The 57,125-nt window shown below is 62.9% G+C and carries 52 protein-coding genes (2 of these 52 running past the window's edge); 11 read left to right on the top strand and 41 right to left on the bottom strand.

Annotation, left to right across the window (positions count from 1 at the left end):
• The 4 genes in view from BM269_RS14670 to BM269_RS14655 are tightly spaced (at most 34 nt apart) and all read right to left on the bottom strand, a layout consistent with a single transcriptional unit that may run on beyond the window.
• Positions 1-1,048, bottom strand: partial view of an efflux transporter outer membrane subunit gene (locus BM269_RS14670; RefSeq protein ID WP_090437915.1) — the 5' portion only. Its footprint begins 362 nt before the window's first position; 1,048 of the gene's 1,410 nt are visible here — the first part of the coding sequence; its start codon is at positions 1,046-1,048; the stop codon falls past the left edge of the window.
• The gene (locus BM269_RS14665) at positions 1,045-4,191 is read right to left on the bottom strand and encodes an efflux RND transporter permease subunit (protein WP_090437913.1); all 3,147 of its coding nucleotides are present in this window, start codon (positions 4,189-4,191) and stop codon (positions 1,045-1,047) included. Before BM269_RS14665 ends, BM269_RS14670 begins: the two co-directional genes overlap by 4 nt.
• Before the next feature lie 10 nt (positions 4,192-4,201).
• The gene (locus BM269_RS14660; RefSeq protein ID WP_229204657.1) at positions 4,202-5,356 is read right to left on the bottom strand and encodes an efflux RND transporter periplasmic adaptor subunit; all 1,155 of its coding nucleotides are present in this window, start codon (positions 5,354-5,356) and stop codon (positions 4,202-4,204) included.
• A 34-nt stretch (positions 5,357-5,390) separates the two neighbouring features.
• Complete coding sequence (locus BM269_RS14655) at positions 5,391-5,957, bottom strand: TetR/AcrR family transcriptional regulator (protein WP_090437909.1); 567 nt, start codon at positions 5,955-5,957, stop codon at positions 5,391-5,393.
• Positions 5,958-6,118: 161 nt separating this feature from the next.
• On the opposite strand from BM269_RS14655, the gene BM269_RS14650 reads away from it, so the two are divergent.
• Entirely contained in the window at positions 6,119-9,298 is a 3,180-nt protein-coding gene (locus BM269_RS14650; RefSeq protein WP_090437907.1) for a di-heme oxidoredictase family protein, read from the top strand.
• 6 nt (positions 9,299-9,304) lie between these two features.
• Here the strand turns inward: BM269_RS14650 and BM269_RS14645 are convergent, their stop codons facing one another.
• Entirely contained in the window at positions 9,305-9,613 is a 309-nt protein-coding gene (locus BM269_RS14645; protein WP_090437905.1) for a TFIIB-type zinc ribbon-containing protein, read from the bottom strand.
• A 69-nt stretch (positions 9,614-9,682) separates the two neighbouring features.
• On the bottom strand, positions 9,683-10,483 hold the full coding sequence (gene dkgB / locus BM269_RS14640) for a 2,5-didehydrogluconate reductase DkgB (protein WP_090437903.1): 801 nt from the start codon (positions 10,481-10,483) through the stop codon (positions 9,683-9,685).
• 100 nt (positions 10,484-10,583) lie between these two features.
• Between dkgB and BM269_RS14635 the strand changes: the two genes are divergently transcribed.
• Together BM269_RS14635 and BM269_RS14630 are read left to right on the top strand one after the other, a co-directional pair.
• A complete protein-coding gene (locus BM269_RS14635; RefSeq protein ID WP_090437901.1) occupies positions 10,584-11,492 on the top strand; it encodes a LysR family transcriptional regulator in 909 nt (302 codons plus the stop codon).
• 33 nt (positions 11,493-11,525) lie between these two features.
• Positions 11,526-13,493 carry a peptidase U32 family protein gene (locus tag BM269_RS14630; protein WP_090437899.1) on the top strand — a complete coding sequence of 656 codons (1,968 nt, stop codon included), beginning with the start codon at positions 11,526-11,528 and terminating at the stop codon, positions 13,491-13,493.
• Here BM269_RS14630 and BM269_RS14625 read toward each other — a convergent pair.
• Entirely contained in the window at positions 13,490-13,999 is a 510-nt protein-coding gene (locus BM269_RS14625; protein WP_090437897.1) for a hypothetical protein, read from the bottom strand. The genes BM269_RS14630 and BM269_RS14625 overlap by 4 nt on opposite strands.
• Before the next feature lie 94 nt (positions 14,000-14,093).
• On the opposite strand from BM269_RS14625, the gene BM269_RS14620 reads away from it, so the two are divergent.
• The 3 genes from BM269_RS14620 (at position 14,094) to BM269_RS14610 (ending at position 20,681) form a co-directional block, all read left to right on the top strand.
• On the top strand, positions 14,094-17,885 hold the full coding sequence (locus tag BM269_RS14620; protein ID WP_090437895.1) for a CHASE domain-containing protein: 3,792 nt from the start codon (positions 14,094-14,096) through the stop codon (positions 17,883-17,885).
• A 61-nt stretch (positions 17,886-17,946) separates the two neighbouring features.
• The gene (locus BM269_RS14615) at positions 17,947-18,426 is read left to right on the top strand and encodes a hypothetical protein (RefSeq protein WP_090437893.1); all 480 of its coding nucleotides are present in this window, start codon (positions 17,947-17,949) and stop codon (positions 18,424-18,426) included.
• 5 nt (positions 18,427-18,431) lie between these two features.
• Positions 18,432-20,681 carry a putative bifunctional diguanylate cyclase/phosphodiesterase gene (locus BM269_RS14610; RefSeq protein WP_139232747.1) on the top strand — a complete coding sequence of 750 codons (2,250 nt, stop codon included), beginning with the start codon at positions 18,432-18,434 and terminating at the stop codon, positions 20,679-20,681.
• 44 nt (positions 20,682-20,725) lie between these two features.
• Here the strand turns inward: BM269_RS14610 and fusA are convergent, their stop codons facing one another.
• From fusA to BM269_RS14540, 14 genes are all read right to left on the bottom strand, one after another.
• Complete coding sequence (gene fusA, locus BM269_RS14605) at positions 20,726-22,840, bottom strand: elongation factor G (RefSeq protein WP_090437890.1); 2,115 nt, start codon at positions 22,838-22,840, stop codon at positions 20,726-20,728.
• Between the two features lie 84 nt (positions 22,841-22,924).
• Entirely contained in the window at positions 22,925-23,515 is a 591-nt protein-coding gene (locus tag BM269_RS14600; RefSeq protein WP_090437888.1) for a flavin reductase family protein, read from the bottom strand.
• Positions 23,499-24,377, bottom strand: coding sequence for an SMP-30/gluconolactonase/LRE family protein (locus BM269_RS14595; protein WP_090437886.1), 879 nt, complete (start codon positions 24,375-24,377; stop codon positions 23,499-23,501). Before BM269_RS14595 ends, BM269_RS14600 begins: the two co-directional genes overlap by 17 nt.
• A 1-nt stretch (position 24,378) precedes the next feature.
• Positions 24,379-25,428: an aldose epimerase family protein gene (locus tag BM269_RS14590; protein ID WP_090437884.1), complete on the bottom strand. Its 1,050-nt coding sequence runs from the start codon at positions 25,426-25,428 to the stop codon at positions 24,379-24,381.
• Entirely contained in the window at positions 25,425-26,042 is a 618-nt protein-coding gene (locus BM269_RS14585; RefSeq protein WP_090437883.1) for a 2-dehydro-3-deoxy-6-phosphogalactonate aldolase, read from the bottom strand. The genes BM269_RS14590 and BM269_RS14585 overlap by 4 nt, the downstream gene beginning before the upstream one ends.
• Positions 26,042-26,944, bottom strand: coding sequence for a 2-dehydro-3-deoxygalactonokinase (locus tag BM269_RS14580; protein WP_090437881.1), 903 nt, complete (start codon positions 26,942-26,944; stop codon positions 26,042-26,044). The genes BM269_RS14585 and BM269_RS14580 overlap by 1 nt, the downstream gene beginning before the upstream one ends.
• The gene (gene dgoD, locus BM269_RS14575; RefSeq protein WP_090437879.1) at positions 26,938-28,086 is read right to left on the bottom strand and encodes a galactonate dehydratase; all 1,149 of its coding nucleotides are present in this window, start codon (positions 28,084-28,086) and stop codon (positions 26,938-26,940) included. The genes BM269_RS14580 and dgoD overlap by 7 nt, the downstream gene beginning before the upstream one ends.
• A 15-nt stretch (positions 28,087-28,101) precedes the next feature.
• Positions 28,102-30,690 (bottom strand): FAD-dependent oxidoreductase, encoded by a 2,589-nt coding sequence (locus BM269_RS14570; RefSeq protein ID WP_090437877.1) that lies wholly within the window; start codon positions 30,688-30,690, stop codon positions 28,102-28,104.
• Positions 30,691-30,789: 99 nt separating this feature from the next.
• The gene (locus BM269_RS14565) at positions 30,790-32,544 is read right to left on the bottom strand and encodes a glycoside hydrolase family 2 protein (protein ID WP_090437875.1); all 1,755 of its coding nucleotides are present in this window, start codon (positions 32,542-32,544) and stop codon (positions 30,790-30,792) included.
• A 108-nt stretch (positions 32,545-32,652) separates the two neighbouring features.
• A complete protein-coding gene (locus BM269_RS14560) occupies positions 32,653-32,865 on the bottom strand; it encodes a hypothetical protein (RefSeq protein ID WP_090437873.1) in 213 nt (70 codons plus the stop codon).
• A gap of 94 nt (positions 32,866-32,959) precedes the next feature.
• Positions 32,960-33,157 carry a hypothetical protein gene (locus BM269_RS14555; RefSeq protein ID WP_090437871.1) on the bottom strand — a complete coding sequence of 66 codons (198 nt, stop codon included), beginning with the start codon at positions 33,155-33,157 and terminating at the stop codon, positions 32,960-32,962.
• Between the two features lie 155 nt (positions 33,158-33,312).
• Positions 33,313-34,224: a class I SAM-dependent methyltransferase gene (locus tag BM269_RS14550; RefSeq protein WP_090437968.1), complete on the bottom strand. Its 912-nt coding sequence runs from the start codon at positions 34,222-34,224 to the stop codon at positions 33,313-33,315.
• Between the two features lie 94 nt (positions 34,225-34,318).
• Positions 34,319-35,005: an ankyrin repeat domain-containing protein gene (locus BM269_RS14545; RefSeq protein WP_090437869.1), complete on the bottom strand. Its 687-nt coding sequence runs from the start codon at positions 35,003-35,005 to the stop codon at positions 34,319-34,321.
• The gene (locus BM269_RS14540; protein WP_090437867.1) at positions 35,005-35,784 is read right to left on the bottom strand and encodes a TatD family hydrolase; all 780 of its coding nucleotides are present in this window, start codon (positions 35,782-35,784) and stop codon (positions 35,005-35,007) included. The genes BM269_RS14545 and BM269_RS14540 overlap by 1 nt, the downstream gene beginning before the upstream one ends.
• Positions 35,785-35,886: 102 nt before the next feature.
• Here BM269_RS14540 and BM269_RS14535 point away from each other — a divergent pair, with 102 nt between their 5' ends.
• A complete protein-coding gene (locus tag BM269_RS14535) occupies positions 35,887-36,249 on the top strand; it encodes a hypothetical protein (protein ID WP_090437865.1) in 363 nt (120 codons plus the stop codon).
• Here BM269_RS14535 and BM269_RS14530 read toward each other — a convergent pair.
• The 5 genes from BM269_RS14530 to mltG are packed head-to-tail and all read right to left on the bottom strand — an operon-like array spanning position 36,246 to position 39,768.
• A complete protein-coding gene (locus tag BM269_RS14530; RefSeq protein WP_090437863.1) occupies positions 36,246-36,752 on the bottom strand; it encodes a GNAT family N-acetyltransferase in 507 nt (168 codons plus the stop codon). The genes BM269_RS14535 and BM269_RS14530 overlap by 4 nt on opposite strands.
• Before the next feature lie 3 nt (positions 36,753-36,755).
• Positions 36,756-37,133, bottom strand: coding sequence for a PilZ domain-containing protein (locus tag BM269_RS14525; RefSeq protein ID WP_090437861.1), 378 nt, complete (start codon positions 37,131-37,133; stop codon positions 36,756-36,758).
• A 12-nt stretch (positions 37,134-37,145) separates the two neighbouring features.
• Positions 37,146-38,165 carry a DNA polymerase III subunit delta' gene (locus BM269_RS14520; RefSeq protein WP_090437858.1) on the bottom strand — a complete coding sequence of 340 codons (1,020 nt, stop codon included), beginning with the start codon at positions 38,163-38,165 and terminating at the stop codon, positions 37,146-37,148.
• Positions 38,162-38,776 carry a dTMP kinase gene (tmk, locus tag BM269_RS14515; protein ID WP_090437856.1) on the bottom strand — a complete coding sequence of 205 codons (615 nt, stop codon included), beginning with the start codon at positions 38,774-38,776 and terminating at the stop codon, positions 38,162-38,164. The genes BM269_RS14520 and tmk overlap by 4 nt, the downstream gene beginning before the upstream one ends.
• 2 nt (positions 38,777-38,778) lie before the next feature.
• Entirely contained in the window at positions 38,779-39,768 is a 990-nt protein-coding gene (gene mltG / locus BM269_RS14510; RefSeq protein WP_090437854.1) for an endolytic transglycosylase MltG, read from the bottom strand.
• Between the two features lie 144 nt (positions 39,769-39,912).
• Between mltG and BM269_RS14505 the strand changes: the two genes are divergently transcribed.
• From BM269_RS14505 to BM269_RS14495, 3 genes are read left to right on the top strand one after another with little or no spacing between them, the layout of a single operon-like run.
• The gene (locus tag BM269_RS14505; protein ID WP_090437852.1) at positions 39,913-40,920 is read left to right on the top strand and encodes a CAF17-like 4Fe-4S cluster assembly/insertion protein YgfZ; all 1,008 of its coding nucleotides are present in this window, start codon (positions 39,913-39,915) and stop codon (positions 40,918-40,920) included.
• A gap of 2 nt (positions 40,921-40,922) precedes the next feature.
• Positions 40,923-41,213, top strand: a complete 291-nt coding sequence (locus BM269_RS14500; RefSeq protein WP_090437850.1) for a DUF4936 family protein — start codon at positions 40,923-40,925, stop codon at positions 41,211-41,213.
• On the top strand, positions 41,204-41,950 hold the full coding sequence (locus BM269_RS14495) for an NRDE family protein (RefSeq protein WP_090437848.1): 747 nt from the start codon (positions 41,204-41,206) through the stop codon (positions 41,948-41,950). Before BM269_RS14500 ends, BM269_RS14495 begins: the two co-directional genes overlap by 10 nt.
• On the opposite strand, the gene BM269_RS14490 is transcribed toward BM269_RS14495, so the two are convergent.
• From BM269_RS14490 to BM269_RS14455, 8 genes are read right to left on the bottom strand one after another with little or no spacing between them, the layout of a single operon-like run.
• On the bottom strand, positions 41,947-42,204 hold the full coding sequence (locus BM269_RS14490; protein WP_090437846.1) for a hypothetical protein: 258 nt from the start codon (positions 42,202-42,204) through the stop codon (positions 41,947-41,949). The two genes, BM269_RS14495 and BM269_RS14490, sit on opposite strands and share 4 nt — an antisense overlap.
• Positions 42,205-42,213: 9 nt before the next feature.
• Positions 42,214-42,636: a GNAT family N-acetyltransferase gene (locus BM269_RS14485; protein WP_090437966.1), complete on the bottom strand. Its 423-nt coding sequence runs from the start codon at positions 42,634-42,636 to the stop codon at positions 42,214-42,216.
• 13 nt (positions 42,637-42,649) lie between these two features.
• A complete protein-coding gene (locus BM269_RS14480) occupies positions 42,650-43,546 on the bottom strand; it encodes an SDR family oxidoreductase (protein WP_090437844.1) in 897 nt (298 codons plus the stop codon).
• Positions 43,543-44,541, bottom strand: coding sequence for an NADP-dependent oxidoreductase (locus BM269_RS14475; protein WP_090437842.1), 999 nt, complete (start codon positions 44,539-44,541; stop codon positions 43,543-43,545). The genes BM269_RS14480 and BM269_RS14475 overlap by 4 nt, the downstream gene beginning before the upstream one ends.
• A 9-nt stretch (positions 44,542-44,550) precedes the next feature.
• Entirely contained in the window at positions 44,551-45,336 is a 786-nt protein-coding gene (locus tag BM269_RS14470; RefSeq protein ID WP_090437840.1) for an SDR family oxidoreductase, read from the bottom strand.
• 10 nt (positions 45,337-45,346) lie between these two features.
• Positions 45,347-45,649, bottom strand: coding sequence for a Dabb family protein (locus BM269_RS14465; protein WP_090437838.1), 303 nt, complete (start codon positions 45,647-45,649; stop codon positions 45,347-45,349).
• A 10-nt stretch (positions 45,650-45,659) separates the two neighbouring features.
• Complete coding sequence (locus BM269_RS14460) at positions 45,660-47,483, bottom strand: acyl-CoA dehydrogenase (protein ID WP_090437836.1); 1,824 nt, start codon at positions 47,481-47,483, stop codon at positions 45,660-45,662.
• Positions 47,483-48,661: an acetyl-CoA C-acyltransferase gene (locus BM269_RS14455; RefSeq protein ID WP_090437834.1), complete on the bottom strand. Its 1,179-nt coding sequence runs from the start codon at positions 48,659-48,661 to the stop codon at positions 47,483-47,485. Before BM269_RS14455 ends, BM269_RS14460 begins: the two co-directional genes overlap by 1 nt.
• Positions 48,662-48,846: 185 nt before the next feature.
• Here BM269_RS14455 and BM269_RS14450 point away from each other — a divergent pair, with 185 nt between their 5' ends.
• Positions 48,847-50,550 (top strand): MFS transporter, encoded by a 1,704-nt coding sequence (locus BM269_RS14450; protein ID WP_090437832.1) that lies wholly within the window; start codon positions 48,847-48,849, stop codon positions 50,548-50,550.
• A gap of 49 nt (positions 50,551-50,599) precedes the next feature.
• Here BM269_RS14450 and BM269_RS14445 read toward each other — a convergent pair whose 3' ends face one another.
• From BM269_RS14445 to BM269_RS14415, 7 genes are all read right to left on the bottom strand, one after another.
• Entirely contained in the window at positions 50,600-51,106 is a 507-nt protein-coding gene (locus tag BM269_RS14445) for a hypothetical protein (RefSeq protein ID WP_090437830.1), read from the bottom strand.
• A 146-nt stretch (positions 51,107-51,252) separates the two neighbouring features.
• Positions 51,253-52,119, bottom strand: a complete 867-nt coding sequence (gene nadC, locus BM269_RS14440; RefSeq protein ID WP_090437829.1) for a carboxylating nicotinate-nucleotide diphosphorylase — start codon at positions 52,117-52,119, stop codon at positions 51,253-51,255.
• Positions 52,116-53,255, bottom strand: coding sequence for a quinolinate synthase NadA (gene nadA / locus BM269_RS14435; protein ID WP_090437826.1), 1,140 nt, complete (start codon positions 53,253-53,255; stop codon positions 52,116-52,118). The genes nadC and nadA overlap by 4 nt, the downstream gene beginning before the upstream one ends.
• Positions 53,256-54,857, bottom strand: a complete 1,602-nt coding sequence (locus tag BM269_RS14430; RefSeq protein ID WP_090437824.1) for an ABC-F family ATPase — start codon at positions 54,855-54,857, stop codon at positions 53,256-53,258.
• Positions 54,858-55,004: 147 nt separating this feature from the next.
• Complete coding sequence (locus tag BM269_RS14425; protein WP_090437822.1) at positions 55,005-56,351, bottom strand: hypothetical protein; 1,347 nt, start codon at positions 56,349-56,351, stop codon at positions 55,005-55,007.
• Positions 56,352-56,376: 25 nt separating this feature from the next.
• Positions 56,377-56,643, bottom strand: coding sequence for a PAAR domain-containing protein (locus tag BM269_RS14420; RefSeq protein WP_090437820.1), 267 nt, complete (start codon positions 56,641-56,643; stop codon positions 56,377-56,379).
• 12 nt (positions 56,644-56,655) lie between these two features.
• On the bottom strand, positions 56,656-57,125 hold the end of the coding sequence (locus BM269_RS14415; protein WP_090437818.1) for a T6SS phospholipase effector Tle1-like catalytic domain-containing protein. Its footprint extends 1,645 nt past the window's final position; the window shows 470 of its 2,115 coding nt (coding positions 1,646-2,115); the start codon falls outside the window, past its right edge — the gene reads right to left on this strand; it ends in the stop codon at positions 56,656-56,658.

The following is a 57,125-nucleotide window of genomic DNA, read 5'->3' as shown; positions in this document are numbered from 1 at the left end:
GGTTCACTTGTGGCGAGAAGCTCCATGTTCCGGTGCCTGCCTTGAAAAGCCCCGACAGTTCGGTGCTGGCGCTCCCTGCGAACGCCGTCAACGAAATGCTCGGGAAGAAAGCCGCGCGGGCCACACCGATATCCGCATTGGCAGCTTTCAGTGACCGCTCCGCTTCCAACACATCCGGGCGCTGCTGCAGTACTGTCGACGGGACACCTGCCTGCAGATCGGCCAACTTCGTCACCTGCTGCAGCGAACCTTGCGGCAGCAAGGTGGCCGGCACCCTGGTCCCCGCAAGGAGGTCGAGTGCGTTGACGCCGGCAGCCACTTGCGCTCGATAGATCGCAGCGTCGTTGCGGGCGGCTTCCGCGCTGGTCTGCGCCTCATACATATCGAGGCCGGACGTTGCTCCCGATTCAAAGCGGTGCTTGGCGATTTCGAACGTGATCTGCTGATTCTTCAGCGTATCTTCGGCCAGCCGCAGGTGCTCCTGGTCCGCGGCGAGCGTCAGCCAGGCGCTGGCCACTTCCGCAACCAGGCTGATATGCTGGGCACGGCGCGCTTCTTCGGTCGCCAGATATTGTTGAAGTGCGGACTCGGACATGTTCTTCACGCGGCCGAAGAAGTCCAGTTCGAAGGCTGGAATCCCAAGGCCCCCGCTGTACTGCCGCGTGACGGTGGCCGATCCGGCCGGCGACTGCTTGCCGGACACCCTTTGGGCCGTCTGGCCAACACTTGCATTCACATGCGGCAGGCGCTCGGCGCTTGCCACGCCATGCTGCTCGCGCGCTTTGTCGATGTTCAGGACCGACACGCGCAGGTCGCGGTTGTGATCCAGTGCCAGTTGCACCACCTGCGCAAGGCTCTCGTCGGAGATGAACTCCCGCCATCCGATGTCGGCGGCAGCGCGCACTTCCGCATCACGGCCGGCAGGTTTGTACGCCTCGCCGGAAGGCCATTGTTGCGCCACCGGCGCTGCGGGACGTTGGTGGACCGGCGCCAGGCTGCAGCCGGAAAGCACGGCCGCGACGGCCAGTGCAAACAGGGACTTGTTCATTTCGCTATTTCCTCAATCATGGCGGCCTGTTTGGCGCCCTCTTCCACTTGTGGCTTCTTCGCAAACCAGCCGCGCACCAACACAAAGAACACCGGCACGAAGAAGATCCCGAGGAAGGTCGCGGTCAGCATGCCGCCCAGGACGCCAAAGCCGATGGCAAGCTGCGCGCCGGAGCCGGCGCCGCTGGCCATCGCCAGGGGCAGCACGCCAAGGCCGAAGGCGATCGACGTCATCAGGATCGGCCGCAAACGCATCTTCACGGCGACCAGGGTTGCCTCCCGCAGCTCTTTACCCGACTCCTGCAGTTCCTTGGCAAATTCGACGATCAGGATCGCGTTCTTCGCCGACAAGCCGACCACGGTCAGCAAGCCAACCTTGAAGTACACGTCGTTGGCCAGGCCCACGCCCCACGTCGCCAATACCGCGCCGATGATGCCCAGCGGGATCACCAGCATGACGGAGAACGGCACCGACCAGCTCTCATAAAGCGCGGCCAGGCACAGGAACACGATCAGGAACGACAGGGTGTACAGCAAGGTGGTCTGCGAACCGGCTTCGCGTTCCTCCAGCGACATGCCGGCCCATTCGTAGCCAATGCCTTTCGGCAGCTTGGCGATCATCTGTTCCATTTCGACCATGGCATCGCCCGAGCTGACGCCCACCGCCGCCATGCCCTGGATATTCAGCGACGAACTGCCATTGAAACGCTCCAGGCGCGGCGAAGCGGTTTCCCACTCGCCAACGGCGAAGGCGGAAAACGGCACCATCTCGCCATTGCGGTTGCGCACAGACCATTTCTGCATATCCTCCGGCAGCATGCGCGATTCGGCCCTGCCCTGCATGAACACCTTCTTCACCCGGCCGCGATCCATGAAGTCGTTGACATAGGCGGAACCCCAACCGACCGACAGCACCTGGTTGATCTCCGAAACATCGAGGCCGAGGGCAGCGGCCTTCTGGTGGTCGACTGTTATCTTGTACTGCGGCGTGTCTTCCTGGCCATTCGGACGTACGCCAACCAGCTTGGGATTCTTGGCTGCCATCGCCAACAACTGGTCTCGAGCTTCCATCATCGCCTTGTGGCCCAAGTTGGCGCGGTCGGTCAGCTGCAGGTCAAAGCCGCCGGCGTTTCCGAGCTCCATTACTGCCGGCGGCGAGAAGGTGTACACCATCGCATCGCGTGAATTCATCATCGCTTCCAATGCGCGGTAACCGATATAGCCCGAGTGGTTTTCCAGGCCCGGGCGTTCCTTCCAGTCCTTCAGCTTGACGAAGGCCATGCCGTTATTCTGTCCATTGCCGGCAAAGGAGAAGCCCGCAACCGAAAGAACGGATTCCACATTGTTCTTCTCTTTCGTGAAGAAGTAGTTCTCGACTTCTTCAATGGTCTTTACCGTGCGTTCCTGCGTGGCGCCGGATGGCAGCTGGATTGCGGTGAACAGAATGCCTTGGTCCTCTTCCGGCAGGAAGGCAGTGGGGACGCGCGCAAACGCGAAGCCAAGGACGCCTAGGAGTGCGGCGTAGACCACCATGGTCTTACCGGTGCGGTGAATCAGTTTGCCGACAATGCCCTGGTATCTCTCATTGCTGCGATCAAACTTGCGATTGAACCAGCCAAAGAAGCCTTTGTTCGACACATGCGAGCCTGGCTTCAGGATGGTTGCGCACAGTGCCGGAGTGAATACCATCGCGACCAGCACCGACAGCACCATTGCCGAGACGATCGTCACCGAAAACTGGCGGTAGATCACGCCGGTGGACCCGCTCATGAAGGCCATCGGCACAAACACGGCGGAGATCACCATCCCGATCCCGACCAGCGCTCCCGAAATCTGGCCCATCGACTTCAGGGTTGCCTCTTTCGGCGAAAGACCTTCTTCGGTCATGACACGCTCAACGTTTTCCACTACCACGATCGCATCGTCCACCAGCAGGCCGATCGCCAGCACCAGTGCAAACATGGTCAAGGTGTTGATCGAATAGCCCATCATCGCCAGTACGCCGAACGTGCCCAACAGGACGACCGGGACCGCCATGGTTGGAATCAGGGTGGCACGCAGGTTCTGCAGGAACAAATACATCACCAGGAACACCAGGACGATCGCTTCGATCAGGGTTTTCACCACTTCATGGATCGAAATCTTGACGAATGGTGTGGTGTCAAAAGCGACCTGCGACTTGACGCTTTTTGGGAAGAACGGTTCCATCTCCGCCAGCTTGGCCTTGACCGCATCGGCAGTGGCAAGGGCATTGGCGCCCGTGGCCAGCTTGATTGCCAGTCCTGCCGCAGGCTTGCCGTTGTAGCGCACGGCACTCATATAGTTCTCGCCGCCCAGTTCAATCGCGGCGACGTCGCGCAGGTAGACGGTTGCGCCATTCGCCTGGGTCTTGAGCAGGATGCTCCCGAACTGCTCGGGCGTCTGAAGGCGGCTTTGCGCCGTCACGGCAGCATTCAGTTGCTGGCCGCGCACTGCCGGCGCACCGCCCAGCTCACCAGCCGACACTTCGGTATTCTGGCTCTTGACGGATGCGATCACGTCGGCGGGCGTAAGACGGTAACCCTCCAGTTTCGCTGGATCGAGCCAGATGCGCATCGCGTACTGCGTTCCGAAGTGCTGTGCCTCGCCCACGCCCTCGATGCGCGACAGCGATTCAATCACGTTCGAAGCAATGTAGTCGTCCAGGTCGGCGTTGTTCAAGCTGCCGTCTTCGGACACGAAGCCAAGCACCAGCAGGAAACTATTGGTCGCCTTGGAGACCACCAGCCCTTGTTGCGTAACTTCCGTTGGCAGCAACGGTGTTGCCAGCGCAAGCTTGTTCTGCACCTGGACCTGCGCGATATCCGGATCGGTGCCGCTCTTGAAATTCAAGGCAATGCTGATGCCGCCAGTTGCATCGGAGTTTGACGTCATATTGCGCAAGCCATCGATCCCCTTCATCTTCTGTTCGATGACCTGGGTGACGGAATCTTCCACCGTTTTGGCTGAGGCGCCCGGATAGGACCCGCTGATCTGGATGGTTGGCGGCGCGATATCCGGATACTGGGAGATCGGCAACGTTTGAATCGCCAGCACGCCCGCGAGCATGACGACGATCGCTAGCACCCAAGAAAAAATGGGGCGTTGGATAAAGAATCTTGCCATGTTTCGCTCCTTACTGCGGCGCAGTCGAAGGCGTCAGGGCGACTGCCGGCTTGGGCTGCGCGAATACCGCCGGCGCCCCTGGCTGTACCTTCTGGTGCCCTTCCACGATCACGCGGTCGCCCACCTTCAGGCCGGATTTCACCAGCCACAGATCGCCCAGGGTGCCGGAAGTCTGCAATACCCGCTGTTCGACGATCCCTTTGTCGTTCAACACCAGGGCTGTCGCTTCGCCCTTGGGGTTGCGCGTCACGCCCTGCTGCGGCACGGCGATCGCATGTTCGTCTATGCCGCTTTCAATGGCCGCGCGTACGAACATGCCAGGCATCAGCTCATGCTTTGGATTCGGTACGATAGCGCGCAGGATGACATTGCCGGTGCCCGGATCGACACTCGAACCGGCGAACTGCAGCTTGCCTTCATGCGCATAAGTCGTACCATCGGAGAGTTTCAGCATCACGCGCGCTTGGCCGCCGGCCTGCTTCAAGGCCCCGGATTCGGCCAGCTTCTTCAAACGCCGCATCTCCTCACCGGACTGGGTGACATCGACATAAATCGGGTCCAGCTGCTGCACTGTGGCCAGCGCGGCCTCCTGCCCTGCCGTGACCAACGCACCGGGCGTAACGCTGGAGCGGCTGATGCGACCCGAGATCGGCGCTTGAACCTTGGTGAAGTCCAGATTGATGCGCGCGGCATCCAACGCCGCTTTGGCGGACTCCCGTTCCGCGCGCGCCTGGGCTTCGCCGGCCACGGCATCGTCGTACTCCTGGCGGCTCACGCCTTCCATCTCCAGCAGGTCCTTGTAGCGCTGCGCTTTCGGCGCGGCGGCCAGGAGATTTGCCTCTGCACGTTTCAATGTGGCTTTCGCCGAGTTGTAGTTTGCCTGGTAGATGGCCGAATCGATCTGGTACAACTGGGTGCCGGCATTGACGTCTGCGCCCTCCAGAAACAGGCGCTTCTGCACCAGGCCACCGACCTGCGGGCGCACTTCAGCCACCATGAAGGCTGCCGTCCGCCCCGGCAATTCGATATTGACCGGCAGCTGGCGCGCCTGCACCGTGTGCACGCCGACTTGCGGTGGCCCCGCCTCACCCTGCGCCGCTGGTTGGGACTCGCATCCGGCGATCAGAGCCGCCGCGCATGCGAGGAAAACGAATCTTTTATTCACGCGAGTAATCACTCATTTAATGGTTAAAAATTCTTCAATCGAAGAACATGCGGCGGATGGCCTTGAAGCCGCTGGCTTTAAAGGCTTCGACCCGCCCGGGTTCACGCAACGCAAAATCGATCGTCGTATTGGCAATCGAAATAAATAGCGCGTCCGCATATTGCGGGGAATGTCCGGCCATCACTTCGCTGGAATGCACCAGCTCCATCATGCCAACGTCAGGAAACAGCTCCATCTCCGCCGCGCGCGTTGCATCGGTGAGGATTTCGGTCACGGCCAGTTGGGTTGCAGCCCTGTTCCATACCGGGTGCGCCAGTGCCCAATCGATATGGGCATCCCACATGGCCTTGGCTCGCTGGACCAGTGGCAAAGACGGATTGAAGGTATGGCGCGTCGCCCCCCAGCTTTGTTCGCAGATATACAGGTACATCTCGTTCAAGAGCACTTCTTTGGTGGCGAAATAGCGGAACAAGGTCCCTTCCGCGACCCCGGCCAGTTTGGCGACCAGCGCCGTAGGCGCGCCAACACCCCGCTCGGCTACGGCCTGGGCGGCAGCTTCCAGCAGGTGCAACTTCTTCTCTTCGCTCTTCGGTCGTGCCATCTGCGCCTCAATAATAACGGAGTACTCACTCATTATAACCATGCCTTTTGTCGAATGTAAACACTTGTTTAGCAGAAGTTACAGCGCACGCTTGACTTCGATATTCAAATGGACAATATTGCCTATCAGCAATTGGAAAGCATTCCACTCAAGGAGATTTCATGGTGACCAGGCATAGAATTACCCACGGCTTGCCCCTCGCCCTGGCGGGGCTGCTGACAGCATGCGGCGGCGGTAACGGAAGCGACAGCAGCGGACAAGGAACCGTGCTCAAGGCGGGAAGCACGGCGCAGGCAACGGAAACTGCGTTGACTCCGGTGGCCGCAAGCGCCTCGGCATTCGAGCGCGGCGACCTGTCGGCTGCGGCCGCCATCGACCATAACGATGGCACGCGCTGGAGCAGCGGCTTTACCGACGACCAGTACCTGACGCTTGATTTCGGCAAATCTGTTGCCGTCAACCGGGTCAAGATCCACTGGGAGAATGCCCATGCCACCGAATACCTGCTGCAGGTATCGGAGGACAACGCCACGTGGACCACCATCAAGTCCGTCGCGAACAGCCAGGGCGGTACAGAAGATTGGTCCGGACTCGCGGGCCAGGGACGCTACTTGCGCATGAAGGGCATCAAGCGGTCCTCGAACTACGGCTATTCAATCTTTGAGATCCAGGCGTTCTCCGGCACGCCGGCCTCCCCTACCCCTACTCCCACGCCGCAACCGGATCCGCAGCCTGGCGATCCCGCAACACCGGGTGTTGTAGTCAAGCCGGCTACCGCAACTTCGTCGGCGGTGGAAAACGCTGGCCTGTCCGCTTCCGCTGCCATTGACGGCCAAGCCAACACGCGCTGGGCAAGTGCGAAAGAGGACGGTGCGTGGATCCAGTTCGATTTCGGTGTCCGGACCGCGGTCGGCTATATGAAGCTGACCTGGGAGAACGCCTATGCCAAGCAATACTCCCTGCTCGTCTCGGACGATGGCAACAATTGGTCGCAACTGCGGCTGGTGACGAACGGGAAAGGCGGCACGGAGGAATTCTTCAACCTCGGGGTCAATGCCCGGTATATCCGCATGCAGGGAATTGCGCGGGCAACGCAGTACGGCTACTCGTTGTTCGAGGTCGAGTTCAAGTCGCCAGGCAGCGACAATACTTTGCAGGCTGGCGCAACTTCGGCGCTGCGCTTCCCGGCTGCCGGCGAAAGCGTCGTGCCGCTACCGGCTGCGGCTGCCCCGCTGGAAACACTCCAGTTCACGCTGGCCGACGGCACCCTCGTAACCCGTTTCGGTGCGCGCGGATTTGCGCGCCATGGCCGCGAGCGTGGCGAGGACTGGAATGAAGTCGGCTACGGCCCGAATGAAACAGTTGATCCCGCAAGTGGACAAGCGGTCGATAAAGGCCCGGGCAATTACCTCACCTTCGTGCCGCAATACTTCAAGAACCGCACTTGGGGCGTGGAGATCGTCGACAACAGCCGCGTTCCCGGCGTGACCAAGCCCACGCTGGTGGTCAACCAGTATACGACGGTCGATTTCCTGTCTGGCGGCATCGCCTTCTTCCGCGCCATCGATCGGCCGGGTGTGACCGGTTATGGCTGGATGGCACCGGGGGAACTGGTCGACAACAACATCAAGGTCTGCAAGACCTCGGCCTACCCCGCGGCTGGCCAGCTTGCCGCAGCGGGCGGTATGAATGGCGCCTGCACCCTGCTGGTCAAACAGTATCCCGGCATGAGTGGGCTGGACGCAAACGGATTCCCGAACGGGACCAACATCCCGGCGCGCCCGCTGGTTGTGGGCGACGTGATCGAAGTGTCGCCTTCCATGTTCTCCACCACGGAGTCCATGCTTGGCAAGGGCGATAACGGCGGCATCCGCTACTACTCGGCCGAGTGGACTTATGTGGTCGGCGCTGGCCTGCGCCCGTGGTATGGCGTGCAGCCGCGCCTGAACTCCGTGCCGTTGCCGGCGGAGACCTTGTCGGGCGGCCTTGGTTCGGTGTCCTACAACTACTCGGATAACGGCTTGTTCATGTTCCAGCAGCCGCAGAACGATGTGGGCATGCAGAATATGCAGCGCTTCGTGGAAGGCCGGCGCCTGATCCACACCAATTTCACTACCGGCGACCACAATGAAGCCGGCAACGACCGCTACGCGCCTGCCGTAGGCTTGCAAGGCCAACGCTTCAACCAGTCCGCATGCATCGGCTGCCACGTGAACAATGGCCGCAGCCCGGCGCCATTCGCGGTCAACCAGAAGCTGGACACGATGTCGGTACGCGTTGCGGTAACCGGCGCCGATGGCCAGCAGATGCCGCATCCACTCTATGGCACCGCGGTGCAGATGAATGCCGTCTCGGCCACCGGCACCCCGCAAAACTGGGGCACCGGTGTGCGTGTTGCCGGTTTCGAGACGCGTACGGCCAAGCTGGCCGATGGCACGACCGTCGAACTCCGCAAGCCGAGCATCGCCTACGATGGCCCGGCGCCGGAGATCGCCTCGCTGCGTGCCGCACAGCCGATGATTGGAACCGGCTTGCTTGAGGCAGTGCCCGAGGCCGACATCCTGGCCCGCGTACGCAGTGCGCCGGACGCGGATGGCGTGAGAGGCGTGGCCAATTTCGTCTACGATCCTGAAACGGGGGCGGTACGCCTGGGCCGCTTCGGCTGGAAGGCTTCGAAAGCGACTCTTCGCCACCAAGCCGCGGCAGCCCTGTTGCAGGATATGGCAGTCACATCGCCGGTCTACCCGAACCGCAGCTGCGGCAGTGATCCTGCCCAATGCAAATCTGCCGCCGCGCAGCGCGGGGTGAGCGAGCCGGAACTGCAACTGATCTCGCAGTATCTCGCCCTGGTTGCCGTGCCGGCCCAACGCAGCCTGCCTAGTGGATTCCCGAAAGGCGTGGCGCCGCTGGACGAGCACCGCGTCGATGCGCAGCAGGTGAGTGCCGGCTCCCGGCTGTTCCAGGCGATGCGCTGCTCGGCATGCCATACCGTCGAAATGCGCACCGGCCCTGGACACCTGCTGGCTGAACTGCGCAACCAGGTGATCCGCCCCTATACGGACTTGCTGCTGCACGATATGGGCCCTGGGCTGGCGGACAACTTCGTCGAGGGCCAGGCCAAAGGCGGCATGTGGCGTACCGCGCCGCTGTGGGGGATCGGCTATACCGACAAGGTGATGGGCAATGGCGGCAAGGCTGGCTACCTGCACGATGGCCGCGCGCGCAACCTGACCGAAGCGATCATGTGGCACGGCGGCGAAGGCGATGCTTCACGCCAGCGTTTCGCCGCCTTGCCACAGGCCGACCGCGCGGCGCTGCTTGCCTTCCTGCAGTCCTTGTAAGACGACTCAGTCGAAGTCGAACAGATCGCTGAGGAAGCCTTCTTTCTTCTTCTTGTGCTGTGGATGGCTGCCAAAGCCGTGAGCGTGACCGCCATGCTGCTGGTAGCGGGGATCGTGTTGCTGGTTGCGCTGATCGGGCACGCGTTGCGGTTGGACGGCTTGGGGAACGGCCCCACCAGGGAGGGAGCGCTCGATGATCTTGTCGAGCTCTCCCCGATCCAGCCACACGCCACGGCAGTTCGGGCAGTAATCGATCTCGATTCCCTGGCGCTCGCTCATCACCAGGTTGACATTCTTACAGACGGGACATTGCATCGCTTGCTCCTCAATTTTACGGACGTCGGCGATGCTAGGCCGTCAAGCTTAGGCTGCCCTTAAAACGGCTTACAGGTCCCAGGCCGGGGCCAGTCCTTCCGGGTTCACCATGCGGCCGTTGCGCTCCAGCGCTGCGATTTCCGCCATATCCTGCGCGGTCAACTGGAGCCCGGTGGCGAGCAAATTACTGGCCAGGTTTTCGCGCCTGGTTGATGAAGGAATGACCGAGTATCCCAGCTGCATCGCCCAAGCCAGCGTCACCTGCGCCGCAGTGGCGTCATGGCGGGCGGCGATGGCTGCAATTACCGGATCGCCCAACACTTTGCCGTAGCCCAGCGTCATGTACGACGTCACGTGAATGCCCTGCCCTTGCAGGAAATCCACCAGCTTGCGGTTCTGCAGGTAGGGACTCAACTCGATCTGGTTGGTCGCGATCTGCCTTGCACCGACTGCTGCAATCGCGCGCCTGGTGTAATCGATATTGAAATTCGAGATGCCGATCTGGCGCGCCAGGCCGTGCTCACGCGCCGTCGCCAGCGCCACCATATACTCCTCGACCGGCACTTTGCTCAGGGGCCAATGGATCAGGGCCAGGTCGACGTAGTCGGTGCCTAATTTCTCCAGGCTTTCTTCCAGGCTGGCGAGCAGCCGGCCAGCGGCGAAGTTGTCGTTCCAGACCTTGGTGGTCAGGAACAGGTCCTTGCGCGCGATGCCTGATGCGGCAACAGCCTGCCCTACTTCGGCTTCGTTATCGTAGATTTGCGCGGTGTCGACGGCGCGGTAGCCCGCTTCGATCGCGTTACGGACGGAGTCGAACGCGGCTTGTCCTTGCAGGCGGAAGGTGCCGGCGCCAAATGATGGAATGGTCATTTATAAGATCCTTGGTATCAGTGTGGCCACACTCTACCCTCGCGACTGTTGCGGAAAAAGCCTGTTTTCCGCGAAAGATATTTGAGCAATAATCAAAGGTATGAAGACGACGCTCGACGAAATGCAGGCATTTATTGCCATTGTGGCCACAGGATCGATCAGCGCAGCCGCCGAACGCCAGGGCCTGACGGTATCCGCCACCAGCCGCACCCTGACCCGCCTGGAAGAAAAACTGGAGACCACGCTGGTCCGGCGCACCACGCGGCGCCTGGAGCTGACCGAGGAAGGCAAGGCGTTCCTTGAATGCGCGCGGAGCATCGTCGCCAAGGTCGAAGAAACGGAAGAAAAGATGTCCCTGCGCCGCCAAGGCCCTGCCGGCCGCCTGCGCATCGATGCTTCCACGCCGTTCATGCTGCACGTGATCGTGCCCCTGGTGAACGGCTACCGCGAACGTTTTCCCCGCGTTGAGCTGGAATTGAACAGCAACGAAGGCATCACCGACCTGATGGAGAAGCGCACCGACGTCGCCTTCCGCATCGGCCGCCTGCGGGATTCGACCCTGCATGCCACGCCGATCGGCACCGGCAAGCTGCGCGTTCTGGCCGCCCCGTCGTATATCGAAAAGCACGGCGCACCCGCCGCCGTGGCTGACCTGGCTAACCACACGATCCTGGGCTTCAACCAGCCGGAAACCTTGAACGACTGGCCATTGGAAGACGCGGACGGCCAGCCGGTGCATGTCACGCCCAATATCTACACTTCAAGCGGCGAAACCCTGCTGCACCTGGCACTGCACGGGGCGGGCATCGTCTGCCTGTCCGATTTCTTGAGCAATGCCGACCGCAAGGCCGGCCGCCTGCAACAGATCCTGGTCGATGCAACATTGGAGGTGCGGCAACCGATCAATGCCGTCTACTACCGCAATACCGCCCTGTCGGCGCGGATTGCGTCGTTCGTCGACTACATGAAGGAAAAACTGGGCGATCGCGGCTTCGACGAGCCGGTATAATAACTACCCTTGCAACTGTAGGGTTATCTCAGAATGTCTTTGCTTGATCACGAGCTCGAACTGCTGGCGCCAGCTAAAACCGCGGAAATTGGCCGCGAAGCCATCCTGCACGGCGCGGATGCTGTCTATATCGGCGGCCCCGCCTTCGGCGCGCGCCACAACGCCAGCAATCCTATCGAGGATATTTCCTCGCTGGTGGAGTACGCCCACCGCTACCGTTCGCGCATCTTCGTGACCATGAATACCATCATGCACGATTCGGAGCTCGACCTGGCCCGCAAACAGATCTGGCAACTGTACGAAGCCGGCGTCGATGCCCTGATCATCCAGGACATGGGGCTGCTCGAACTGGACTTGCCGCCGATCCAGCTGCACGCCTCGACCCAGTGCGACATCCGCACCGTTGAAAAGGCCAAGTTCCTCGGCGACGTCGGCTTCTCGCAATTGGTGCTGGCGCGCGAGCTGACCCTCGACAAGATCAAGCAGATCCGCGCGGAAGTCGATACCCCGCTCGAGTACTTCGTGCACGGCGCGCTGTGCGTGGCGTTCTCCGGCCAGTGCTATATCTCGCATGCCGACACCGGCCGCAGCGCCAATCGCGGCGATTGCTCGCAGGCCTGCCGCCTGCCTTACACGCTGTCCGACAACCAGGGCCGCGTCGTGGCCTTCGAAAAGCACCTGCTGTCGATGAAGGACAACGACCAGAGTGCCAACCTGGAAGCCTTGGTCGACGCCGGCATCCGTTCCTTCAAGATCGAAGGCCGCTACAAGGACATGGGCTATGTGAAGAACATCACCGCCCATTACCGGCTATTGCTGGACGAACTGCTCGAACGCCGTCCTGAATTCGCCCGCGCCGCCAGCGGCCGCACCCGCGTGCTGTTCACGCCGGACGTGGACAAGACGTTCCACCGCGGCCACACCGATTACTTCGCGAACGGCCGCCAGGAAGATATCGGCGCCTTCGATTCGCCAAAATACGTTGGCGTGGAACTGGGCACCGTGGTGCGCATGGGCGGCGACCACATCGACGTCATCACCAATGCGCCGATGGCGAACGGCGACGGCCTGAATTACATGAACAAGCGCACCACCGTCGGCATCCAGGCCAACAAGGCCGAGAAGCTGGGCGACAGCGAAGACGGCCAGCGCTGGCGCATCTTCCCGAACGAGCAAATGGCTGTCCTGCCAGGCCTGAAAGTCGGGACCGTGATCCACCGCAACCGCGACCACCAGTGGGAAGCGGCGCTGCACAAGAAATCGTCCGACCGCCACGTCGGCCTGCAACTGACCCTGGCCGAGAATGAAGGCGGCCTGCGCCTGTCGATCATCGATGAAGACGGCATTGTCAGCAGCAGCGATGCGGCACTTGCACTGCAGCCGGCGCAGAACGCCGAACAGGCCGAGAGCGGCTTGCGCGCCAGCCTGGCAAAGCTTGGCAACACCATGTTCGTGGCTGATCATGTGGAGCTGAAGTTGTCGCAGCCGTGGTTCGTGCCATCATCCGCCATCAACGCCCTGCGCCGCGATGCTGTGGCGGCGCACGAGGCGGCGCGACTGGCGGCCTGGCAGCGCCCTCAGCGCAAGGCGCCGGCCGAACCGCGCGCCGTTTATCCGGATACGCAACTGAGCTACCTGGCCAACGTCTACAACGAAAAGGCGCGCGAGTTTTATCACAAGCATGGCGTGCAGTTGATCGCCGCCGCTTATGAGTCGCATGAAGAAGCGGGCGAAGTGCCGCTGATGATCACCAAGCATTGCCTGCGCTTCTCGTTCAACCTGTGCCCAAAGCAGGCGAAAGGTGTGCAGGGCGTGCAGGGCCAGGTGAAGGCCGAACCGATGACGCTGGTCAGCGGCGACCACACTTATACACTGCGCTTCGACTGCAAGCCGTGCGAGATGCACGTGGTTGGCGCGATGAAGCCGGGTATCCTGAACTCCCCTCCTCCATCGGCGGTACCTTACAGCCCCCTGGTATTCCACCGCAAGCGGCCGAACTAGGCAAGCAAGGCGCGCGCTTCGGCCAGCAAGCCCTCGGCGCAGGGCTTGCCGGTCTTGGATTCGCGTAACGAGACGTGCCACAGGCCGATGACACCGGCCAGCTGACTCTCGTCTTTCGCGTGTTCGATGCGGCGCACCAGGTCGGCCGCCATCAGGCCAAGGTGTTTGCGCGCCGCGGCCACCATGAACTCGCGCGCTGCCACTGTCGCCGCGGCGGGAGGGGTAGCGATGGGGGACGCAGCGGGGGGTGCCGCAGCCGGCGCCGGCGCTGAACTGATGCCTACCAAGCCCTTGCGCAGCAAGGCTTCCACCGCCTCCAGCATGTCGTCCTCGCCCAGCCAGGTTTCGATCTCACCCAGGGCCTTCTGGCCGTCGATCAGGATCAGCACCGAGCGCTGGCGTGCCGTCAGCCCAGCGCTGCGCTGGACAAATTCCACCCGTCCGGCCTCGGTCTTGCCAAATACCGTGGCGCGCAGGCGAATTCGATTTTCCGGAGTTAATTGCATATTGACATGCTAAGGGGCAATTGTGACAACTTCATTTCAGCCTTATACATTTTCCGTGATATAAAGACATCACCACCGTCCCGCACACCACGCCATGCCCTATCGCCTGCGTACGCTGACAGTCCTGCTGCTCGCTACTGGAGCGTACTATCTGCTGGCGCGGCTTGGCCTGATGCTGGCCCTGGCGCAGAGCAATGCCAGTCCGATCTGGCCGCCTTCCGGCTTTGCATTGGTACTGTTGCTGCGCTATGGCCGGCAATTCTGGCCCGCGATCCTGGTCGGCGCTTTCCTCGCCAACCTCGCTGTCTTCCAAAACAATAATGCCGCCTCGTTGCCGGTGCTGTTGACCGTCTCGCTGGCAATCGCATTCGGCAATGCAGCGGAGGCACTGATCGCCCACTGGCTGCTGCAGCGCCTGGGCATTGCCGGCATGGGCCTGCAAACCCAGCGCGAAGTGTATAAATACGGCGGGGTCGCCGCTGTGGCGGCCCTTTCATCGGCACTGGTGGGCGTGCTGTCGCTGGAACTGTCGAGCATCGTCCCACCCGCGCTGGCTTGGCAGGTTGCCGCAACCTGGTGGACTGGCGACTTCCTCGGCCTGTTGCTGCTTGCGCCGCTCGCCATGGCGGCCCCGGCGCGGCCGGCATGGCCGCACTGGGCGCCGGGCCAACTGGTGTTTCTCGCTTCGCTGGTGCTGGCCACCTTGGCTGTCTTCCTGAGCGATGCGCACTTCGCCGCGTTCCAGTTCCTGCCGTACTGCCTGCTGTTCTTTCTCGGCCTGGCGGCCGTCAACCGCTGGCGTTCCATGGTGCGCATCGCACTTGCGATCATTTCCAGCATCGCGATCCCGGCCACGGTCATGGACCACGGCCCCTTCGTTTCGGGTGTGCTGCACCATTCTTTGCTGTCGCTGTCGACTTACCTGGCCATCAGCAGCATCCTGGCCTGGGTCCTGGCTACCGAGGAAGATCCCGCCCTGGCGGAAAGCTATGTCTGGACGCCGATCCTGATCCTGCTGGCCTGTATGACCCTGACCGTCGGCGCCTGGGCCTGGATCACCTACGACACCGAATCGCGTACCAGCGAGCGGTTCCAGCGCGCCGCCGACAACGTGCGCGAAACCATACGCATGCGCATGGAGGGATATGAATCGCTGCTGCGCGCCGGCACTGCGCTGTTCGACGCTTCGGTCAGCGTCGAACGCGACGAATGGCAGCAATTTGTCGCGGGACTGGATGTGCAAAAGCAGTATCCAGGGGTGCTCGGCGTCGGTTTCGCGCGTTTTGCACCGGCCGGGGCGGTGGCGGCGCTCAACCAGGAACTGCGTGTCTGGCCCGAGGGCGACCGCGACCTGCATGCGGCCATCGTCTACCTGGAGCCGCGCTCGGAGCGCAATAACGTCGCCCTTGGCTATGACATGATGTCGGAACCCACGCGGCGCGACGCGATGGTGGCCGCCATGCAAAGCGGGAAAATGACCGCCAGCGGTCCGATCACGCTGGTGCAGGAAATTGAAGGCCGCAAGCAGGCCGGCTTCCTGATGTTCAATCCCGTCTATCACCAGAATGCCGCAGGGCACCGCGAATTGCATGGTTTCGTCTACAGCCCTTTCCGCATGGTCGACCTGATGCATGGCATCTTCGGCGACGCATTGCGCGAGGTGCGTCTCGACGTTTACTTCCAGGATATGAAGGGCCAGCTGATGTACACCAGCGCCCGCAGCGGCATGGGGCAAAGCTTCACGCGCTTGTCCAGCCTGCAGTATGTGCCGGTCGGCGATAACGGCCAGACCTGGGCCTTGAACGTACGTCCTACCGCCATGTTCGATACCGCAGTCGACCAGGGCAAGTCCTTCATGCTGCTGCTGATGGGCACTTTGATCAGCCTGCTGTTCTTCGGCGCCAGCCGCAACCTGGTGCACGAACGTATCGCCGCATTGCGCGCCAAGGAGCAATCGGCCCGGCAGCTCGAACAGCAAACGGCCAGCCTGGAAGAATCCGAAGCCCGCTTCAAGCTGCTCACTTCCCACATCCGCAACCACGCTATCGTGTTGTTGGACCCGGCCGGCACCATCACCACCTGGAATGAGGGCGCCCAAAAGCTGTTCGGTTATGCGTCCGCCGACATCGTCGGCCAGCCCTTGCAGACGCTCTCCACCGAGAGCCATGCCGTCACCAGCATGAAGCTCGCGCTGGAACATGGCCAGTATGAATCCACGTCCTGGCGCCGGCGGCGCGACGGCAGCACCTTCCTGGGCTTGAAGCAACTGTTCCCGGTGCGTGACGAACAGGGCAACTGCATTGGCTACGCCATGATCATGCGCGACGTCACGGCTGAAAAGGCGGCCGAAAAGGAACTCAACGACGCCAAGACCCAGGCCGAGTCGGCCAGCGCCGCCAAGAGCGCCTTCGTTGCCAATATCAGCCATGAGTTGCGGACCCCGATGAATGCGGTGCTCGGTGTCAGCCAGATCCTGGCGCGCACTCCGCTCAATGCGGAGCAACGCCAGTACCTCGACATGGTCTCGGGCGCCGGACGCTCCCTGCTTGCCCTGCTCAACGACGTGCTGGACTTCTCGAAGATCGAAGCCAACAAGCTGGAGTTGGCCGATGACGACTTCCTGGTCGAAGACGTGCTGAGCGCATTGGCGGCAGTGATGGCCATGACCAGCACCGACAAAGCGCTGGCACTCTCGCTTTGTGTGGAGGCCGACGTGCCGGCTTCGCTGCATGGCGACGTGCAGCGGGTCCAGCAAGTGCTGCTCAACCTGGTCAGCAACGCACTCAAGTTCACCGAACGCGGCACGGTCAGCGTCCACGCCAGCCGGGACCCGGCCCAGCCCGGCATGCTGCGCTGGGATGTCAGCGACACCGGCATCGGCATCAGTACCGAGCAATTGCAGCGCCTGTTCAGCCCCTTCAGCCAGGCCGACGCATCGATGGCCCGACGCTATGGCGGCACCGGCCTCGGACTCACTATTTCCCAGCGGCTGGTGCAAATGATGGGCGGATCGATCGAAGTCAACAGCACGCCAGGGCGCGGCACCACGTTCACCTTCCTGATGCCGCTGCGCGAAGGCGACCTGCCGGATCCCTATAGCGCCCCTGGCGCCAGGCGCAATTGGCGCGTCCTGTACGCCGACCCCAAGCAGGAACAGCATGATGACGTGGTCCAGTTGGCGGCGCGCTGGGGCTGGCGCTGCGATACGGTTGATTCCGCGGCCGGCATCGGCGAAGCCCTGGCACGCGCCAACTATGACTTGCTGATTTATGACAGAAGCCTGGCGGCGAGCGCGCGCAGGGCCAATATCGCGCAGCGGATCTGTGTGCGTTGCGGTGGCCAGCCGCCAGCCGCCGATCCCGGCCATGATCCTGAACTGTTGCGCCCCCTGACCCGCTCGGCGCTGTATTACGCGCTGTCCGTCCAAGGCGGGAAGGCGGCCGCACCCGCCGCCCGGTCCCGCGCGGCAGCGGGCGCGTTCAGCAGTGGCAGCAAGGCACTGGAAGGATTGTCGATCCTGCTGGCCGAAGACAATGCGCTCAACCAGCTCGTCGCCCGCAGCATGCTGGAAGCTGTCGGCGCCAAGGTCCACATCGCCGAGAACGGGGAGCAGGCGCTCAGCTTCTTGCGCTCGGGACGGGCGCCCGTCGACCTGGTGCTGATGGATGTGCAAATGCCGGTGATGGACGGGTTCAGTGCGACCCAGGCGATCCGTAAGGAGCTGGGGCAGGACTTGCCCGTGCTGGCGATGAGCGCCGGCGTCACGCTGGGTGAGCGCGCCGAGTGCGAGGCGGTCGGCATGAACGGTTTCGTGGCCAAACCGGTCGACGGAGATGACTTAATTACAACAATTCTGCGATTTGTTCACGCCAAGGCCCGCAATTGAAATCTCTCGAATTGACACAAACGCTATAATTCACCCGCAGTCATTAAATTTTTGGAAATAAATGAAAAAGCTTTTACTCGGGGCTACTTTTGCTGCCCTGTCGCTGCCGGCGCTTGCCGACACCTTTTCAGTGATTGAAAACCAGCCTTTATCCGAACTTTGGGTAAATCCCGGTTTCTACTCTTATCACTTCCAGCGCGACAAAGGTTTCGACGACACCAACCCCGGTTTCGGCGCTGAATACCGTTTTTCCACTGTTGCCTCCGTGACTGCCGGCCGCTTCCATAATAGCGATCGCCACATGTCGAATTACGCCGGCGTTTATTACCAGCCGTGGTCGATCGGCCCGGTGCGCCTGGGCGCGGTCGTCGGCGGCTTTAATGGCTATCCGAAAATGCGCGACGGCGGATGGTTCCTCGCGGCAATTCCCGTCATCAGCGTGGAATATCAACGCGTTGGCGTTAACTTTGCTATCGTACCTACATACAAGGAACGTCTGCATGGCGCTTTATCCGTGCAACTCAAGTTCAAACTGATGTGATTGAAATGAACAAGCGCACATCCATTGAACATTTGCAGTCCAGTTCGCTTGAAGAATTGCAGCGGCTGGCTGGATTTGTGTGCGGCAAGCCGGTGCCGGCCGAGGCATTGGCGGATGAGCAGCTGTTATTTACTTATTTGCCCGAAAACTATTCCGACGATCAGCATGCCGCGCTGGCCGACCTGGCGCAATGCGTGCGCACCCAACACAGCCTGCGCCAAGGCCTGGCCCGCGCCAAAGGCTTCCTGGCCGGATTCGCCGAGCATGCTCCGGCCCCGCTCTGGATCAAGGATGCCGAGGGCGATTACGTCATGGGCGGCGGCCTGGAACAGCAGGATGGCGCAACGCCGGAGAATCCGGACGTCACCAAGACCATGGAGACGACCGATGAGGGCAAGCGCCACTGGCTGGTGCACAAGTTCCCGATCCATGTGAATGGCGAGTCCTTTACCGGCGGCTCCGCGATCGATGTCACTACCGAGGTGGAAAAAGAACGCGCGCTGATCCGCCACGATAACTTCTACGTGCTGCTGTCGCGCCTGAGCGCCCTGATCCCGCGCTCGCGCACGCTGGAGCAGCTGTGCCTGGACGCCTGCCGCCTCGCGGCCCACCAGCCCAGCCTCGATTGCGCGGCCATCAGCCGCCGCGCCGACGACGGCACGCTGTACCTGTTCGCCTCGGCCAGCCGCGAAGGCCAGGAGCGCCACTGGAGCGCGGGCGAGCACCCGCCCGACTGGCTGGCGGCGGAACTGGCGGGCCATGTACTAGCCACCGGCCGTGTGCAATCCGGTTCGCGCAAGGGCCATGAAATCGCGTCATGCATGGCGGTTCCGCTATTCGTCAACAACCAGCCCTGGGGCGTGGCCACCTTTTACTCGCGGCGCGAGCACCATTTCGACGCCTTCTACCGCGAGCGCGCCGGTGAGTTGAGCAATGAACTGAGCTACGGCATCGAACGCCTGGTCAACGCGCAGGAAATGCATCGCCTGGCGCGCACCAATGTGCTGTCCGGGCTGCCGAGCCGCCTGCAGTTTGAAGAGGAAATTGCCGCCCTGGCCGCTTCCGACGCGCGCGGCACGGTCCTGCTGATCAACATCAACCGCTTCGACGAGATCAGCTCGGCCTACGGCAATGCCGCCGCCGTCGGCCTGATGCGCCACATCGCCCAGCGCCTGCGCTCGGTGGTGGCCGAGAGCATGCTGCTGGCCCACGTCGGCGTCGGCCGCTTTGCGGTGTTCCTGCCGGCACATGGCACGCAAACGGCCGCGGAATTCATTCACGAAACGGCGGTGCCGATGCTGCAAGGCGCCTACCAGGTCAAGGAACACAAGATCTGGTGCACCATCAATGCCGGCGCCGCGGCGCTGCCGGACGACGGCACGACCGCCGACGAGTTGCTGGTGAAGTCCTGGGATGCACTGTCCGCCGCGCGCGACCTCGACCTGCGTTTCGGGCAGTACGACCGTGCCGCCGACCGCGTGGTGGCGCGCCAGATCAGCCTTGAAGTGGAATTGCGCGAAGCGCTCGAACGCCAGGAGTTCGTCAACTTCTACCAGCCGAAGATCGACCTGCGCACCGGCAAGCTGACGGGCGCCGAAGCGCTGGTGCGTTGGCGCCATCCGCAGCGCGGGCTGGTGTCGCCGTCGGAATTCGTGCCGGAATTGGAGCGCACCGGCCTGGTGATCGCCGTTGGCCGCCAGGTCATGCAGCGCGCCATGCAGGACTGGCGCGCCTGGCACGATGCGGGCCTGCAGCCGCCGCAGATCGCCGTCAACGTGGCTCCGGCGCAGTTCCGCTGCGATTCCCTGTTCAACGATATCGAGCATGCCCTGCATACCGCCGGCGCCGACAATCGGCCGCTCTCGATTGAAATCACGGAAAGCTCGCTGGTCTCCGATCATGACCGCGTGGTTGAAATCCTGAGCAAGGTCCGCGCCCTGGACGTACCGGTGGCGATCGACGATTTCGGCACCGGATATTCCTCGCTGTCCTACCTGGTCAGCCTGCCGGTGGACGTGATGAAAATCGATCGTTCCTTCGTCACCCGCATGTCGCAGGACGCAGGCTATATGGGCCTGGTCAGCACGGTGGTATCCCTGGCGCACAACCTTGACCTCAAGGTCGTGGCCGAGGGGATCGAGACGGAAGAAGAAGCCAAGCTGCTCAAGCTGCTGCGCTGCGAACAGGGACAGGGCTACCTGTATGGCCACCCTGTCCCGGCCGACGAATTCGCGGCCTTGCTCGAACCGGCTTAATGCGCGGCTTAGTGCGCGGCTTAATGCGCGGCCTGGTGCCCCGCTCAGTGCCTTGCTGAGGCGCGGGCCGTCGCCACCTGGTCGAGGATGTGCCTCGGCACCGCCGCGTAGTGCTGGAACTCCATGGTGTAGGTGGCCCGGCCCTGCGTCAGCGAACGCAGCGAGGTCGAGTAGCCGAACATCTCCGCCAGCGGCACCAGCGCGCGAACCTGCTTGCCGCCGCCTCCCGGAATTTCGTCCATGCCCTGCACCATGCCACGCCGCGTGGTCAGGTCGCCCATCACATTGCCCATGAATTCCTCGGGTGTCTCCACCTCGACGTGCATCATCGGCTCCAGCAACTGCGCGTCAGCCTTGCGCATGCCTTCCTTGAACGCCATCGAACCGGCCATGCGGAAGGCGTTCTCGTTCGAATCCACGTCGTGGTAGGAGCCGAAGGTCAGCGTGGCGCGCACGTCGACCACCGGGTAGCCCGCCAGTACGCCGGTGGTCAGCGTCTCGCGGATCCCCTTCTCCACCGCCGGAATGAACTCGCGCGGCACCACACCGCCCTTGATGGCGTCGACGAACTCGAAGCCTTTGCCCGCTTCCATCGGTTCCAGCTTCAGCACCACGTGGCCGTACTGCCCCTTGCCGCCTGACTGCTTGATGAACTTGCCCTCGATATCGCTCACCGCTTTGGTCACGGTTTCTCGATACGCCACCTGGGGCTTGCCCACCGTCGTTTCGACGCTGAACTCGCGGCGCATGCGGTCCACCAGGATTTCCAGGTGCAGCTCGCCCATGCCGGACATGATGGTCTGGCCCGATTCCTCGTCGGTATGCACGCGGAACGACGGATCCTCCTGCGCCAGGCGGTTCAGGGCAATCGCCATCTTCTCCTGGTCGGCCTTGGTCTTCGGTTCCACCGCCTGCGAAATCACAGGCTCGGGGAACACCATCTTCTCCAGGATGATGACCTGGTCCGGATTGCTGAGCGTGTCACCGGTGGTCACGTTCTTCAAGCCCACGGCGGCCGCGATATCGCCCGCGAACACTTCCTTGATCTCCTTGCGCTCGTTGGCGTGCATCTGCAGGATGCGTCCCAGGCGTTCCTTCTGCGTCTTGGTCGGGTTGTAGACCGTATCGCCGGAATTGACGATGCCCGAATACACGCGGAAGAACGTCAACTGGCCCACAAACGGGTCGGTCATGATCTTGAAGGCGAGCGCGGAGAACGGCTCCTCATCCGAAGGATGGCGCTCGATTTCCTTGTCGTCCTCATCGTGGCCCGCGATCGCCGGCACGTCGACCGGCGACGGCAGGTACTCGATCACCGCATCGAGCATGGCCTGCACGCCGCGATTCTTGAAGGCGCTGCCGGCCAGCATCGGCACGATCTCGTTACGGATGGTGCGCGCGCGCAGCGCGGCCTTGATCTCGTCTTCGGTCAGCGTTTCGCCGTTCAGGTATTTCTCCGTCAGTTCGGGCGTCGCTTCAGCGGCGGCCTCGATCATATGGTCGTGCCACTGCTGCGCCAGGTCTTGTAAACTGGCGGGTATGTCTTCATAGGTGAACTTGACGCCCAGCGTCTCGTCGTCCCACATGATGGCGCGCATCTTGACCAGGTCGACCACGCCATGGAAGTTTTCCTCGGCGCCGATCGGGATCTGGATCGGCACGGCGGTGCCCTTCAGGCGGTCCTTGATCTGCTGCTGCACGCGGAAGAAGTCCGCGCCAACCCGGTCCATCTTGTTGACGAAGGCAAGGCGCGGCACCTTGTACTTGTTGGCCTGGCGCCAGACGGTTTCCGACTGCGGCTGCACGCCGCCGACCGAGTCGTACACCATGACCGCGCCATCGAGCACGCGCATCGAGCGCTCGACTTCGATCGTGAAGTCGACGTGCCCCGGCGTGTCGATGATATTGATCCGGTGCTCGGGGAAATTGCCGCCCATGCCTTTCCAGAAGGCGGTGGTGGCTGCCGAGGTGATGGTGATGCCGCGTTCCTGCTCCTGTTCCATCCAGTCCATGGTCGCGGCGCCATTGTGCACCTCGCCCAGCTTGTGGTTGACCCCGGTGTAAAACAGGATGCGCTCCGTCGTCGTGGTCTTGCCAGCGTCGATGTGGGCGCTGATGCCGATATTGCGGTAACGCTCGATAGGTGTCTTGCGGCTCATCACAATCTCCTTGAACGATGCCTTGCGGGCATCTTCGATTCTATCAGTAACAGGAGTGCGAAGATTGGGCGGCTCAACAAGAAATCAAGGGAGCGCTTTCGCCTTTATCATCGTACTCGCGCGCGCAAACACACCGGCACCAAGATGGTGCAGCGTATGCAGGTCGGCATTGTCCTCGCGGAATGACCAATGCCCTTCGGAAAATACACGTTCATCCGCCGCGGCGGCGACCACTTCGGCGAAGCAGGTGTCGTACGCATCTTCGGCATGGCGCTCAGGGATCAGGCGGCATTCGAGCCAGGCTACGCAGCCCGAGGCGATCAGCGGCGCGCCGGTGGCTTCCCCGGTCCGCGCCTCGATGCCGAAGCGCGCGAATTTATCGCTTTCCCGGCCGCTCGCCGTGCCGACCGCGTAAGCCAGGTCCGCCGCTGCGGCGCCCGGAATGCAGAGCGCGAACACGCCGCTGGCAGCGATCAGTTCGCGGCTGAAGGTATGCTTGTCGATCACGACGGCGATGCGCGGCGGCGTGAATTCCACCGGCATCGACCAGGCCGCGGCCATGATATTGCGGCGCCCTTCATGGGCACTGGCGACAAGGACGGTGGGGCCGTGGTTGAGCAGGCGGCTGGCGTGGTTCAGCGCAACTGGCTTGAAGTGTTCAAATTGCTGAGTCATCGCCCATTTTAGCGCCGAAACGGACTTCCGGCAGGCCGACCGCATCCGTCACCGGCATGCCGAATACGCCGCCGGCATAGCGCTCGCTTTCGAGCAGGTCCACCAGGGCGCTGGTCACGAAGAGCTGGTTCAAGTCCGGTCCGCCAAACACCGGGCAAGTCGGTTGGCTGACCGGGACCGCGACGGCGCGCTCGACGCTGCCGTCGGGCCGGTAGCGCACGATCCGGCTCGCGCCCCATTCGGCATTCCACAGGAAACCGTCGGCATCGACCACGGAGCCATCGGGCTCGCCGCAGCCCGGCGGCAGGTGGGCGAAGATACGTTCGCCCGATACGTCGTCGCCGTAATCGCAACAGCGGATCAAGCCGGACAAGGAGTCGCAGAAGTACATGGTGGCGCCGTCCGGGCTAAAGCAGATGCTGTTGGCAATTGCCACCGGCGACAACGGCAGCAGTTCGAGCTGGCGATTGTGGCCAAGCCGGTAAAAGCGTCCGACCGGCGCCCTGCCGATTGCCTCGTTCATGGTGCCGAACACGAAGCGCCCCTGGCGGTCGCAGCGGCCATCGTTGATCCGGGTTGCGGCAACATCGGCTTCGACCTCAACGATGGTCATCGCCTCGCCCGTGGCCAAGTCGAACCAGGCCAAGCGGCTTTCCAGGCCAAGCAGCAAGCGGCCTTCCGCGGCGGTCAGCGCGAACGATGCCAGGCGCTCCGGCATGTCCCATTGCCTGGTTTCCCCGCTGGAAGGACGGTGGCGCCACAGCTTGCGGCCCAGGATATCGGTCCACAGCAGCGCTTGCGTGCGCCCGCACCAGACAATGCATTCGCCCAGCGCATTCTGGGCATCGACAATCAGCTCCATTTCACCTCCACCTGTCGATGACGTAGCGCGTGTTCGCGCTGTAGGGAGCACCGGGACGGCAGATCGCATCGGGGAAACCGGGCTGGTTCGGCGCATCCGGGAAATGCTGCGGCTCCAGGCACAGCCCGGCATGGCGCGTCAAGTCGCGCCCCTTGCCGCCCAGCGTGCCGTCGAGGTAATTCCCGCTGTAGAACTGCAGCCCGGGGCAGTTGGTATAGATATCCATCCGGCGGCCCGAGGCCGGGTCGGCCAGGCTGGCCTGCGGCCCCGGTCCGCGCGCCAGCACGAAATTGTGGTCATAACCATGGGCCAGCGCGAGTTGCGGGTGCGCCTCGGCCAAGGCGTTGCCGATCCGCCGCCTGAGGCGAAAATCGAACGGCCCGCCGTCCACCTCTTGCAGCTGCCCTGTCGGCAGCAACTCCGGCCCCACCGGCAGGTAGCGTGCCGCGTCGACGCACAGTTCATGCCCAAGGATATCGCCCTCGCCTGCCAGATTGAAGTAACTGTGCTGGCTGATGCTGACCGGCGTTGGCTGGTCGGGGATGGCCTGGTAGCAGCAGCGCAGTTCGCCGCTGGCAGTGAGCTCATAAGTCACCATGACCAGCAGGTTGCCGGGATAGCCTTCCTCGCCATCGCGGCTGAGGCGGCACATGCTGATGCGGGCCAGCTCGTTGTCGCCGCTGGCATGCCCCTGCCAGCATTGCTTGTGAAAGCCGCGCCGCCCGCCGTGCAGGTGATTCCCGCCCTCGTTCTGCGTCAATTGGACATGGTTGCCATCGCTTTGGTAGCGGCCGCCGCCAATCCGGTTGGCGAAGCGCCCCACCACGGCGCCGAAGTATGCCGTGTCGCGCTCGTAATCGAGCAAGGTGTCGAAGCCCAGCACGAAATCGACCGGCGCACCGTGCCGCGCCAGCACACGCCAGCTGCGGATGATGCAGCCATAATCGAGCACGGACAACAGCATGCCCTGCCCGTTGTCGAGCGTGAACTCCATCACCGGCTCGCCATTGGCGAGCTCGCCAAACAGCCGGCTGTCGACACAAGGCTTCATCGCGCGCGCCAGGCCGCGACCAGTTCGCGCGCCCTTGACTCCAGCTCGGGCAAGGCGATGCCCGGCTCATACAGGCGGCCGCCGATCCCGAATCCATCGGCGCCGGCGCGCATCCATTCGTGCAGGTTTCCCGCGCTCACCCCGCCGACGGGCCATAACCTGGCCGACGGCGGCAGGATGGTCTTCACGCTGCGCAGCCCGCTCGGCCCAAGCGTCTCGGCCGGGAACCATTTGATGGCGTCGGCACCCGCGGCCAAGGCCGCCAAGGCTTCGGTCGGGGTGGCAACGCCAGGCAGCGTCAGCATGCCCAGTGCGCGGGCACGCTGCATGACGGCCGGATCGAAGTTCGGGGCCACCATGATGCGGCCGCCGGCGGCATGGACGGCATCGACGTCGGCAACCGTTGTCATGGTGCCGCCGCCGACCAGTGCATCACCGGGCTTGATGCGGTCCAGCAGGCGGATGCATTCGAGCGCGCCCGGCCGGTTCAAGGGCACTTCGAGGATGCGGAAACCGCTGTAGAACAGTGCCGCTGCGACGGCCGGCGCCTCCGCCTCCGTCAGGCCCCGCAGGATCGCCACCAATGGCGGCTGATAGTCGTCGATTGCGCTCATCAGATTGCCTCCATGAAGCGTGCCAGCGCTGCGCAGTAAGCCTGGTCCGGGTCGATCAGCTGCGTGGCATAGCCGAGCATTTGCGCCACTTCGCGGTACGGCGCCGTCAACTCATGCGACGCGATCAGGTGCAGCACTGGCATGCCGCCGGCGCCGGCTGGCGCCTCGTCACGGCGCGCTGCGAACTCGGTGCCGATCAGCAGGCCGCTGACATAGGAACGCGTTTCACCGGCACTCGACCCGCCCGCCACGACGCGGGCGCGCGCCTCGAACAGAGTATGGCTCAGGGCTTCGGCGCTTTGCGCACGGTTGGCGCCGGCACGCAGGGCTTCGGCATCCGCTTGCCCTTCGGCCATCAGCCCAGCCAGGGTGCCCGATGAGCGCAATGCTGCATACAGCTCGCCCGTGATGTAGGTGGTCAGGCGCGAAATCGTGCCATCGCTCACTTCCACCCATTTGCTGTGCGTGCCCGGCAGTACATAACTGCCATCGCCATGCTGGCGCAAAAGCGCCCCGAGGAGCTGGGTTTCCTCGCCGCGCATGACATCGATGCTGCCATGTTCGCGATAGCAGTAGCCTGGAACGATGAAACAGCCGGCGGCGCCGCTGACCGGCACCAGCGTGTCGGGCAAGCGCGCCAGCGGCACGCTGCTATCGAGGTAGGCCACTTCCTGCCAGCCTTGCGCGCTGCCCACCATGCCCGACATGACCACTGGAACCAGGGCATCGAGGTCGAGCTGCTGCCGCAAAGCCTGCAACGCCTCGGCGAAATGGCCCTGCGCGGCAAGCGCGCCCAAGGCGTCTTCATGCTTTCGCAGGCAGGCGCCGTCTGCGCCGATCACATAGGCGCGCCGGTTGCTGGTGCCCCAGTCGATGCCCAGCAGGCAGGCTGGCGCTACCATTCGGCCACACTGCCATCGGCATGCCGCCACAGCGGGTTGCGCCAATCGGGCGCGGCGCGGCTGGCTTCGATGACCCGTTCCTCGTTGATATCGACACCCAGGCCCGGCAGCGGCAAGGGTGCGATATAGCCGCCCTCCATGCGGAAGTCGGCCGCATTGTGGACATAGTCCAGCAGTTCGGCGCCCTGGTTGTAATGGATGCCCATGCTCTGCTCCTGCAGCACCGCGTTGTAGGCAACGAAGTCCACCTGCAGGCAGGCGGCCAGCGCCACCGGCCCAAGCGGACAATGCGGCGCCAGCGTGACATCGTAGGCTTCGGCCATGGCGGCAATGCGCAGGCACTCTGAAATGCCACCGGCGTGCGACAGGTCGGGCTGCAGGATGGCCAAGCCGCCCTGCTCCAGGACTTTCTTGAACTCGAAGCGCGAAAACATGCGCTCGCCGGCTGCCAGCGGAATACTGGTCATGTCGGACAGGCGCCGGTAGTATTCGGACTGTTCGGCCAGCACCGGCTCTTCCACGAACAAGGGCCGGTAGGGTTCCAGCGCCCGCAGCAAGGGCTTGGCCATGGGCCAGGCCACGCGGCCATGGAAGTCGATGCCGAATTCGATCTCGTAGCCGAACACATCGCGGATGCCGGCAATGCGTTCCACCGCCGCGTCGACCGCTGCGGCACTGTCCAGCATGGCCATTTCCTCGGTACCGTTCATCTTGAAGGTATTCAGCCCGATCGCGCGCAAGGTCTCGATGCCCGCCACGATATCGGCCGGCCGGTCGCCACCTACCCAGCTGTAAATCTTCATGCGATCGCGCACCCGCCCGCCCAGCAGCTCATACACCGGCACACCCAGGACCTTGCCCTTGATATCCCACAGCGCCTGGTCGATGCCGGCGATGGCGCTCATGAACACCGCGCCGCCGCGATAGAAGCCGCCACGGTACATGGCTTGCCACAGGTCGTTGATACGCGACGGTTCCTGCCCGACCAGCAGTTCGCCCAGTTCGTGCACGGCGGCTTCCACCGTCCGCGCCCGGCCCTCGATCACCGGCTCGCCCCAGCCGCTGACACCTTCGTCCGTCTCGATCTTGAGGAACATCCAGCGCGGGGCGACCCGGTATGTACTCAATTTCGTGATCTTCATGATCGCCGCCGCCGATCAGGAAGCCCGTGGCGCCACGCGGCTGCGCTGCCGCGCCACCTGCTCCGCAGCCCGTTTGCCGGCCAGGAAAGCATGGTCGGAATTGTAGTATTCCCACTCGCTGTAGCGGCCCGCCAGCAGGATATCGTGCTGGGCCAGCCAATCCCGGACGGTGGCCACATTGCGCGCGCGCTGGTGATCGTAGACCACGTAAGCGATCGGCATATCGACCTGGTTGGCCACCAGCACCTTGTCGTCAGCGCGCATGAAACCGACCTTGATGGCGTCTGCGATACAGCGCTGGATCAGCGCGTCGCCATCCAGCGGCAAGGGCTTCCACGGCGAGTAGGAAATCTCGCAAGTGAAGCCGAAGCCGCCTGGTGCATTGCATTCGCCGCTGGCATTTCCCTGCACGAAGATGCGGTGGAAAATGCTGTCTTCCGGATAGTAGATCCAGTGCTTGTCGGTGACACCCGTGCGTGCGATGCCGATATTCACGCAGCGGATCGAGATATGGCGCAATCCGCGTGCCGCTTCGCGCACTTCGGGTGGCGCTGCCGTGCCGATCAGCCGCACCAGTTCCGGCAGCGGCATGGTGCTGACCAGCTTTTCGTACTGGAAGCGCCGCCCATCGGCCAGGGTCACGGTATGCGCTTCCGGCAGCACCTGGGCCACTTCGGCGTTGAGCTCGATCTTGCCCCGGATATGCGGCAGGAAGCCATTCATCAACGCCTGGAAGCCGCCCTTGCGAGGGTAGCCGAAACGTGCATTCGGCCCCATCGGACGGGCCACCGGCTGCAGAGCGCCGTCGATGATCTCAGCCAGGTTGGGCAGCGGCACGCGGCCACCCAGCCATGAGGTTTCCATCTCGCTCAACGGCACGGTCCACAGCTTGCGGTTATAGGGGATCGCGAAATGCTTCGCAATACCCGCGCCCCACACCTTATAGATGAATTCCTCAAAACTTTGCGTCGTCTGTTCGCGTGCCTGCGGGCCGGCCCTGGCTGCTTCGGCACTGCCGTCTGCGCAGCAATCCTCCACTTCAGGGCTGGCGCAGGAAGGCGTCGCTGTTGCCTCGCCGTAGCGGGCTTCGATCGCCCCCAGGATGCATTCCTTGATCACGTCCGGCGGCAAGCCATAGAGCGCGCCCTGGAAGGGATAGCGGGTGTACACATCCTTGCTGTAAACCCAGGCTTCGCGCATTTGCCAATGCTGGTTCTCCCCCAGCAGCTTGTCGTACAGATCCAGCACGTATGGATCGTTGGAGAACATGATGTGCCCGGCATAGTCGAAAGTGAAGCCAGCGTCCTTGATCGAACGGCACCAGCCGCCGACGGAAGAATTGCGTTCCAGCAGCAGGTTGTCCGCGCCCACATGGTAGGCGGTGGACAAGCCGGTCGGGCCACCGCCAATCACTATGCTGCCGTAGTGCGGCGTGTTGGCTGGGCTGCGCAGCGGGTTGAGCTTGGCGGCCGCGCCGTCGGTATCGCCGGCCAGGCGTGCCGCTTTGCCTCCCGGCGCCGTCTGCGCCATCAGCGCAAGCATGTGTTCAGCCGTGGCATCCCATGAAGTGCGGGCCACCACATCACGCATGGCCTGTACCATGGCTGCGGCCTGCCCGGCACCCTGCGTCAACGCCGCCTCGCAGTGCGCAATGAACTCCTGGTGGTCATGGCCGATGGCCACGATGCCGCCATAGGGCTGTTCGACGTCGCGGATCGCCGTGCTCACAATCGGCAGTTCGGCCGCCATGTATTCCAGTACCTTGGTCGGACTGATGAAGCGCGTGGCCTCGTTCAGCGCAAACGGCAGCAGGCAAACGTCCCAGCCGGCAAGGAATTGCGGCAAGGCCTGGTAGGATTGCTGGCCGAGGTAATGGACGTTCCGGCGCTGCGGCAGCGAAGCAGGATCAATCTTGAACACCGGCCCTACCAGCACCAGCTGCCACGCGGGATGCGCATCGGCGATAGCGGCCACCAGGCCGGCGTCGAAACGCTCATCGATGACGCCGAAAAAGCCCAGGCGCGGATGCGGGATGGCCGCTTGCAGGGGGTGGTCATTGCTGCGTACCAGGGCCTGCCCGAAATGCGCGGCATCGACGCTGCTCGGGAAACAATGGGCATTGTCGTGGCGCGAGCGCTTGGCCTCAAACAGGCTGGGGCCGCCGGTAAACACCAGGTCGGCAATATTCAGCAAGGCCGTCTCGCGCTGCAGCAGCTGCTTGGGCGGATTCTTGAAGCCGCTCAGCTCGTCCATGCAATCGTAGATCACCAGCGAAGGGTGAAGGCCTTGCAGCAGCGGCAGCGCCATCGGCGTGTAGAACCAGACCAGCACCTGTTCGCCTTCCGGCGCCAGCGCCGACACCAAGGGTTGCAGCAAGGGGATCTGGTCATCATGGAAGCCGTGGGCCTGTACCGGCGTATGCGGCTGGCATACCGTCAGGTTGGGCGCGGGATGCGAGATGACCATGCGCGCCTCCCCTTCCTCATGCACCGGCTCTTCGACCACCACCACCTTGTAATGCTTGGCCAGGCGGGTGAGCAGGTGCTGGGGACGCTGGAACACGAAATCCCAGCGCAGGTGGCAAAATACGATCAAAGTCTGCATGTCACTCTCCTTGTTTTGACAGAGCCTGCCTGCCAGTCGAATCGATTGCTGCAATGCGTTGACACGCTGACGCGCGACTAACGTGCAACTAAGGCCCAACTAAGGCGCGTTGCGTGTCGCGGCGCTGATCTGTTCCAGCGGGATCTTGGGACTGCGGTCGGCATTCAGCAAGCCGTTCGTCTCCTGGAAGGTGTCGGCAAACTGGGTGTAGCAGAAACCGCTGAACATCGCGGTTTCGTTCACCACCTTGAGCAGGGCGCGGTAATGCTCGAGATACGCTTCCGCATTGTTCTGGCGCGAGTAGCCCCAGGTGTGGTGCTCGGGCGCATTGGGATCGAACGCAATGCCGCCAAACTCGGTCAACACGATCGGCTGGCCGCGGTGCGGGAAACCGTCCAGTGTCAGGATGCGTCCGCCGGGGCGGCGCTGGTCGAACAAGGTGCGCACCGGATCGGTGACTTCATAGCGCTGGCGTACCCGGTCCGGGTCGGGATCATAGTCATGGATGCCGAGAATATCGGTGGCCGACGCTTCCCAGCCATCGTTGCCGATGACCGGCCGTGTCGGGTCAAGCATGCGCGTCAGGTGATACAGCGCTTCCACCGCGTTGCGATGTGCCTGCACCGCCGTCAGGTTCGGCACACCCCAGGATTCATTGAACGGAACCCACACAATCACACTGGGATGGCTATAGTCGCGATCGATTGCTTCGCTCCATTCATGCACCAGGCGCGTCATGGAACGCGCGCTAAAGGCGTAGGCGGACGGCATTTCCTCCCAGACCAGCAGCCCGAGCCGGTCGGCCCAGTACAGGTAGCGCGGGTCTTCGATCTTCTGGTGCTTGCGCACGCCATTGAAGCCCATTGCCTTGGCCAGTTCGACATCGCGCCGCAGATCATTGTCGGAAGGCGCCGTCATCAAGCTGTCGACCCAGTAACCCTGGTCCAGCACGAGGCGCAATTGGTAGGGACGGCCGTTCAGCATGAAGCGGTCGCGGTTGATCGACACGGAACGCATCGCCGTATAGGAACGGACACGGTCCAGCAACTGGCCATTGGCATACAGCGTCAGCTCGGCATCAAGCAAGGTGGGACGCTCGGGGCTCCACAGCAGCTCATTGCGCGAGTCGTCAATGCCGGGGTCGGACAGGGCTATCTTGCGGTTGGCTTCCTGGCCCACCAGCAGGTAGCTGTCGGCGGCCAGCAGCCGCTGGCCGAGCCACACCCTGACCTCGACTGCCAGCTCGGCACAGGCGTCACCGCCGGCCAACACCTCGCAGCCCAGCTCGTAGCCATCGAAGATGGGGGTCCAGCGCAACTTGCGGATATAGGTGGCCGCCACGTTTTCGATCCACACGGTTTGCCAGATGCCGGTCGTGCGCGGATACCAGATCGAATGCGGCTCGCGCTGCCAGTCCTGTTTCCCGCGCGGCTTGGCCAGGTCGGCCGGATCGTCTTCCACCAACACAACCAGGGTTTGCTCGCCTTCGATCAGTTCATCCGTGATGTCGGCCGTGAAGGAGGTGTGGCCCCCTTCGTGTTCGGCCACCATATGGTTGTTGATCCATACCCGCGCCTGATAATCGACGGCACCAAAGTGCAGCAAGGTCCGCGCGCCGCGCTGCGCGACATTGAAACGGCAGCGGTACCAGCAGGCGGGATGAAAACCGGTATCGCCGATGCCGCTGGCGGCCGCTTCCGGTGCAAACGGAACGGTGATCTTGCGCGACCATGGAATCGGATCGGACGGCAGGCTGAACCTGTGCTCATCGTCGAATTCAAATTCCCATTCACCGTTCAGGCATTGCCATGCATCGCGGACCAGCTGGGGCCGCGGGTATTCGAATTGATTCATTGTTTCCCCTGCCCGAATTATTTTTCGTCGGGTCATCGTAGCAGCGGGAATGGTGCAGAGCGGTTTCGATACGAACTGGAAAAATTGTCGACGCCGCGCAGAGCGCCTTTAGCGATCAGGCGGCAAACCCGCCGCGCCGGGCTGGCGGCGCTCGCGTGGACTCGACATGACGCGTTTGATGATGAGCAGCGGAATGCGGCGCTGGACAAGATAGAGGTAGGCAGCCTTCGGACCGGCGATGCCCTGCATGGCGAGGCCGTGGTCGATCAAGGCCGCGGTAAAAACATCGTTGCGAAGATTGGCGCGGCCCTTCGTGTTCATGCGTGCCTCCTGTTCGCCGCATCCTACATCGGCAGCCCAAGTCACGCCAACACCTTGCCGCTGTTTACTGCTGATTACTGCTTTTGACTGCTGCTTACCGCGGCGAACCGCCCAGGATGCGTGCCGGCAGCATGACAATGGCGCGCAGGAGTTCGAACACCGCCTCGACACCAATGCCGAGCAGGCGCAGTGGCAGCATCAGCAGCCAGACGAATGGGTACAGGACCAGTGCCAGCAAGGCGAGCGGCCAGCACAGGAACAACAACAACAGCCATAAGATGAAACCGAACATCCCATTACCTCCGATTGAAGTTGAGGCAACTTTATAGCGGACGTCCGGCCCGGACAACGGACATGCGACCAAATGCGTTGGCAGGCGACGAGCTGCCAGAAAATGGGGACGAACTGCAAGCCCCGCCGGCGCGCGTATCGCGTGCCGGCGAAGTATCAGGTCCCGGCAAGCACGAGCGCCGCGTCCGCCAGCACCAGGCCCGCCTGCATAGTGGCTTGCAGGGACTGGATCTGGCCACCGGCGCGGTAGGCAAAGCTGAGCTGTACGGCCTTGCCGGCACGCACCCGCACCGGCTCGGCGAGCGGCAAGGTCATGTAGTGGTTCAGCCAGTCGATCGTGCTATTGCGCTCGGGCACTACGGCGAGGATATTCTTGGTGATGAAGCGCAGTGCGTTCAGTTGGCCGTCGCGTTCGGCGATGAACCGGCCTTCCCAGCGGTACAGCATTTCGTTGGGCTGGGTGAAATCGATCAGGGCATAGACCTGGGGCTGGGCCAGTTCCACTGTGCCGTTCTGGAGCTGTCCGGGCTGCTGGAATTGGACGATCGGGGCAATAAAGCCATCAAAATCGTAATCCTGCTGCACGGGCTGGACAGCCATCAGGACCGCTTCCGGCATGAATACCGGCAACGGGCCGCCGAAGCGTTGCAGGTAGCGCTGCTTGAAATGCTCGATCACCTCGACTTGCTTCTCGCGCAGCATGGCGACGTGGATCATTTCGCAGATCACCAGGTCGACCGGTTCCGGCGGCAGGTATTCGAAGGCGTCCGCGTGGACCACCTCGACGCGCGCGCCATTGTTGTTCATGGCGAGGAATTTGCGCGCTTCCTGCACCATCTCCGGGTTGAATTCGACGCAATAGACCTTTTCAGCCTTCTGTGCCGCGAAGAAGGACAGCACGCCGGTGCCGCCGCCCAGTTCCAGCACCTTCATGCCGGGCTTCACCACGTAATCGATGGCGGCCTTGAAGTTGTGCATGCGGTTGGCATCCATCAGCATATTGTGGTGGTAATGCACCGGGATGAACTGGCCGAGGTAGCAGCTTTCGATTTCGCGTTCGTTCAGCATGGCAGTGGCGCGGGCGCGCGGTGGGTTTTCGACAGTAGGATTGTCGCCCCAAGCGCATTTGGCCATTTGCACGATATGAAAGGGAAATACCGTCCTATTTGCCGCTGAGGTGCCGGCGGATTTGCTCGGCGATCCACGGTTTCTGGGCACGGATGGCGAACTGGGCGGCATTTTCACGCCAGGCACGGTCCTTGAGTTTGGCGTTGGCCCCCTCCTCCAGCAGCAGCTTGACCGCGTCTTCCTGGCCTTCACGGGCCGCCAGCATGAGCGGGGTGGTGCCGGTGGGCGACGCGGCGTCGATATAAGCGTGGCGCTCGAGCAGCAGTTTCATGATCTCGAGGTCGCCGGCTGCGGCTGCGTAATGCAGGGCGGTCCAGCCGGGACGGTTGACCTGTGCCCCCTTGCCTAACAGTGCCAGGACGGCAGCCTTGTTTTTTTGCAAAGCCGCCATCATCAGGGCGGTGTTGCCATTGGGAGATTGCGCATCGACTTTCAGCCCGGAATGGCTGAGCAGCAATCGGGCGACCTTCATCGCGTCGTTGCGCATGGCGATGATGAGGCCGGTTTCGCCGCGTTCCGGGTCGTGCAGGTTGGGATCCAGGCCCCGGGCGAGGATAGCTTTCACCGCCCGGTCGTCGTCGATCTGGACGGCCCGGAAGAAGGCGACCTTGTCGGCTTCCACATCGGTTTCCTCGGCTGCCGGGTTGGCATATAGCGGCCCGCCGAATGCCGCCAGCACCACGCCGGCCAGGAAGACGCTTGCCCGACGGCGGCTGGTCATCAGGCGGCAGCCTTGAAGAGCTCGAAGAAATTGGCCGACGTCTGCTCGGCGACTCTTTCCACCGGAACGCCCTTCAACTTGGCGATGAATTCCGCGACGTGCGCCACGTAGCCCGGTTCATTCATCCTGCCGCGATACGGCACTGGCGCCAGGTAAGGCGAATCGGTTTCGATCAACATGCGTTCCAGCGGCACTTCCAGTGCTACCGCCTGCAGCTCTTTCGCGCTCTTGAAGGTCACGATGCCGGAGAAGGAAATGTAGAAGCCCTGTTCCATCGAGGCGCGCGCGACTTCCAGCGATTCGGTAAAGCAGTGCATGACGCCGGCCACGCCGCCCTTGTCACTGCCGGCGCCTTCCTCGCGCATGATACGGATGGTGTCTTCCGAGGCCGAGCGGGTGTGGATGATCAAGGGCTTGCGCGAGGCGCGCGAGGCGCGGATATGGGTGCGGAAGCGTTCGCGCTGCCACTCCAGGTCACCCTCCAGGCGGTAATAATCCAGGCCGGTTTCACCGATGGCGACAATCTTGGGGTGCTTGGCCAACTCGACCAGTTGTTCGACGCCAGGTTCAGGCGTGTCCTCGTAATCGGGATGCACGCCGACCGAAGCGTAGATGTGCGGGTATTGCTCGGCCAACGCGAGTACGCGCGGAAAGTCCGGCAAGTCGACCGAGACGCACAGCGCGTGGCTGACTTTATTTTCCGCCATCTTGGCGAGGATTTCAGGCATCCGGGCGGCCAGCTCCGGGAAGTCGATATGGCAGTGGGAATCGATAAACATCCCGGCATTTTATCGAAAATTGCGGAACTTATCCGGAATGCGCCTGTCCAATGTCAAGACCGCGTGGATGCTGCCACGCCAAGTAGCGGAATCCAGGAACGCATGTCGAAAGCAGAAACCGAGATCGCAGCGTTGAAAAAATGCCAGAAGTCATTGCTTCAGGGGCAGGCCGAGTTACGCGCGACGATGGAACGCGGGTTTATTGAGCAGCGAACGGAAATGGCCGCATTGCGCAGTAGCATGGACGCAGGCTTCGCGGATCATCGAAACGCTATGGAGGCAGGCTTCACCGAGCTTCGACGTGCCTTGGAGCGCGCCTCAAGCGAAGAGCGTGCCGCGCGCGCCGAGTCGGTCAAAGAGCTACGCCAGGAGATGCAACGCGGATTTCGCTGGACCTTCAGCGCTTTGTTATCGATCCTGGCGCTGGTCCTGGGCATCATCGCCCGGCTGGCGGGCGCCTTTTAAGCGACGCGCTTGCCGAGGATGATCAGGTCGCGCTCGATGCCGTCGAGATTGGCGACGCGCGGCAGCTTGGCCCAGGTTTCGAAACCGAACTTCGCGAACAGCGCCAGCGATGGCTGGTTGTGGCCGAAGATGAAGCCGAGCACCGTGTGAACCTGCACCTGCGGCGCAAAAGCGATCGCTTCCTGCAGCGCATAGCGGCCCACGCCTTTGCCGCGCCAGTCTTCATCGATATAGATCGAGACCTCCGCCGTGCCCGAATAAGCCGGCCGGCCATAGAAGTTCGAATACGAAATCCAGCCGATGATGCCATCGCGGCCGGACTCCTCGATGACCCACAGCGGCCGGCGCGCCGGCTGGTGGTCGTGGAACCAGGGCAGGCGCGATTCGACCGACACCGGCTCGGTATCGGCAGTCACCTCGCGCGAGGCGATGGTGCTGTTGTAAATCGCGACTATGGTAGGTAAATCGTCGAGCGTGGCGAGGCGGTGGCGGAACTTCGTCATGCGTTACAGCGTGTGGGTGGCGCGGGACGAGCGCAGTGCGGCGCCCAGGATTTCCTCGATCCGCAGGCGGGTGCGGGTGCCGGTCTCGTCGTCCGGGAAATGCACGCCGATTCCTTGCGTCTTGTTGTTGGCCGCGCCGGGCGGCGTGATCCACACCACTTTGCCGGCAATCGCGTACTTGTTCGGATCGTCCATCAGCGTCAGCAACAGGTAAATCTCGTCGCCGATCTTGTACGGCTTCTGGGTCGGCACGAACATGCCGCCCTGCTTCAGGAAAGGCATATAGGCCGCATACAGGGCTGCCTTTTCCTTGATTGCGAGGGATAACACCGTTGGCCGGTTGACGGCTGCGGTGCCTGGATCGTTAGGGCTTGCGCTCATTTTTTCCTTTCTTCAGCTACAGCAAGCAGTGTAGTCAAGAAGCATATCTTCAATAAACAATTTCGGCGACAGCGGATGGTCGGATGTCGCGCGCCTTTCATTGGCGCCCTTGATCGCTCCCATCAGGCGGCTGATGTTCACCTTGTCCGCCAATCCGGCCAGCTCACGCTGGTACCGCGGATAATAACGGATGTTACCTGCAAGTTTGTACGAAAACAGGTCGTAAAGCCAGCGTTGTTGCCACGAAACCAAGGCACTCAGTGGTACTTTCTGCAATTTATCGGCAGTTTTCAGTGCGCCTTCCACACTTGGGCGGGCCAAATATTGCAAGAAAGCGTCCAATTCTTCCCGATTGCCCGTTTCGGAGGCAGCCACCGCGGCCAAGGGCGAGCCGCCCTGCTCGCGCAACCAGCTATCGGCGTCGGGCACGCCCTGCTCCTTGAGCCAGGCCAGCGCTTCGGCGTGCGACGGCATGGGCATGCTGAACTTGCGGCAGCGCGACAGGATGGTCGGCAGGACACGGTCCAGCCCGTTGGAGGACAGCAGGAAGACGGTGCCCGGAGGCGGCTCTTCCAGTGTTTTCAGCAGGGCATTCGAGGCCGGCATGTTCAGCGCTTCAGCCGGGTACAGCACCACCACGCGCAAGCCCTGGCGGTGGGTCGAAATATTCATGAAGTCGGCCAGGGCGCGGATCTGCTCGATCTTGATCTCTTTGGAAGGCGCTTTCTTGGCGGCCTTCTTATCTTCGCCCTCCTCGCCTTCCGCCGGCTCATCTTCGAACATCTCCGGCCGCACGCGGCGGTAGTCCGGGTGGCTGTGTTGCTGGAACCAGCCGCAGCTTGGGCATGCGCCGCAGGCATGGCCGTCCGGGCGCGCGTTTTCACACAGCAGCGCCTGGGCAAACTGTTCGATGAAGTCGGCCTTGCCGGTGCCATGCGCGCCATGGAACAGGATGGCATGCGGCATGCGCTGGCGCAGCTGCTGCAGCTGTTGCCAGGCGCCTTGCTGCCACGGGTAGACCTGGCCGCTCAAGCAAGCGCTCCCACGATCCTGGCCAGCTCGGCCTGGATGTCGGCAATGCTGCGGGTGGAGTCGATCACGCGGAAGCGCTGCGGCGCCTCCGCGGCGCGGCGCAGGTATTCGGCGCGGGTGGCCATGAAGAAGTCGGCCTTCTCGCGTTCGAAGCGGTCCAGGTCGCGGGTGGCGTCGAGGCGGGCGCGCGCCACTTCCAGCGGCACGTCGAACAGGATGGTCAGGTCCGGCTCCAGGTCGGGGTGCACCCAATGCGCCAGGATGTCGAGCTTTTCACGGCTGAGGCCGCGGCCACCGCCCTGGTAGGCGAAGCTGGCGTCGGTAAACCGGTCCGAAATGACCCAGGCGCCGCGCGCCAGGCCGGGTTCGATGACTTGCGCCAGGTGCTCGCGACGGCTGGCGAACACCAGCAGGGTTTCGGTTTCGACATGCATGGCCTGGTGCAGCCACAGTTCGCGCAGCTTTTCGCCCAGCGGGGTGCCGCCCGGTTCGCGCGAGCTGACCAGCTCCAGGCCGCGTGCCTTGACCAGCTCGCCGACAAACTGGATATGGGTCGACTTGCCGGCACCGTCGATGCCTTCAAAAGTGATGAATTTACCGCGTGTTGTCATTGTTATTGCTTTTGATACTGGTTGACCGCCCGGTTATGGTCGGTCAGGTTGTCGGAGAACTGGCTGGTGCCATTGCCGCGCGCCACAAAGTACAGCGCGCCCGATTTGGCCGGGGCCAGCGCGGCCGCCAGCGAGGCGACGCCCGGCAGCGAGATCGGGGTCGGCGGCAGGCCCACCCGGGTATAGGTATTGTACGGGGTGTCGGTTTCCAGGTCTTTCTTGCGGATATTGCCGTCGAACTTGGGCCCGATGCCGTAAATGACGGTCGGGTCGGTCTGCAGCAGCATGCCCAGCTTGAGGCGGTTCACGAACACGGCGGCAATCATATTGCGCTCGGACTTCTGGCCGGTTTCCTTCTCCACGATGGAAGCCATGGTCAGCGCCTCGTAGGGGTTTTTATACGGCAAGCCGGGATCGCGTTTGCCCCACGCCTCGTCCAGGCGCTTCATCAGCATGCTGTGCGATTGGCGGAAGATGGCCAGTTCGCTGGAATTCTTGGCAAACAGATAAGTATCAGGGAAGAACAGGCCTTCGGGATCCTTGAAATCGGGATTGATGCGCGCCATCAGCTCGCGGTCGCTGAGCTCGGCTGTATCGTGCTTCAGGCCGCTATGCGCGGCAATCGCCTGGCGCATCTGGCGGAAGGTCCAGCCCTCGATGATGGTCAACGATTCCTGGGCGAACTCGCCACGCACCAGTTGGCCGATCAGGCGCATCGGCGTTGTGCCAGGTTTCAGCTCGTACGTGCCAGCCTTTAGCTGGCCGCTCTTGCCAGTCACCCGCGCCAGCAGGTTGAACATCAGCGGCTGGATCGGCACGCCGGCGGCGACCATTTGCTGCCCGGCGGCGCTGGCACCACTGCCTTTGCTGATCGTGAATTCTATGGCCGGTTCCTGGCCAATGACCGGCTGGCCCGCCCACCAGGCAAACCCGCCCATGGCCCCGGCCACGGCCAACATTCCCAGTGCGATCGACTTCTTGATAAACGCCATTTCCAAATGCCCGTTCGGTAACTCAATCTTGAACCAGTTTCAGCCTGGACGACAGCCTTTTCCAAGCCCCCGGCGGAATTTGCGCGGGATCACTATAATGAAGGCCGTAATGATAATGCTTTCATCGCCAGAATACGGAACTTTATGAATAACTGGAATCAACTTTTAACACAGGAACACGAAACCCTGACCACCAGCCAGCTGGCAAGCGGTTTTGTCGCCCCGCTGGGCGACCAGGGACTGATCGCTTTTACCGGCGAAGAATCGGCCAGCTTCCTGCATAAGCAGTTGACCAACGACGTCGAACACCTGGGGCTGGGCGAGGTGCGCCTGGCCGGCTATTGCTCGCCCAAGGGCCGCATGCTGGCGTCCTTCCTGATGTGGAAGACAGCAGAATCGATCTTCCTGCAACTGCCGCGCGCGATCCAGCCGGCGGTGCAGAAACGCTTGCAGATGTTCATCCTGCGCAGCAAGACCAAGCCGGCCGACGTCACGGAGCAATACGTGACCTTGGCCCTCGGCGGCGGCGATGCGGAAGCGGTGCTGCAGACCTGGTTCGACGTGCTGCCGGCCAAGCCGTTCAGCAAGATCGATCATCCGCTTGGCACCGTGCTGCGCGTGGCCGACGCCTTCGGCGCGCCGCGCTACCTGTGGCTGGCTGCGGCGGACACCGCCTCCATGGCCGCTTCCATGCTGAAGGACCGCCTGCTGGTGGGCGGCAATGAAGCCTGGCGCCTGTCCGAGATCCATGCAGGCGTGCCGCAGGTCGGCCCGGGCACCCAGGAGCAGTTTGTGCCGCAGATGGTCAACTTCGAACTGCTGGGTGGCGTGAACTTCAAGAAAGGCTGTTATCCGGGCCAGGAAATCGTGGCCCGCAGCCAATACCTCGGCAAGCTGAAACGCCGCACCGCTCTGGCATCCATCGCCGACGCGTCGGTGGCGCCGGGGGCCGAAGTCTTCGCGCCGGCCGATCCGGCGCAACCGTGCGGCATGGTGGTCAACACGGCGCGCAATGGCGCGGGCGGTGTTGATGCCCTGGTGGAAATGAAGCTGGACGCGCTGGAAGCAGGCGACGTGCGCTTTGGCTCGGCCAGCGGGCCGGCCTTGCAGTTCAAGCCCCTGCCCTACGCGCTGGATAAGCTCGACGTCTGAACATGGACCTCTACGTGTATTACAAGGTGCAGGCCGCACAGGCGGCTGGCCTGCAGGGGGCGGTCGTCGCCATGCAGTCAGCGCTGTCGGTGGCGCATGGGGTGGCGGCGCAGCTTAAGCGCCGCCCCTTGGCCCCTGATGGCGTGCAGACCTGGATGGAAGTGTATCCAGCGATCGCCGGCGATGCTTTCGTGGCCGCGCTCGACGCCGCCGTGGCGCAAGCCGGCCTGGCGCGCTGGACCAGCGGGCCGCGCCATGTTGAACTCTTCGAGGATTTGCCGCCATGTGCCTGATCGTATTTGCCTGGCAGGTGGTGCCCGGGGTGCCGCTGATTGCCGCGGCCAACCGCGATGAATTCTACGACCGCGATACGACGCCGGCCGCGCCATGGCCGGATGCGCCGCATATTTACGCGGGACGGGATCTGAAGGCCGGCGGCAGCTGGATGGGAATTACGCGCCCCGAAGCCGGCCAGGGCGGGCCTTCGCGCTTTGCCGCGATCACCAACGTGCGCAATCCGCAGGAGCACAATCCGCTGGCGCCATCACGCGGCCAGCTGGTGGCCGATTTCCTGGCAGGCGCCACGACGGCGCAGGAGTATGTGGCGCAGGTCGCCCCGGCCGCTGGCGAGTACAACGGTTTCAACCTGGTCCTGTGCGACGGCCAGGAGCTGGTCTGGTACTCGAACAAGGGAAATGACGACCCGCGCAACGGCCAACCGCTGGAACCGGGGATTTATGGCCTGTCGAACGCCCTGCTCGACTCGGCATGGCCGAAGGTGCTGAAGACGAAGGCGCAATTCGCCAGCCTGCTGTGTCTGGGCGCCCCGGCAGACGCCTACTTCGAGATGTTGTCGGACACGACCCGCGCGCCGGACATGCGCTTGCCGGAAACCGGCGTCCCGCTGGAACTTGAACGCTTGCTGTCGGCAGTGAAAATCGAATCGCCCAACTACGGCACGCGCAGTTCCACCGTCGTCAAGCTGTATTCCGACGCACCGGCGGAGCTGCACGAAGTCCAGATCCGTTAAGGCAGCTGCTCCCGCACGCAGGATGGTTTTTCCTTGCCCTGGCGGGAACAGGAAATCAGGGTGCGGGTACCGGTATCGATGGCGTAGAAATGGGTCGGGCCGTTGGTCGTGGCGGGCGCCGCGGCGGCAGCCGGCCATTGCATGCCCGGGCTGCCGACCTGGGCCTGCGCGACCTGGATCGGGCTGATGGAACCGGCGAGGAAGCCCGCGCCAAACACTGCGCAAACAGCGAGCGCGATGATCGAACGTTTCATTTTCAACTCCTAGAATTCGTAGTGCATTTCGATGTGGGGAATACCCGCTTCGTGGAAGACATCACCTGCCATGGCGAAACCGTGGGCCAGGTAAAACGCCGCCGCGTGGGTCTGGGCGCTGAGGACAACCTTGCCGTCGCCGCGCTCGCGGGCCTTCTCCATCAGGCCTTCAAGGATCGCGCCGCCGACGCCCGCACCGCGCGCGCTGCGCAGCACCGCCATGCGCCCGATATGGCCATCGGGCAGCAGGCGGCCGGTGCCGAGCGCCTTGCCCGCGGCATCGTATGCCACCGCGTGCAGGCAGAGGGCATCCCTGTCGTCCATTTCCAGGTCGGCCGGCACGTTCTGTTCCTGCACGAAGACTTCCATGCGGATCGGTTTTGCATCGGCCTGCATGGCGGCCCAATCGCCAAAGCGGAGTGTTGTCGTCATGCCGCGCATTCTCTCACAACATTGCGCGCAAGGCCTCACGAACCTGCGGCGTAGCCGCGTACGGATCGGCCGGATTGTCCTGTGCCACCATGTCGCGTGCCCGCTGCGCCACCCCGTCCAGCGCCTGAGGGTGGGTGAAGATGTAGAACCTGCCGTCGGCGATGGCAGCAAAGGTCAGTTGCGCCACGTCTTGCGCGGACACCTTGCCCGAGGTGACGGCCTTGCTCACCATGGCCTGCGCCGCCATCTGGCTGGCGGTCGGCTTGCCCTCCATCGGCGTGTCGCCGGGCCGGTTGCGGTGCGACTGGTGGATGCCGGTCGGGACGAAGAATGGGCACAGCACCGAGGCGCTGATCGGCGCCTGCACCAGCGACAGATCGTGATACAGGCTCTCCGTCAACGCCACGACCGCGTGCTTGGACACGTTGTAGACGCCCATCACCGGCGGGCAGAGCACGCCGGCCATCGACGAGGTATTGACGATGTGGCCTTCATAATCCGGGTCGCGCCTGGCGCATTCAAGCATCAGCGGCGTGAAGACGCGTACGCCGTGGATCACGCCCGACACGTTCACGCCCATCACCCAATCCCAATCCGCTTCGGTCGCTTCCCACAGCAGGCCGCCGAAGCCGACGCCGGCGTTGTTGAAGACCAGGTGCACCGCGCCGAACTCGCGCATCGCCGCATCGGCCAGCGCCTGCACTTCAGACGACTTGCGTACGTCGCAGCGTACGGCCACGACCTGGGCGCCCTGCCCGCGCAATTCCGCGGCGGTGGCGTCAAGCGCGTCCTGCTGCACGTCGGCCAGCACCAGCTTCATGCCGAGCGAATGGGCTTTCAGCGCGAACTCGCGGCCAAAGCCGCTGGCGCCACCGGTGATTACTGCGACCTTGCCTTGGAAGTTTTTCATGGAGTGAGTTTCACAAGTTGTTTGCCGAAGTTGTGGCCTTGCAGCAGGCCGATAAGGGCGTCCGGCGCGGAGGCCAAGCCCTGGGAAATCGTTTCGCGGTATTTCAGCTTGCCCGCTGCGACCAGCCTGCCCATTTCAGACAGGCCTTGCGGCCACATATCCATATGTTCGGTGACGATGAAGCCGCGCAGCGTGATGCGGCTCAGGAGCAGTTTCTTGGCGTTGCGGATCGGGATCTCGGCGCCGGTGTAGCCGGCCAGCAGGCCGCACAGGGCAACGCGGGCGAAGGCATTGGTGCGGCCCAGCGCGGTGTCGAAGACTTCGCCGCCGACATTTTCAAAGATGGCGTCGATGCCGCCGGGCGTGGCCGCCGCCAGCTCGGCCTTCAGGTTGCCGCCCTTGTAGTCGACGCAGGCATCGAAGCCCAGTTCCTTGACCACGTAATCGCATTTCGCTTTGCCGCCGGCGATGCCGACCGCCCGGCAGCCGGCCAGCTTGGCCAGTTGGCCGACCGCGCTGCCCACCGCACCGCTGGCGGCCGATACCACCACGGTTTCGCCCAGCTTCGGACGCAGGATCTCATGCATGCCATACCAGGCGGTCATGCCGGGCATGCCGACCACGCCCAAGTGGGCCGATGGCGGGATCGCGCCGGTGTCGACCTTGCGCAGTCCGGCGCCATCGGACAACCCCATCTCGGCCCAGCCGAACATGCCGGCCACGAACTCGCCGACGGCGAAATGGGCGTTGCGCGACCCGATCACCTCACCCACGGTGCCGCCGATCATGGTCTGGTCGAGCGGCTGCGGCGCGGCGTAGCTTTTGGCGTCGCTCATGCGCCCGCGCATATACGGGTCCAGCGACAGGTAATGGTTGCGCACCAGGACCTGGCCCTCGGCCAGCGCCGGCACGTCCACTTCTTCAAGCCGGAAATTTTCCGGCACGACGACACCGCGCGGGCGCGAGGCCAGCACGATGCGATGATACTTAGTCATGCAAACTCCTTAGACTGCCGAGACCCCGCCATCCACTGCCAGGACCTGGCCGGTAATGTGCCGGCCGGCGTCGGAAGCGAACAGCGCAACCGCGCCCTTCAAGTCCTCCTCGCCGCCCAGGCGCTGCAGCGGTGCTGCCGCCGCCAGCTTGTCTTCACCCATGGCCTTGATCACGCCAGCGCTCAGCTTCGAAGGGAAGAATCCCGGCGCCAAAGCATTGACGTTGATGCCGTACTCGCCCCATTCGCCGGCAAGGGCGCGGGTGAAATTGATCAAGGCCGCCTTGGACGTATTGTAAGCGACGGTCTTCATGGTGCCGGGGCCATTGCCTGCCAGGCCGGCGATCGATGCGATATTGATAATGCGGCCGGAGCGGCGCGGGATCATGGAACGCTTGCCGACCGCTTGCGACAGCAGGAAGATGCTGCGCACGTTCAGGTTCATCACCTTGTCCCAGGCTTCCAGCGGATAGTCTTCCGCGGGAGCGCCCCAGGTGGCGCCGGCATTGTTGACCAGGATGTCGATATGGCCGCCCAACGCGTGCAGCGCAGCGTCCACCAGCGGATCGATCGACGCTTCCTTGCCCAGGTCGGCGGCGATGGCGAAGGCTTCGACGCCGCGCTCCTGCAACACGGCAACTGCCTCGTCCAGGTCGGCCTGCTTGCGCGAGGTGAGCACCACCTTGGCGCCCAACTCACCCAGCGCCAGGGCCATTTGCAGGCCCAGGCCGCGCGAGCCGCCGGTGACCAGTGCGGTTTTGCCTGCGAGGTCGAAGAGTTCCTGGGTAGTTCGCATGTTCGAGTCCTTATAGTGAGTAATCCATGCACTGGCGCGCCTCGCGCACAGCGCCGAAGAATGGCTTAAGAGCCTGGTGCTGCGGGTGCGACTGGTATGCGTCGAGCGCTTCCTTGTTTTCGAATTCGGAGTACAGCACGACGTCGTAGGTGGCCTCCAGGCCCGGTTCGGCAATGCCCACCTCCAGTGTCAGGATGCCGGGCACGATGCCGGCGCAGGCCAGCAATTGCTGCTTCATCCTGGCGGCATTGGTGGCGCGGTCGGCGCCTTCGGCGTGCTCTTTCAGCTTCCACATGACGATGTGCTTGATCATTCGCTAATCCTCAGAACCACGCATCCTGCATGTCGAGCGTGGTCGTATCGAGGGCGGCCAGAAGATCCAGCTGCGGCTGGACCTTGGGCAGCTCCCATTGGTAGAAATAACGGCAGGCTTGCAGTTTTCCGCGCCGGAAGCTGTCCTCTTCCGGCAGCTTGGCGACAGCTGCCATGGCCTGCTGCAGCCATATCCACGCCACCACCACATGCCCCACCGCCTCCAGGTAGACCGTAGCGTTGGCCAGGGTCTGGTTAAGGTCGGAGGCAGCATACAGCGCCTGCGTCACTTGTTCAACCCGGCACCAGGCGGCATCGAGCGCGCTGGCGTGCGCGTCCAGCTGGCGCGCATCGGCGCCGCGGCCGGTGTTCCTGGCCGCCTGCACGGTGGCGCGGATTTCCTCCGCCATGGTCTTGAGCAAGGCCCCATCGTGGATGCTGGCCTTGCGGCCCAGCAGGTCCAGGCCGTGGATACCGTGCGTGCCTTCGTGGATCTGGTTCAAGCGGTTATCGCGGTAGAACTGCTCGACGTTGTACTCGCGCGTGTAGCCATAGCCGCCGTGGACCTGGATCGCCAGGTTGTTTGCCTCCAGGCCCCATTGCGAAGGCCAGGACTTGGTGATCGGCGTCAGGAACTCCAGCAGGCGGCCGGCGCGCTGGCGCACTTCCGGTGTCTCGCCGGTATGCTCATCGTCGACCAGGCGCGCGCTGTACAGGCACAGGCCCAGCGCGCCTTCCACGTAGGCCTTTTGCGCCAGCAGCATGCGCCGCACGTCGGTATGGGCGATGATCGGCAGTTGCGGCGATGACGGGTCTTTGGCGGCCGGATGGCGGCCTTGCGGGCGCTCACGGGCATATTCCAGCGCGTGCAGGTAGCCGGTGTAGCCCAGTACCGCCGCTGCCAGGCCGACGCCGATGCGGGCCTCGTTCATCATATGGAACATATTCAACAGGCCCTGGCCCGCGCGGCCCACCAGGTAGCCGACGGCGCCGCTGCGGCCGCCCGGCAAGTGGCGCCCTTCGCCGAAGTTCAGCAGGCAGTTGGTGGTGCCGCGGTTGCCCATCTTGTGGTTCAGGCCGGCCAGGGCGATGTCGTTGCGCTCGCCGTTGTCGAGGAATTTGGGGACGATGAACAGCGAGATACCTTTCACCCCCGCCACCAGCTTGCCGTCGGCGCCGGGGATCTTGGCCAGCACAAGGTGGACGATGTTCTCAGCCAATTCGTGCTCGCCGCCGGAAATCCACATCTTGTTCCCGCACACGCGGTACTGGCCGGGCACGTCCGGGTCAGGCGCGGCGCGGGTGCTAATGTCCGACAGACTGGAGCCGGCCTGCGGTTCGCTCAGGCACATGGTGCCGAACCAGCGGCCCTCCAGCATGGGCCGCACGAAATGCTCCACCTGCGCGGTGGAGGCGCATTTCAGCAGTGTGTTGGCGTTGCCGATGGTGAGGAAGGCGTAACTGGACGTGGCCATGTTGGCGGCGGTGAAATAGGCCGTGACCGCCTTCTCCACGGTCAGCGGCAACTGCATGCCGCCCAAGGCGTAATCATGGCCGGCGGCCATCAGGCCCGCCGCCGAGAACGCGTCCAGCGCACGTTTCACTTCCGGAATCACGCTGACCCGCGCGCCGTCGAAGTGCGGTTCCTGCTGGTCGCTCAGCTTGTTGTGCGGCGCGAACAGCTCGGACGCAATCTGTTCGGCGGTGTCCAGCGCGGCCGTGAAAGTCTCGCGGCTATGGTCGGCAAAGCGCGGGCGCCCGGCCAGGCGCTCCGCGTCGAGCCAGTCATAGAGCATGAATTCCACATCGCGGCGGTTCAGCAGCCGGGACGCCATCACAGCACCTCGAACAGGCCTGCCGCACCCTGGCCGCCACCGATGCACATGGTGACCACCACATACTTGACGCCGCGGCGCTTGCCCTCGATCAGCGCGTGGCCGACCATGCGGGCGCCGGAGACGCCGTAAGGATGGCCGACCGCGATGGCGCCGCCGTTGACGTTCAAGCGCTCCAGCGGGATGCCCAGCTTGTCGGCGCAATACAGCACCTGCACGGCGAAGGCTTCATTCAACTCCCACAGGCCGATGTCGTCGACCTTCAGGCCGGCGCGATTGAGCAGCTTGGGCACCGCGAAAACCGGGCCGATGCCCATTTCATCGGGCTCGCAGCCCGCCACCGCGAAGCCGCGGAACACGCCCAGCGCCTGCAAGCCTTTGGCGGCGGCGGCGCGGTCGCTCATGACGATGGCGCAGGACGCGCCGTCGGAAAACTGGCTGGCATTGCCGGCCGTGATCACGCCGCCCGGCAGCGCGGTGCGGATGCCGCGCACCGCTTCGAGCGTGGTGTCGGCCCGGATGCCTTCATCGGCGGAGATGGTGACCGCGCGCGTGCCCAGCATGCCGCTTGACTTGTCCGCCACGCCCATGGTGACGGTGATCGGCGCGATCTCGGCGTCGAACAGCCCCGCTGCCTGGGCCGCCGCGGCACGCTGCTGGCTTTGCACACCATACTCATCCTGGCGCTGTTTCGGAATGCCGTAGCGCTGGGCGACAATTTCCGCGGTCTGCAGCATGGGCAGGTAGATCGCCGGCTTGTGCTCATTCAGCCACACGTCCTGGTACATGTGCAGGTTCATTTCCTGCTGCACGCAGGAGATCGATTCGACACCACCGGCCGCAAAGATCTCGCCCTCGCCCGCCAGCACGCGCTGGGCGGCGGTGGCGATGGCTTGCAGGCCGGACGAGCAGAAGCGGTTGATGGTCATGCCCGGCACCGTGACCGGCGCGCCGCCGCGCAAGGCGATCTGGCGCGCGATATTGCCGCCGGTGGCGCCCTCGGGGTTGGCGCAGCCCATGACCACGTCTTCCAGCTCGCCCGCCTCGATGCCGGCCCGGGCCAGCGCCGCCTGCAGCACATGGCCGCCGAGCGTGGCCCCGTGCGTCATGTTGAAGGCGCCTTTCCAGGATTTGGCGAGCCCGGTGCGGGCGGTTGCAACAATGACTGCGTCGGTCATGGCGGTCTCCTGCATGAATTGTTTCGAACCAGCATAGCACAGCTTTAGCACGGTCGTTCGCTAAATTGTTTGACTTGTAAGTTTTGTGTAAGTTTCAAGCAAGCATGACGTAAGGAACCGGGTCCAGACTCCATCCTGCCGTTGAAGCATTTGAAATACACACACCACAATTGGAGACAAGCAAAATGGCAATTAGTTCTGGCACCGCCGACGGGCGGAGCATCGGCGGCGGCAAAGCCGCACCGATGACCAAGGAAGAGAAGAAGGTCATCTTCGCCTCTTCGCTCGGTACCGTGTTTGAATGGTACGACTTTTATCTTTACGGTTCGCTCGCATCGATCATCGCCAAGCAGTTCTTCGTCGGCGACCCGACCACCTCCTTCATTTTCGCGCTGCTGGCCTTCGCTGCCGGTTTCATTGTGCGCCCGTTCGGCGCCATCGTGTTCGGCCGCCTGGGCGACATGATCGGCCGCAAATACACCTTCCTGGTGACGATCCTGATCATGGGCTTGTCCACCTTTATCGTGGGCCTGCTGCCGAACTACGCCACCATCGGCATCGCGGCGCCGATCATCCTGGTCGCACTGCGCCTGCTGCAAGGCCTGGCGCTGGGCGGTGAATACGGCGGCGCCGCCACCTATGTGGCCGAACATGCGCCGCACGGCAAGCGCGGCCTGTTCACGGCATGGATCCAGACCACGGCCACGCTGGGCTTCTTCCTGTCGCTGCTGGTGATCCTGGGCGTGCGCCAGTCGATGCCGCTGGAGGAATTCGAATCCTGGGGCTGGCGCATTCCATTCCTGGTGTCCGTTGCACTGCTCGGCATCTCGGTGTGGATCCGCCTGTCGATGAACGAGTCCCCTGCTTTCGCCAAGATGAAGGCGGAAGGCAAGACCTCCAAAGCGCCCCTGAGCGAAGCCTTCGGCCAGTGGAAAAACCTGAAGATCGTGATCTTCGCGCTGATCGGCCTGACCATGGGCCAGGCGGTAGTGTGGTATACCGGCCAGTTCTACGCGCTGTTCTTCATGATCCAGACGCTGAAGATGGACATCGCCACCGCGAACATCCTGATCGCCATTGCACTGATCCTGGCGACGCCGTTCTTCATCTTCTTCGGCAGCCTGTCCGACAAGATCGGCCGCAAGTGGATCATCCTGGGCGGCTGCCTGATTGCAGCGGCCACCTACTTCCCGCTGTTCGGCGCCCTGACCCACTACGGCAATCCGCAACTGGAATCGGCAATCAAGAACTCGCCGGTGGTGGTGGTGGCTGATCCCGCCTCCTGCCACTTCCAGTTCAACGCCACCGGCGAGAAGAAATTCCCGTCGTCGTGCGATATCGCCGCGTCGATGCTGTCGAAAGCTTCGGTGGCCTATACCCGCCAGGATGCCCCGGCCGGCAGCGTGGCAGTGATCAGGGTGGGCGACAAGGAAGTGCCGGCTTTCAACGCGACCATGACCGCCGACGGCCTTAACTTCGACGCCGACTCCAAGAAGAAGGAAGGCGAACTGAAAAAAGCGGTGGCAGAATCGGTCAAGGCAGCCGGCTATCCAGCCAAGGCCGACCCGGCCCAGATCAACAAGCCAATGATGGTGTTGATCCTGTGGGTGCTGGTGATCTATGTGACCATGGTGTACGGCCCGATCGCGGCCATGCTGGTGGAGATGTTCCCGACCCGCATCCGCTACACCTCGATGTCGCTGCCATACCATATCGGTAACGGCTGGTTCGGCGGCTTGCTGCCAACCACTGCGTTCGCGCTGGTGGCGTTCAAAGGCGACATTTACTACGGCCTGTGGTATCCGATCGTGATTGCGTTGGCGACCCTGGTGATCGGCGCGCTGTGCATCCGTGAAACCAAGGACAACAACATCTACGCGCAAGACTAAGCGGTCCTGCTGCCGACCGAAGCCGCCCTGCCCGGGCGGCTTTTTTCGTTTAGCGCCGCTTTTCGGTATGTTCCAGAGCGTAGCTGGCGGTGCGGTCGATGATATTGCCGCCCAGTTCAGCTATCTGCTTGGCAAAGACTTCGTTGCCGATGGTTTCGCTCAGCGCGACAAAGGCCAGGCCGCCCGCCATCGGCAGCGTGTAGTCTTCCAGCTCATCGGGCCGTGGCGGACGCGGTGGGCGTGGACCGCCGCCGGGCCAGTTGAGTGGTGGGCGCGGCACCGTGCCGCACCAGTCGTCCAGGATGGCTTTCAGGAAGGCCTTGCTGTCGCCGCCTTGCGTGGTGAGCGCGGCCGCGGCGTCGACCTGCCGTTGGGCCAGGCTGACAGCGGACAGCTGCGCAGCTTCCAGCCAGGGAACCGGGTCGGGCTCGGCCAGATGGGCAGCATGCTGATACTTCCTGCCGAGCGGGCCGCCGCCGATCACTTCCCATACTTTGGGGTTGATACGGGCAATGATCTTGGCCAGCGTTGTACTGATGTGCAATAGTTCTGACATGGCGTCTCCTCCAGAACAGTTGGGGGTATTGGAGACGCCGGAGCGGCGGCTCCAGCGAAGACTTTACGCTGCAAACCGCCTTGGATACTCACACTTTGTCACCGCGGCATACACGCAACAACCGCACGACAGCCGCGCTGCGTGACTTAGCCGATGATACGGAGGGAGAAGTCGGTGGCCTTGATGTCTTTGGTCAGGGCGCCGATGGAGATGCGGTGCACGCCGGTTTCGGCGATGGCGCGCACGGTGTCGAAGTTGACGCCGCCGGAGGCTTCCAGCAACGCCCGGCCGCCGTTGAGCTGCACCGCGGCGCGCATCATGTCGAGATTGAAGTTGTCGAGCAGGATCGAGACTGCGCCCGCGTTCAATGCTTCATCGAGCTGTGCCAGGGTTTCCACTTCGACCTGGATGCCGACTTTCGCGTCGAGGCGCTTGGCCGCCGCCAATGCCGCGGTAATGCCGCCGGCCGCCGCAATATGGTTTTCCTTGATCAGGATGCCGTCATACAGCGCCAGGCGCTGGTTCTGGCCGCCGCCTACGCGCACCGCGTATTTCTGCGCCAAGCGCATGCCTGGCAGCGTTTTGCGGGTGTCGAGGATGGCCGCCGTGGTGCCGGCGATCACGTCGACATAGCGGCGGGTGGCCGTCGCCACGCCCGACATCAGTTGCATGAAGTTCAGCGCCGAGCGTTCGGCAGTGAGGATGGCGCGTGCCGGGCCGACAATGGTGCAGACCGCGGTGCCGGCGGCCATCAGGTCGCCTTCCGCATAGTGCCAGTCGATGCCGATGGCCGGGTCCAGCGCTTCCATCACGCCTTCGAACCAGGGCGCGCCGCACAGGACCGCTTCCTCGCGCACGATCACGCGTGCGGTAGCCCGGCCGTCTTCCGGTACCAGCTTGCCGGTCAGGTCGCCGGTGCCGATATCTTCCATCAAGGCCGCCAGCAGGTTGCGCTCGTACGCCCCGGCCAGCGCATCGTCGAACGGTGCGAATGTATTCTTCAGTGTGCTCATGCAGGACCGATACCTTGGAACAGTTGGGCTTCTTTCGCCAGGTCTGCGCCTGGGGCGATCCTGGCTTTCTTGGCTGCCGCGAAATCGAGCATGCGGTTGATCGAGCGCTGCGCCAGCTTGCCAACTTCTGGATCAACATGAATCTCGTTGTTCATGTTTTCCAGCACGTCGGCCAGGTTGCGCAGGCCGTTCATCGCCATCCATGGGCAGTGCGCGCAGCTCTTGCAGGTGGCGCTGTTGCCGGCGGTTGGCGCTTCGATGAAGGTCTTGCCCGGCGCCGCCATGCGCATCTTGTGCAGGATGCCGTTGTCGGTGGCGACGATGAATTCGGTGTTTGGCAAGCTGACGGCGGCGGCGATCAGCTGCGAAGTGGAACCCACCACGTCGGCCTGCTCGACCACGTTGGCCGGCGACTCCGGGTGCACCAGCACTTTCGCGTTCGGGTGTTCGGCTTTCAGCAGGTCCAGTTCGACGCCTTTGAATTCGTCGTGCACCAGGCAGGAGCCCTGCCACAGCAGCATGTCGGCGCCGGTCTGCTTCTGGATGTAGCCGCCCAGGTGCTTGTCCGGTGCCCACAGGATCTTCTTGCCCTGCTCGTGCAGGTGCTTGACGATGTCCAGGCCGATCGAGGACGTCACCATCCAGTCGGCGCGCGCTTTCACGGCGGCGCTGGTGTTGGCGTACACCACCACGGTGCGGTCCGGGTGCTGGTCGCAGAAGGCGATGAAGTCTTCCGGCGGGCAGCCCAGGTCGAGCGAACAGGTCGCGTCCAGGTCCGGCATCAGCACGGTTTTTTCCGGGCTCAGGATCTTGGACGTCTCGCCCATGAATTTGACGCCGGCCACCACCAGGGTCTTGGCCGGATGGTCGCGCCCGAAGCGCGCCATCTCCAGCGAATCGGAAACGCAGCCGCCGGTTTCCTCGGCCAGGTCCTGCAGGTCGGCGTCCACGTAGTAGTGGGCCACCAGCACGGCGTTGCGCTCGCGCAGCAGGGTCTTGATGCGTTCCTTCAGCAGGATTTTTTCGTTGGCCGGCACGGGGGCCGGGGTGCGGGCCCACGCATGGGCCACGCAGCTGCCGCCTTCGACTGGCTTCTCGAATTCGACAGTCTTGATAGGTGCAACAATCGCGTTCATTTACTCGATGCCTTGGCTCTTCAAGTATTCTTCATAGCCGCCGCGGAAGTCCACGACTTCGTTTTCCTTGATCTCGATGATGCGGGTGGCCAGCGAGGAAACGAACTCGCGGTCATGCGACACGAAGACCAGGGTGCCGGCGTACTTTTCCAGGGCGATGTTGAGCGACTCGATCGATTCCATGTCCATGTGGTTGGTCGGTTCGTCCAGCAGCAGGACATTGTGACGGCCCAGCATCAGCTTGCCATACATCATACGACCTTTTTCACCACCCGACAGGACCTTGACCGATTTCTTGACTTCGTCGCCGCCGAACAGCAGGCGGCCCAGCGAGGAGCGCACGGCCTGGTCGTCGTCGCCTTCCTGGGTCCACTGGCCCATCCAGTCGGTCAGGTTCAGGTCGGATGCGAATTCTTCGGTCGGATCCTGCGGCATGTAGCCGACGTTGGCATTTTCTGCCCACTTGACCAGGCCGGTGTCGGCGGTGAGGCCGGCGATCTCCTGGCCGCCGATGCAGCGCAGCATGGTGGTCTTGCCGGCGCCGTTGGCGCCGATGATGGCGATGCGCTCACCCGCTTCCACCGCGATGTCGACATTCTTGAACAGGGTGCGGTCGAAGGATTTCGAGATGCCCTGGGTTTCCACGGCCAGGCGGTGCAGCTTTTTCTCGCCGTCGAAGCGTACGAACGGGTAGGCACGCGAAGATGGCTTGATGTCTTCGATCTTGATCTTGTCGATCATCTTGGCGCGCGAGGTGGCCTGGCGGGCCTTGGACTTGTTGGCCGAGAAGCGGCGTACGAAGTCCTGCAATTCGGCGACTTTGTCCTTGGCCTTGGCGTTATTGGCCAGCTGCTGGTTGCGGGCCTGGGTCGAGGCCAGCATGTATTCGTCGTAATTGCCCGGGTAGATCTTCAGCGTACCGTAATCCATGTCGGCCACGTGGGTGCACACCTGGTTCAGGAAGTGGCGATCGTGGGAAATGATGATCATGGTGGAATCGCGCTGGTTCAGCGTTTCTTCCAGCCAGCGGATGGTGTCGATATCCAGGTTATTGGTCGGTTCGTCCAGCAGCAGGATGTGCGGATTGGAGAACAGGGCCTGCGCCAGCAGCACGCGCAGCTTCCAGCCCGGCGCCACGGCGCTCATCGGACCCTGGTGCAGGCTGATGTCGATACCGGCGCCCATCAGCAGCTCGCCGGCGCGCGATTCGGCGGTGTAGCCGTCGTACTCGGCGACCTTGCCTTCCAGTTCGGCCGCTTCCATATAATCTTCGTCGGTGGCTTCCGGGTTGGCGTAGATGGCGTCGCGCTTGCTGATCGCTTCCCACATTTCGGTGTGGCCCATCATGACCACGTCCAGCACGCGCATCTCTTCATATGCGAACTGGTCCTGGCGCAGCTTACCCAGGCGCTCGTTGGCGTCCAGGCTGACGTTGCCGGCGGATGGTTCGAGGTCGCCACCGAGGATCTTCATGAAGGTCGACTTGCCGCAGCCGTTCGCTCCGATCAGGCCGTAGCGGTTGCCGTCGCCAAATTTGACGGAAATGTTCTCGAACAGCGGCTTGGCGCCGAACTGCATGGTGATGTTTGCGGTAGAAAGCATGCTGGGGAAATGGTGAGAAAAAGCGAATCGGGCATTATACCCTGCGCCGCCTATGGACGCCTAGCGGGGACCGGCGACAGAGGCCGGTGTAAGCCCAGGCACAAATTACAACAAAGACAAGCCGCCCCGGGAAGCGGCTTCGGAGGTTCAGGCCATGCTTGGCGTAATGACCACAGCGCCAGTATTGCGAGCATGACTCACACTGATTGCCAGCGACGGCTGCCCGTTTGCCATTGCCGCCTCGGCAGCCAACGCAAGATGAATCAGGTCTGATGCGGCGCCAAAATTGCCGGCTAAGGCCATCGGCGCCAGTCTTCGGGTCAACACGTCCAGCTCGGGCAACACTTGCTCCATGGCCTGGATTACTTCAAGGCTACGGGGCAAACGATGATCGGTGTTGCTGACGACCATGCCGATCTCTTCCGCAGGCGCCCGTGCAGCAACCATTGCGGCCGTCATGCTGTCCGGCAGCGTGCTGCAATTGCTTTTCCCCGCTGCTCCGCGGTCGGCGGCGCGTTGCTGCTGCTGCGCGGCGCCGATCGAGCAGGTGACAACAAGATTCGACTCCCTGGCGTACGAGCCGTCCACCAGCATCAGGCCCGCCCCGCCCTCGGCCGGCACAAAACCGTCAGGCACAGAGTTGGAAAACACCTCTTGCAACGCCAGGGGAGCGCGCAACTCAAGGGGGTCCACCAGGCTGTCTGCCGCCAGCAGCAAAGCATGCTGCATCTTGCCAGCTTTCAGATGCGGCGCCAGGGAGTTGATCGTCACATAAGCATCGGAGTTCGCCGCGGGCAATAAATGCAGTTCGTACTTCGAACTACGCCAAGAAGAGTGCGCCCAGGCCATCGCAAATCCCTGCCGAGCGTCTTCCGGCGGCAACGCTTCGGGCTGTAGTAAGTAGACCGTGGTTGACAGAGATGAGCGAGCCAGTTTTTCTTGCTGATTGAACAAGGAATCAAGCACGGACACCAGCATTGCCGGCACACGCTCGCCACGGGAACGCGTTGCTAACGGGAAGTTCAGTGCCTCAAGCGGCAGATCCTGGATTGTCGCGGCATGGACCGGGTGCCCCTCGTCGTTGCGGATCGCGCTGTCTGGCTTGAACGCTTTCTCGCAAGCGAGGCAGCGGGACAGCGTCGCACCCGCGTCGCCCAACGGCGTTATAGCGCTCCAGGCGGCGATGCCCAATGGTTCAGATGGGTCTGCCGCCGGAGCCGGAACGGCAACGGTTGCCGCTTGAGCAAGTGCCGTAGCCGGCGCTGGATCGGCGGTCCTAAGCGCTCGCAGGCCAGCCCAACTCACAAAGGCAGTCGCGAGCGGCGGCAGTAGCGTGATTATTATGATCGACTGCGTATCGCCAACACCTATCTTGCCAAGAGAGCTGAAGACGCCATCGAGCGATATAAAACGCAGCAGCATGACCCAAAACAGCGCCAGCAGCAGAAACGTCAGCAGCCATGCGCCGGCGCGCACGACAGGATTGGGGGACATGAAGAATGCACTCAATTTCAAAATATTAAGCTTGTGATGCGGTCGACAGACTGGCAATCAAGGCGCAGCCACAAGCGCTGCGATGCCCATGTAAAGCCACCTGGCGGCCATCGATGGTAAAAGTCGGCGAACCTTCGACGATTGGATTGGTGCCATGCCCCGATTTCGGGCAATTGACCATGTCACCAACCCGCGCGATGCCGACGCCGTGAATAGTGTGATTAGGCGAAGCGCTAACCACGACGCCGTTATGCGTGGTCTTATCGCCAAGGCGAACTATAGGGAGTGCCATCACTCAGTCTGCTTAGAAGCCCAAGGCGGCCTTGGACGCCTTCCAGCCGTTTTCCACCGCCGACATCCCTGCATCAATGGTGTTGCCGACAGTTTCCGAAACTTGCTTCGCCCCTTCGCTTACCTGGTGCGCCATATCGGATGCGCCTTTCTGGGCAGCGTGCAGGAGTTCAGTTGATTTCTTTTCGGCGGCGTTCATCAGCTCGGTCGATTTCTTTCCGGCGGCATCGGCCAACTCGGTAGCTTTCTTTTCGGTGGCGTCCGCCAGCTCGGTGGCTTTCGTCTGCACGGTATTAATCGATGAAACAATTACTCGCTGACCGGTCTCAACAGTGGAAATGACGACTTCCTTGCTGGTCTGATAGACCTCGACAGCGTATTTTTCCCCCGCATGTACGGTATCGATAACGAACTTCTCGCCGATTTTATATGTTCGCGTGGCGACGAGGACGCCCTTGTTCCAGGTTTCGACCACGACCCCTT

The organism is Duganella sp. CF458 (assembly GCF_900113115.1).
Lineage (GTDB): Bacteria > Pseudomonadota > Gammaproteobacteria > Burkholderiales > Burkholderiaceae_D > Rugamonas.
This window is presented reverse-complemented; position numbering and strand designations above follow the sequence as displayed.

Coding starts and splice junctions, on each gene's coding strand:
- BM269_RS14535 (WP_090437865.1), top strand. CDS start 35,887: ATGTCGAAAGCAGAAACCGAGATCGCAGCGTTGAAAAAATGCCAGAAG.
- tmk (WP_090437856.1), bottom strand. CDS start 38,776: ATGACAACACGCGGTAAATTCATCACTTTTGAAGGCATCGACGGTGCC.
- BM269_RS14625 (WP_090437897.1), bottom strand. CDS start 13,999: ATGCAATTAACTCCGGAAAATCGAATTCGCCTGCGCGCCACGGTATTT.
- BM269_RS14560 (WP_090437873.1), bottom strand. CDS start 32,865: ATGAACACGAAGGGCCGCGCCAATCTTCGCAACGATGTTTTTACCGCG.
- BM269_RS14610 (WP_139232747.1), top strand. CDS start 18,432: ATGAACAAGCGCACATCCATTGAACATTTGCAGTCCAGTTCGCTTGAA.
- BM269_RS14615 (WP_090437893.1), top strand. CDS start 17,947: ATGAAAAAGCTTTTACTCGGGGCTACTTTTGCTGCCCTGTCGCTGCCG.
- BM269_RS14620 (WP_090437895.1), top strand. CDS start 14,094: ATGCCCTATCGCCTGCGTACGCTGACAGTCCTGCTGCTCGCTACTGGA.
- BM269_RS14650 (WP_090437907.1), top strand. CDS start 6,119: ATGGTGACCAGGCATAGAATTACCCACGGCTTGCCCCTCGCCCTGGCG.
- BM269_RS14565 (WP_090437875.1), bottom strand. CDS start 32,544: ATGAATCAATTCGAATACCCGCGGCCCCAGCTGGTCCGCGATGCATGG.
- BM269_RS14545 (WP_090437869.1), bottom strand. CDS start 35,005: ATGACCAGCCGCCGTCGGGCAAGCGTCTTCCTGGCCGGCGTGGTGCTG.
- BM269_RS14420 (WP_090437820.1), bottom strand. CDS start 56,643: ATGGCACTCCCTATAGTTCGCCTTGGCGATAAGACCACGCATAACGGC.
- BM269_RS14470 (WP_090437840.1), bottom strand. CDS start 45,336: ATGCGAACTACCCAGGAACTCTTCGACCTCGCAGGCAAAACCGCACTG.
- BM269_RS14645 (WP_090437905.1), bottom strand. CDS start 9,613: ATGCAATGTCCCGTCTGTAAGAATGTCAACCTGGTGATGAGCGAGCGC.
- BM269_RS14475 (WP_090437842.1), bottom strand. CDS start 44,541: ATGACTAAGTATCATCGCATCGTGCTGGCCTCGCGCCCGCGCGGTGTC.
- BM269_RS14480 (WP_090437844.1), bottom strand. CDS start 43,546: ATGAAAAACTTCCAAGGCAAGGTCGCAGTAATCACCGGTGGCGCCAGC.
- nadA (WP_090437826.1), bottom strand. CDS start 53,255: ATGAACGCGATTGTTGCACCTATCAAGACTGTCGAATTCGAGAAGCCA.
- BM269_RS14635 (WP_090437901.1), top strand. CDS start 10,584: ATGAAGACGACGCTCGACGAAATGCAGGCATTTATTGCCATTGTGGCC.
- BM269_RS14500 (WP_090437850.1), top strand. CDS start 40,923: ATGGACCTCTACGTGTATTACAAGGTGCAGGCCGCACAGGCGGCTGGC.
- BM269_RS14505 (WP_090437852.1), top strand. CDS start 39,913: ATGAATAACTGGAATCAACTTTTAACACAGGAACACGAAACCCTGACC.
- BM269_RS14445 (WP_090437830.1), bottom strand. CDS start 51,106: ATGTCAGAACTATTGCACATCAGTACAACGCTGGCCAAGATCATTGCC.
- fusA (WP_090437890.1), bottom strand. CDS start 22,840: ATGAGCCGCAAGACACCTATCGAGCGTTACCGCAATATCGGCATCAGC.
- BM269_RS14465 (WP_090437838.1), bottom strand. CDS start 45,649: ATGATCAAGCACATCGTCATGTGGAAGCTGAAAGAGCACGCCGAAGGC.
- BM269_RS14595 (WP_090437886.1), bottom strand. CDS start 24,377: ATGGAGCTGATTGTCGATGCCCAGAATGCGCTGGGCGAATGCATTGTC.
- BM269_RS14555 (WP_090437871.1), bottom strand. CDS start 33,157: ATGTTCGGTTTCATCTTATGGCTGTTGTTGTTGTTCCTGTGCTGGCCG.
- dgoD (WP_090437879.1), bottom strand. CDS start 28,086: ATGAAGATCACGAAATTGAGTACATACCGGGTCGCCCCGCGCTGGATG.
- mltG (WP_090437854.1), bottom strand. CDS start 39,768: ATGGCGTTTATCAAGAAGTCGATCGCACTGGGAATGTTGGCCGTGGCC.
- BM269_RS14540 (WP_090437867.1), bottom strand. CDS start 35,784: ATGTTTATCGATTCCCACTGCCATATCGACTTCCCGGAGCTGGCCGCC.
- BM269_RS14530 (WP_090437863.1), bottom strand. CDS start 36,752: ATGACGAAGTTCCGCCACCGCCTCGCCACGCTCGACGATTTACCTACC.
- BM269_RS14455 (WP_090437834.1), bottom strand. CDS start 48,661: ATGACCGACGCAGTCATTGTTGCAACCGCCCGCACCGGGCTCGCCAAA.
- dkgB (WP_090437903.1), bottom strand. CDS start 10,483: ATGACCATTCCATCATTTGGCGCCGGCACCTTCCGCCTGCAAGGACAA.
- BM269_RS14665 (WP_090437913.1), bottom strand. CDS start 4,191: ATGGCAAGATTCTTTATCCAACGCCCCATTTTTTCTTGGGTGCTAGCG.
- BM269_RS14585 (WP_090437883.1), bottom strand. CDS start 26,042: ATGAGCGCAATCGACGACTATCAGCCGCCATTGGTGGCGATCCTGCGG.
- BM269_RS14525 (WP_090437861.1), bottom strand. CDS start 37,133: ATGAGCGCAAGCCCTAACGATCCAGGCACCGCAGCCGTCAACCGGCCA.
- BM269_RS14425 (WP_090437822.1), bottom strand. CDS start 56,351: ATGTCCCCCAATCCTGTCGTGCGCGCCGGCGCATGGCTGCTGACGTTT.
- BM269_RS14430 (WP_090437824.1), bottom strand. CDS start 54,857: ATGCTTTCTACCGCAAACATCACCATGCAGTTCGGCGCCAAGCCGCTG.
- BM269_RS14495 (WP_090437848.1), top strand. CDS start 41,204: ATGTGCCTGATCGTATTTGCCTGGCAGGTGGTGCCCGGGGTGCCGCTG.
- BM269_RS14550 (WP_090437968.1), bottom strand. CDS start 34,224: ATGCTGAACGAACGCGAAATCGAAAGCTGCTACCTCGGCCAGTTCATC.
- BM269_RS14655 (WP_090437909.1), bottom strand. CDS start 5,957: ATGGCACGACCGAAGAGCGAAGAGAAGAAGTTGCACCTGCTGGAAGCT.
- BM269_RS14590 (WP_090437884.1), bottom strand. CDS start 25,428: ATGAAGCCTTGTGTCGACAGCCGGCTGTTTGGCGAGCTCGCCAATGGC.
- BM269_RS14450 (WP_090437832.1), top strand. CDS start 48,847: ATGGCAATTAGTTCTGGCACCGCCGACGGGCGGAGCATCGGCGGCGGC.
- BM269_RS14630 (WP_090437899.1), top strand. CDS start 11,526: ATGTCTTTGCTTGATCACGAGCTCGAACTGCTGGCGCCAGCTAAAACC.
- BM269_RS14485 (WP_090437966.1), bottom strand. CDS start 42,636: ATGACGACAACACTCCGCTTTGGCGATTGGGCCGCCATGCAGGCCGAT.
- nadC (WP_090437829.1), bottom strand. CDS start 52,119: ATGAGCACACTGAAGAATACATTCGCACCGTTCGACGATGCGCTGGCC.
- BM269_RS14460 (WP_090437836.1), bottom strand. CDS start 47,483: ATGGCGTCCCGGCTGCTGAACCGCCGCGATGTGGAATTCATGCTCTAT.
- BM269_RS14490 (WP_090437846.1), bottom strand. CDS start 42,204: ATGAAACGTTCGATCATCGCGCTCGCTGTTTGCGCAGTGTTTGGCGCG.
- BM269_RS14600 (WP_090437888.1), bottom strand. CDS start 23,515: ATGACTCAGCAATTTGAACACTTCAAGCCAGTTGCGCTGAACCACGCC.
- BM269_RS14580 (WP_090437881.1), bottom strand. CDS start 26,944: ATGGTAGCGCCAGCCTGCCTGCTGGGCATCGACTGGGGCACCAGCAAC.
- BM269_RS14570 (WP_090437877.1), bottom strand. CDS start 30,690: ATGCAGACTTTGATCGTATTTTGCCACCTGCGCTGGGATTTCGTGTTC.